The organism is Lentzea sp. NPDC054927, from assembly GCF_053610285.1.
On record NZ_JBSGXZ010000053.1, the window covers coordinates 1 to 54325 of the forward strand.

Sequence of the window (54325 nt, forward strand, 5' to 3'; positions counted from 1 at the left end):
GAGGTCAGGGGTGTCAACTCGACACGCTTTTCGTCGAGTTGACACCCCTGACCTCGTGTGGCCAGCTCCTGGTACGGCTTGTGACGGGACCACCCACCCGAACCGGACCACCTACGCAACGCGCCGCCGCCCAACGCAACTGGCGTGCCATCAACCCGCGTGTGGCGTGGGCAGGTCTTTGATCAGATTGGCGGGGTCCGGGGCGGAGCCCCGAAATCCCTAAACAGGAACCCTCGGTGCCAACCCGACCACCTACGGACCAGGCGCCTCAAGCAGACTCGCGCCGCACCAACACAGTCGGCAACATCTGCTGCTTCCTCTTGACCGTCTCATCCCGAAGCAGCTTCATCAGATGCTCAACCATGTGCTTGACCTGCTCATCAGAGTCCTGCCGCACCGAAGTCAACGGCGGCGAAGTGTGCTCAGCAATGGCCACATGGTCGTCAAACCCGACCACAGCAACATCCTCCGGCACCCGCCGCCCAGCCTCGTGCAACGACTCCAGCGCCCCGGCCGCCATCAAGTCGGACGCCACGAACACCGCATCCAACGAAGGCATCCGAGACAACAACACCGACATCGCCTTGCGCCCACCCTCGCGAGTGAACCCACCGTCTTCAACAAGTTTCGCCGCCCCCTTGTCGTCCAACGACAAAGCGGTCTTGAACCCGTTCAACCGGTCAATGGCGGACAACTCGTCCAACGGCCCGGAAACGTGCACGATCTTCTTGCGCCCGAGCGACTTCAAATGCTCGGTGGCGAGGACAGCGCCGCCCTCGTTGTCGTTGTCCACGAGGTGCATCCCCCGCAGCGACCCCCACGGCTTGCCGGCGTAGACGACCGGCAGCGGCAGCTTCTTCACGATCGACACGAGTTCGTCGTTGCGGTGCGGCGCGAACACCAGGGCACCGTCGACGTGGCCGCCAGCCAAGAAGCGGTGCGCGCGCACCTGGTCGTCCAGTGAGTGCACCAGCATCAGGACCATCTGCACGTCGACGTCGGCCAGCGCGCGGGCGCCTGCGCGGATCAGGCGGGCGAAGTGCGGGTCGTCGAAGATCTTGGGCTCGGGCTCCGAGAACAGCACCGCCACGGCGCCGGTTCGGCGGGTCACGAGGGCGCGTGCGGCGCGGTTCGGCTGGTAGCCCAGGGCCGACACGGCGGCGTTCACGGCCTCCAGTGCCTCGGGGCTGACGCGCGGCGACGCGTTCAGCACTCGTGACGCCGTGGCGCGGCTGACCCCAGCCCTCGCGGCCACGTCCTCCAACGTCGGACGCGCGTGGTTGGACACGAGCACCACCACTCCTCGATGAAAACCTTTGAGTCGCTGGTCAGCTTAGCTGCAAGCGATCTCCGAGGAGGGTTTCCCCGCTGTTCATCCTGTTTTTTCAGCCCTGACCTTTGCAACAGGCGTCTTCAGAGCGCGGCCGCGGGGTGCGATTGAGACGCGGAGCAGGCCGTCCTCCCGGCGTGTCGTGGTCTCCAGGCCCGCCCTCGCGGCCGTCCGCACCAGAGCGCTTTCCGACGGCAGGCACCACGCCACGAGCTCGGTGTACCCGGCGGCGCGGGCGTCCGAGGCCAGTGCGCCGAGCAGGGCCGCGCCCACGCCCCGGCGTTGCCAGGCGTCCTCCACCAACAGCGAGACCTCGGCGCAGTCCGGTGTTCCGGTGTGGATGAGCTGGCCCAGCGCCACCGCCTGGTCCGCGCACTGGGCGAGGATCGTGGTGCCGCGCGGCGGGTTGAGCAGCCGGTGCAGCCAGCGGCGGGGCACGGTGCGCATGCCGGAGTGGTACCGGTTGAACAACGTCCTCATGGAACAACGGGTGTGCAGGTCGCCGACCGCGTCCTCGTCCGCGTTGGTGCCGGGGCGCAGAACCAGGGCCACGCCGTCATCGCTGAGCATTCCTCGCACTGCGGGTGCCGGCGCGGCCAGGAGGTCGAGCAACGCGTGCGCGCGGGCGAGTTCGACCTGGGTGAACCCGGCCCAGCCGCGCCGGGCCACCATGTCTCCCAACTGGACCTGGCCGTCAGCCGCCTCGCCGTAGGTCACCGAGTCGGCGGCCAGCACCTGACGCAGTGCCTCCGCGGTCTGGTCCGGATCAGACAACGCCATCTTGGCGGCACGCAACACCGCCGTCGGTTCGTCCAGCAGCTCCTTCATGTCGGCGCCGGTGATCCCCACGCACTTGCCGCCCTCGCTGCGCACGGCCTCGACGAGGTCCGCGGGGAGCACGCCCTCGCCCGCCCGCACGACGATCTCGTCGAGCACTCCGCCTGGGACGGGGATCACGTGCAGCGCGAGGACGTTGCAGTCGGCCGCGGCGAGCCTGACGGTGACGCGGGCGAGCGCGCCGGGGCTGTCGCTGAGTTCGATGCGCATGCGCCAGGTCGTGGTCATGACGTCAAGAGTTCATGGAACTTGTTGCCGCGACGCGAACCACGGGTAAAACGATCGACATAGGGTCGCGGCATGAGGAGAACACTGGCCGCAGGCCTCACCCTGCTCACCGTCACCGCGCTGGCCACGCCGACCGCCGCCGCGCCGGAAGCGACCCGTCACGGCGCTCCCAAGCAGGCCTCGCTGACCAATTTCGCCTCGCTGCCCGCCGAGACCTACGTCCCGGGAAGCGAGCCGAGCGGATCGGCCCTCGGCACCGCCCCTGTCAACGGTGTCACCCCGCCGTTCGCCGACCAGCCCGTCCAGGGCTTCAGCGGTGTCCTGCGCAACAGCGACGGCACCTACGACGTGCTGTCCGACAACGGTTACGGCACCAAGGCCAACAGCGCGGACTTCAACCTGCGCATCCACCGCATCGCGCCGGACTTCAAGTCGGGCAACGTGGACGTGCTCGGCGGCATCACGCTGACCGACCCCAACGGCCACATCAAGACCCCGCTCACCCGCGCCGACCGCGTGCTGACCGGCGCCGACCTCGACGTCGAGTCGTTCACCAGGGGCTCGGACGGCAGCTACTGGATGGGTGACGAGTTCGGCCCGTACCTGCTGCACTTCGACCGCGCGGGACGTCTCCTCGCCGCGCCGGTCCCGCTGCCGGGCGTGCGCGCTCCCGAGAACCCCGCCGGCAACCCGAACATCGGTGGCAGCAAGGGCTTCGAGGGCATCACGCTGTCCCCCGACGGCAAGACGATCAACGCGCAGCTGGAGGGCACGGTCGCCGGTGACACCCCGGGAACGCTGCGCCTCAACGAGTTCGACATCGCGTCCAACTCGTTCACCGGCAAGAAGTGGTTCTACCAGCTGGAGAACCCGAACTTCGCCATCGGCGACGCGATCGCGGTCGACAGCAACCGCCTGCTGATCATCGAACGGGACGGCGCACAGGGCGCCGACGCGCTGGTCAAGCGCGTCTACCTGGCCGACAAGCGCGACCGGGACAAAGACGGCAAGCTCGACAAGACGCTCGTCGCCGACCTGCTGAACCTGGCGAACCCCAAGCACGTCGGTGGCCAGGCGGACCCGTTCCGGTTCCCGTTCACCACGATCGAGGACGTCACGATCCTCGACGACCGCACGATCGCGGTGCTCAACGACAACAACTTCCCGTCGTCGTCGGGCCGCACCCCTGGCAAGCCGGACAACAACGAGTTCATCACCATCAGGCTCGCCGACAACCTGCACGCCGACCCGCGCGTGCTGCGGCGCCGCTGACCAGTCCGGAAAGAAGAGAGCGCTCTCACCTGTGGACAGAAGTATCCGCAGGTGAGAGCGCCAAGGCCCCCTCGGCCCGTCTCTGCGGCTAAACGGTGTAGCCGTGCGCGGGAAGCCCGTTCTGCCCGATGATCCGGGACAACGTGACCGCGCTTTCCTTGATCGTGCGCCGCTGCGTCTCGAAGTCGACGTGCACGATCCCGAACCGCTGCGAGTACCCGGCCGCCCACTCGAAGTTGTCGAGCAGCGACCACGCCAGGTAACCCCGGATGTCGGCGCCCTCCGAGATCGCCCGGTGCACCGCACGCACGTGGTCCACCAGGTACTTCGTCCGCTCGACGTCGACCACGCGGCCCATCTCGTCCACGACGTCGGGGAACGCGGACCCGTTCTCCGTGACCACCAGCGGCACCCCGCCGGCGTCGCGCGACAACCGCACCAGCAGCTCGGTGAACGCGTCGGCGTTCTGCTCCCACCCGAACCCGGTCAGCTCGCCCTGCGGCGGCTGCAACGCCACACCGCGCAGGCCCGCGTGCGGTCCGGCCGGCACGAAGTCGGGGTCGGCGGGCGCGACGCGGGTGGGGTTGTAGTAGTTCACGCCGATCCAGTCGATCGGGGTCGCGATGGTCTCCATGTCACCGTCGCGGACCACGTTCGTCCAGTCACCCAGCCACGTCGTGTCCTGCAGGACGTCGAGCGGGTAGCCGCGGCCGCAGACCGGGTCGAGCAGGATGCGGTTCTGCAGCCCGTCGACCTTGCGAACGGCCTCCGCGTCGTCTCCCCAGACCGTGCTGAAGTTCAGCACGATCGACAGCCGGTGCGACTCCGGTGCCTGCGCGCGCAACGCCTGCGTGGCGAGCCCGTGGGCCAGCAGCAGGTGGTGCGCGGCTTCCAGGGACGCCACCGCGTCGGTGATGCCCGGCGCGTGGATTCCGTTGCCGTAGCCCAGGAACGCCGACACCCACGGCTCGTTCAGCGTGGTCCAGGCCTCCACCCGGTCGCCGAGCCGTTCATGCACGAGGGCGGCATAGTCGGCGAAGCGGTAAGCGGTGTCGCGGTTGCGCCAGCCACCGAAGTCCTCCAGCACCTGCGGCAGGTCCCAGTGGTACAGCGTGACCAGCGGCTGGATGTTCTTCTCCAGCAACGAGTCCACCAGCCGGTCGTAGAACGCGAGACCGCGCTCCTCCACCGGTCCGCTGCCACTGGGCTGGATCCGGGGCCACGCGACGGAGAACCGGTACGAGGCCAGCCCGAGCGACTCCATCAGGTCCACATCGGAGGAGTACCGGTGGTAGTGGTCGCAGGCCGGGTCACCCGTGTCGCCGGCCAGCACCTTGCCCGGCGTCGCGGCGAACGTGTCCCAGATCGAGGCGCCACGACCGTCTGCAGTGGTCGCACCTTCGATCTGGAACGCCGCGGTCGCCGCTCCCCACAGGAAGTCCGGCGGGAAGGTCAGCACCTCCTGTGCGACCTCCACGTCCGAGTCGGTCCTCATTCTCATCCCTTCACCGCGCCCTGCATGATGCCGCCGACGATCTGACGGGACAGCAGGACGAAGATCGCGATCACCGGCAGCACCGCGATGGAGGCGCCGGCGAGCATCAACGAGTAGTCGGTGTAGTACCCGCTGGCCAGCGTCGACAGGGCCACCTGGACCGTCGGGCTGTCGTTGGGGTCGAGCACGATCAACGGCCAGAAGAAGTCGTTCCACGCCGTCATGAACGTGAACATGCCGAGCACCGCCGCCTGCGACCGCACCGCGGGGAAACCGACGTGCCAGAACGTCCGCAACACCGAGCAGCCGTCGACGCGGGCAGCCTCGATCAGCTCGTGCGGCACCGTTTCCTCACACGCCTGGCGCATCCAGAACACCGCGAACGACCCGATCAGCACCGGCACGATGACCGCCTGCAGCGTGCCGTACCAGTCGAGGTCGGACATCAGCATGTACAGCGGGATCACGCCGAGCTGCGTCGGCACCATCGCGGTGCCGAGCACGACCAGGAACAGCGAGTCGCGCCCCTTGAACCGCAGCCGCGCGAACGCGAAACCCGCGAGCGTGCCCAGCACGACGTTCGAGATCGCCACGGTCGAGGCCACGATGAACGAGTTCTGCATCGCGAGCCAGAAGTCCACGGTGTCGAAGACGCGGGTGATGTTCTCGACCAGGTTCCCGCCGGGGATCAGCGGTGGCACCTTCTCGCCGAGAACCGAGTTGTCCTTCGACGCCACGATGAACGAGTAGTACAGCGGGAAGACCGAGGCCACCAGCACGGCGACCAGGAACCCGTAAAGCAGAGGGCCTGCCTTGGCGTTCTTCATGCGATCACCCCTTGCCCGCGATGCGCCGCGTCAGCGAGAAGTTGATGACCGCGACCACCAGGACGACCAGGAACAGCATCCACGCGACGGTGGCCGCGTACCCGGCGTCGAACAGGCGGAAGCCCTTCTCGTACATGTAGAGCACCAGCGTCTGGAACTGCCGGTCGGACCCACCGGTGGAGTTGTTGGCGGCGAACCCCGGGTCGAACAGCGCCGGTTCCGCGAACAGCTGCAGACCGCCGATCGTCGAGGTGACGACGGTGAACAGGATCGTCGGCCGGATCGACGGCACGGTGATCGACCAGAACATCCGCCAGCGCGACGCACCGTCCAAAGTGGCCGACTCGTACATGTCCTTGGGCACCGACTGCATCGCAGCCAAGTAAAGCAGCGCGTTGTAACCGGTCCAGCGCCACATGACCATTGTGGACACCGCGAGGTGCGATGCCCACGTCTCGGCACGCCAGTCGATCGGGTCGATGCCCACGAAGCCCAGCAGGAAGTTCACGATGCCGAAGTCACGGCCGAAGAACTGCGCGAACACCAGTGCCACCGCGGCGACCGAGATGACGTTGGGCAGCAGCACACCCGCGCGCCAGAACGCCCGCCCGCGCAGCCCCCGGTCGAGCAGCGAGGCGAGGCCGAGCGCGGCCAGCAGCTGCGGGACCGTGGAGAGGATGAACAGGCTGATCGTGTTGAACAGCGCGTTCCAGAACTTGCTGTCGCTGAACAGCTCGACGTAGTTGGCGAGACCGACGAATCCCTGGTTGCCGTCGATCAGCTGCCAGTCGTGCAGCGATACCCACGCCGTGTAGACCAGCGGGTAGAGCCCGAAGATCCCGAACACCAGGAAGAACGGCGCGATGATCAGGTACGGCGTGTACTTGGCGTCCCACCTGTTCAGCCTGAGGCGCTTCGGTTCCGGAGAAGAAGGAACCGAGGCGGCCGGAGCCGCCTCGGTCTCTGTACGAAGGGCCGTCACTTGGCGGCGTCCGTCGCTTCCTTCAACGCCTGCGTCCACGCGTCAGCGGCGGGCTGCTTGCCCTGCTCGACGCGGGTCAGCGCGGTGGCGAACACCGGTCCGACCTTCGAGTCCTTCGTGCCGCGGTAGGTCGGCTTCAGCGACTCCGCCGAGGTCGCGAAGATCTTGCCCACCGGAGCCTTGTTGAAGTACTCGTTGACCGTGGCCTGCACCTCGGCGTCCTGGTAGACCTTCGGCTGGCTGGGCAGGTTGCCGGTCTCCTTGAAGATGCGCTTCTGCTGCGCGGGGTCCGTCAGCCACTTGGCCAGCTCGTAGGCTTCCTTCGGGTGCTTGCCCTGCTTCGGGATGGCGAGGAACGAGCCACCCCAGTTGCCGCCGCCGCCGGGCGCCGTCGTCACGTCCCACTTCCCGGCCGCCGCGTCGCCGGCACCCGCCTTGATCAGCGCGAGTGCCCATGCCGGGCAGGTGGTGGTGGCGAACGAACCCTGCTTCAGGGCGACGTTCCAGTCCTGGCTGAACGGCTCGAGGGCACCGGTCTGCTGCTTGGTGCCGAGCGCCGCCGCCGTGTCGAACGCCGTCTTGACCTTGTCGTTCTTCTCCGCGATGTACGAGTCGTCCTTCGCGAAGTAGCCCTCCTCGGTCTGGTCGAGGATGGCCTTGTAGACGTTGCGACCGGTGTCGACGAACTTCACGTTCGGCGTCTTGGCCGTGAACTGGTCCGCGACCTTCGAGTAGTCGGCCCAGGTCGGCCACAGCTTCGCGACGGCCTCGCGGTCCGTCGGCAGCCCGGCCGCCTCGAACAGGTCGCGGCGGTAGCAGAGCCCGAGGCTGCCCATGTCCGTGCCCAGCCCCAGCACGAACTCACCGCCGTCAGCCGTGCCCTGGTTCCACTTCCACCCGGCCCACTGGTCCTTGAGGTCCTTCGCCCCGTACTCGGCGAGGTTCACGAACTTGTCCTTGGAAGCGCGGAACTGCGAGACCACGCCCTCCTCGAGCGCGACGATGTCCGCCGCCCCACGCCCACCCGCGAGCTGAGTCGCGAGCTGCGTGTTGTGCTGCTCCATCTTGACCTTACGCTGCTCGATCTTGATGTTCGAGTGCGAGGCCTGGTACTCCTCGATCAGCTTGTCGTAACCGAAGTCGGAGAACAGGCCAAGCGACAGCTCTACTTTGCCGTCGGCCTCGGAACTCCCGCCGCATCCCGCGGCCAGAACCATCACGAGGGTCGCAGCGATGCTGCCGACCAGCCTTGTGCTCATCCGTCCTCCTCGACGACGCCGTGAGCGGCGCTTAACTGTGATGAGAGCGCTCTCACACTCAACTGGAGAGGCGCGGGTGTCAAGCGGTCGACATCGTTCCGTAACTTTGTGGAGGCAGGCAACAAAAACCTGTGCCGGAAAATGAGCGTGTCTCGGCTGAGCCGGTCGCGGACCCTCGAAAACGACGAGGAGGGACGACCGGGCCCTCGCTCCGGTCGTCCCTCACCCCAGGTAGAGGGGTTTTCTGGCCGAAAGTGACGCGTGCTCTCGAAGTTTTTTCGCGAACCCCGGTTGAGGGGTCGAACGGGCGGGTAACGGGCCGGTTCGGTAGGCCGAACGGACGCACACGGCGAACACAGCGGAGGCCCGGTGCCCCGACAGCACCGGACCTCCACCGATCCCCCGGTCGTGCGGCCCCTGTTCCGCACTCCCGAACCCGCCTGGTTCGGTCCCCGACGCACCGGAGCCAGGCGGGGCGTTCTATGCCTCGGCCATCCCCGCGACCACGGAGTTCTTGGCCGCGCGGCGAGCAGGCAGAGCGGCCGCGATGATCGCCGCGATCACCGCCAGCCCGAGCATGATGCCGATCTGTCCGAACGGGATGGAGAAGCTGATCTGGAACTCCGAGTTGGAGATCGCCTCGACCAGCAGCCATCCGAACCCGGCGCCGAGCGCGACACCCACGACCGCGCCGATCAGCGCCATCAGGATCGACTCGACCACCAGCATCTGCCGCAGCTGACCTCGGGTGAGGCCGAGTGCCCGCAGCAGGGCCGACTCGCGGGTCCGTTCCAGCACCGACAGCGTCAGCGTGTTCGCGATGCCGAACAGGGCGATGATCAGCGCCAGGCCGACGAGCGCCCAGATGAACAGCAGGATCTGGTCGATCTGCGAGTTCAGCTCGGCCTTGGTCTCCGCCGCGGAGTTCAGCACCGCGACCGGCGACGTGGCGATGGCGCGTTCCAGGTCGGCGCGGGCGGCCGTGATGTCAGTGCCCGGCGCGAGCTTGACCAGCAGCTTCTGGTAGCCCTTGGGGGCCTCCTTCAGCAGCCCCTGGGCCGCCGGCAGCGTCACGATGCCGGTGCCGTAGTTGTTGGCCTTGACCAGCGCGACGACCTTGAAGTCCTTGTCGCCGAGCTTCAGCGACGAACCGATCGAGAGGCCCGCTTCCTTCGCGTCCTTCTCGCGCATCGCGATCTCGTTGTCCTTGAGAGGGGCCAACGGACCGGTGGTCGTGTCGGCGCGGACCAGCGAGCCGATCGCGTCCGACGGGTAGCCGGTCACGTAGGCGTACTGGAGCTGCGACGACTCGGTCGACACGGAGAGCTCCGGCGCGATCTTCTCGACGTTCTTCACCTTGGTGAGTTCATCGGTGAACTTCTGGCTCAGCGGCTGGCTGTAGACGTTCGAGCTGACCTCGTAGTCGGCCGGGAACTGCGCGTCGACCTTCTCGTTCATGGTCTGGCGGCCGCTGCCGGCCACGACCGTCACCATGGCGACGATGGTGACGCCGATCATCAACGCCGCGGTGGTCGCGGCGGTGCGCTTCGGGTTGCGGCCCGCGTTGGCCGAGGCCAGCTTGGCCGGAACTCCGCGCAGTGCCTTGCCGAACAGGCGGTTCACCAGCGGCACGTACAGCGGGCCGAGGAGCAGCACCGCGAGCAGCAGCACCATCGTGGCGCCGCCGGTGATGAACATCGCCGGCTCTTCCTTCTCCTGCTGCAGACCGAAGTAGACGGCCGCGCCACCGATCAGCGCGATCAGCGTCGCGATGACGATCCGGACCTTGCCGGTGCGGGCGACGTCGTCGTGGCTGTCGGGCTGCGAGCGCAGGGCGGCCACCGGGGCGACCTTCGTGGCGCGGCGGGCCGGGAGCACGGCGGACAGCACGGTCACGACCACACCGACGCCGAAGCCGGCGGCGATCGTCACCCACGAGATCGGCAGGCGGATCTCGGTCTCGCCGCCGCTGGGGCCGCCGACCGAACCGATGAAGGCCTGCAGGCCCGCCGACACGCCGAGTCCGCCCAGGAGTCCGAGAACCGATGCCGCGAGGCCCATGAAGACCGCTTCGGCGAGCACGCTGCGGAACACCTGCGAGCGGTTCGCTCCGACGCAGCGCAGCAGCGCGAGTTCCTTCGTGCGCTGGGCGACGAGGATCGTGAAGGTGTTGTAGATGACCATGCCCGCGACGACGAGCGAGATCGCGGCGAACGCGAGCAGAAACGTCTTGATCTCGCCGGCGGCGTCACCGACCTGCTCCAGCGTTTTCTTGGTCAGTTCCTCACCGGTCTGCACCTCGTAGCCGGTGCCGATGGTGGCCTTGATGTTGTCCACGAGCTGCTGCTGGGACACGCCGTCCTTGGCGACGGCCACGATCTCGTAGACGCGCTGCTTCGGGATGACCGTGCGCAGACCCTCCGGCGAGACCACGACGTGGTCGCTGCCGGACATCGAGAGGCTGCTCGCGCCCTGCTGGTAGGTGCCGACGATGGTGAAGGCGTGCTCGGCGTTGTCCTCGTCGAGGAGCTTGAGCTTGTCGCCGACCTTGAGCTTCGCGACCTGCGCCGTCTTGGTGTCGATCGCGGCCTCGTCGGCCTTGACCGGGAACTTGCCTTCCTTGAGGTTGAAGTCCCGCAGCTTCTCCGTGGTGGGCAGCGGCTGGACCAGGGCGTTGCGCGCCTTGTTGTCGCTGCCGAGCAGTGCCGCGCTGCCGAACTCGCGGGCGTCCGCGCCGGCCACGCCCTGCGTCGAGCGGATCTTCTGGACGAAGTCGACCGGGATGCCGTTCTCGCGGTCCGTGCTGTTCTCGGCCAGGTGCACCGCGGCATCGACGTTGCGGGCGCTGCGGGCGAAGTTGTCCCTGGTCTGGGCCTCGACGGCGTCACCGAGAACCAGAGTTCCCGTCACGAAGGCGACGCCGAGCGCGATGGCGATGCTGGACAGCACCAGCCTCGCCGTGCGGGCTCGCAGGCCCGCAAGGATGGTCTTCAGCATCTACCTCACGCCCCCAGGTGCGTGAGAGCGTTGACGACGGACTCGGTGGTGGGCTCGTGGATCTCACCGGCGAGGCGGCCGTCGGCCAGCAGCACCACGCGGTCCGCGTAGCTCGCGGCCACCGGGTCGTGCGTCACCATGATCACGGTCTGGCCCATCTTGCGGACCGACATGCGCAGGAAGTCGAGGACCTCGGCACCGCTGCGGGAGTCCAGGTTGCCGGTCGGCTCGTCGGCGAAGATGACCTCGGGACGGGCGACGAGCGCACGGGCACACGCCACGCGCTGCTGCTGGCCACCGGACAGCTCGGTCGGACGGTGGGTGAGGCGGTCGCGCAGGCCGAGGACGTCGACGATCGTGTCGAACCACTGCTTGTCGGGCTTGCGGCCGGCGAGCTCGAGACCCAGCAGGATGTTCTGCTCGGCGGTCAGCGTCGGCAGCAGGTTGAAGGCCTGGAACACGAAGCCGACGCGGTCGCGGCGCAGCTTGGTCAGGTCCTTGTCGTTGAGCTTGGTGATCTCGGTCTGTCCGATGTGGATCGCACCGCTGTCCACCGTGTCCAGTCCCGCGAGGCAGTGCATCAGCGTGGACTTGCCGGAGCCGGACGGGCCCATGATCGCCGTGAACCGGCCGGCCTGGAACGCGACGTTGATGCCGTCGAGCGCCCGCACCGCGGTGTCACCCTTGCCGTAGACCTTCACCAGGTTGTGGGCCGCCGCGGCGGTCCGGGTGCCGACCTCGGACACCAGTGCAGACATGTCGCTTGCCTTCCTCACAGGGGATGTTCCTTGATGAGGAAGAAGCTATGAGTTCGCTGAGTACGCGGACATCAACTCCGCGACGCGTTGAGCATCAGCCTGAGGTATGACAACCGGCGCTATTCCAGCAGACCTCGGTCGTACGCGATGGCCACAGCCTCCGCGCGCCGGGACGCCCCCAGCTTGGCCATGATCCGGGAAAGGTGCACGGAAACGGTCTTCTCGCTGATGTACAGCTCCTCGCCGACCTCGCGGTTCGTGCGTCCGGAGGCCACCAGCCCGAGCACGTCGCGTTCGCGAGGAGTGAAGAGGTCGACCTGGTCCCGCACGGGCTCGTCCGCCCTGAGGGTGATGCGGGCCCGCTTCGCGCACGACGCGATGGCCTCGGCGAGCGGGACGGCCTTGAGCCTGGTCGCCACCTCGTCGGCCAGGCGCAGCTGCTCGGCGGCCTCCTCGCGGCGTTCGGCACCGAGCAACGCCTCCGCGAGCCGCCACCGGCACAGCGCCTGCTCGAACACGACCCCGTAGGCGAACTCGTCGACGGCGGCCTGCCACAGCTCCGGGTCACCGGAACCGGTCAGCCTCGACTCCTCGGCCAGCGCGCGGGCCAGCCAGGCGCGCCCTTCCGGACCCAGCACACCGGCGCGCGGCTTGCCGTTCTTCGCGGTCAGCCGGACGTGCTCGGCGAGCTTGTGGCCCTCCTCGACCGCGTTCTTCTCGGCCTCGGTGTCGCGCTTGCGGCGTGCCTTCGCGGCGATCTCGGTGTACGCCGCGATGCCGACCGCGCCGATCCTGATGCCCGCGAGCATCCAGGGACCGCCGAGCTTGTTCGCCCACGCCAGCGCGTCCGTGACGCGGTCGACGGCGAGTTCCGGGCGACCGCGCCACAACGCGAGCTCCGCGCCGGTGCCACCGTTGATCAGGGCGATCTGGATGTCGCGGTGCCAGTCGCTGCGCAGCTTCGTGATGACCCGCTCGGACTCGGCCAGATCACCGCGCGAGACGGTGAGATGCGTGCTCGCCGACGCCAGCCGGGCCAGCACCGTCGACGACACCGACATGCCGGGCGGTTCGCTGGCCCACGCCGCGTAATCCCAGTCGCCGACGTAGTAGTGCACGAGCACCTGCAGAATGCGGATCTCCAGCCCGAACATGCTCCACGTCAGACCGGTCTCCTTGGCCCTGGCGCCCGCCAGGTTGAAGACGCGGGCGGCCTCGGCCAGTTCGCCGCGGTCGTAGTGCATGAGGCCGTAGTAGTACCAAGCCCTCAGCTCGTTGTTGAACGCTCCGACCTCGCGCGCGCACTGGATGGCGCGCTCGAAGCTGGCCTTGGCCTGGTCCGGCTGGTTCGCGTGGTCATCGAGGATGGCCAGCGTGCCCAGCCCGTCGGCGACCGCTCCCGGCGCGTTCGCCGTCTGACCGTCCGCGATCGCGAGTTCGGCGGCTTCCCGTGCCGCGGCGTCCGCGCGTTGCTGACGAAGGGACGAGGCCTTGCCGGCGAACACACGGGCGCGGGTCGGGCTCGGCTCGCGGTCCTGCACCAGGGCGAGCGCCTTCGCGAGGACCTCGAAGCCCTCCCGTTCGCTGCCGTCCAGGATCGACAACGCCTGCGAGAGCCGCAGCCAGATCTCGGCGGCCTCCTCCGGCGTCTGCTCGGCGCTGATGGCCTTGGTGGCGCTGCGGGCGAACGCGACAGCCCGTTCCGGCTGACCGGCGGTGCCGGCGACCCAGGAGGCCCTGCGGAGCAGCACCGACTCGTCCACATCGGACGGACGGTCCGCCGCAGCGACCGCGTTCCACAGGTTGAGCGCCTTCTCCAAGTACCGCAACGACTCGGCGGGCGCGCCGGCGCGTTCGGCCTCCTTGGACGCCTGGATCGAGGCCTTCAGAGCCTGCGGCAGGTCGTGGCTCTCGAATGCGTGGTGGGCCAGCGCCGCCGAGGTGCCGCGTTCGTCCAGCCGCTGGGCCAGGTGGCGGGCGTAGGCGGCGTGCAGCCGAACCCGTTCGCCGGGCAGCAGGTCGCCGTAGACGGCTTCCCGGAGCAGGGCGTGGCGGAAGGCGTAGACCTCGTCGTCGTGCACGACGAGCAGGTGGTGCTGGACCAGCTCGCGCAACGCGGTGTCGAACGCGATGTCCGCCATGCCCGCGACCTCGTGCAGCCGGTAGTGCCGAACCTTGCGGCCCCAGACCGACGCGACGCGGACGACGTGCTGCGCCTCGGGACCGAGGCTTTCGACACGGCTGAGCAACACGTCGGCGAGCGCGGAAGGCAACGACCTGGCGTCGTCGCACGTCGCGACCGCGATGAGTTCCTCGGCGAAGAACGCGTTGCCCTCACTTCGTTCCGCGACCTGCTGGACGACGTCCTCCGGCAGGTCGTCGCTGAGAGCCTCGACGAACCGGCGGGCGTCGGCGGCGTTGAACGGACTCAGGTCGAGACGTTCCACCGCCGGCAGCCGGACCAGCTCGGACAGCAAGGGACGCAACGGATGGCTGCGGTGCAGGTCGTCGGCACGGTAGGTGCAGACGACCATCAGGCGCTGGGAACGCAAGCGGGACAACAGGAACGACAGCAGGTACCGCGTCGACGCGTCCGCCCAGTGCAGGTCCTCGACGACCAGCAGCACGCGCTGCCGTTCGGAGAGATCACCGAGCAGCCCGAGGACGGCATCGAACAGCTGGAGCTGCCCCACGTCCTGCTCGGGCCGACGACCCGGGATCAAGCTCGGTGCGATCATGCCCTCGGTGCCGGGCTCACGTTCGGCGGGCAACGCCAGCTGCGGCAGCAACATGGCGAGCGCGGGCCGGTTCGCCGTGTCCTTCACACTGCTGAGCGCCTCGGCGAACGGCAGGTAGGGCAACCCGGTCTCGCCCGCGTCCAGGCACCGTCCCACGAGGACGACGGTGTCTTCCGCGCTGGCCGCCAACTCGTCCATCAGCCGCGTCTTGCCGACACCAGCGTCGCCGGCGAGCAACACCGCCCCCGCGGTGCCCTCACCGGCCTGCGCCAGCATGGCGCGCAACCGGTCCAACTCGCGGTCGCGCGCGACCAACGGGATTCCGGAACCGAGGCGCGCCACAAGGGGCATGCTTGCACACGTCATGCCCTGGTGCCGCCGGGTTTCCCAGAGGTGCGGTGGATCACTCGCCGGATCCAGGACGGCCCGGTGCCGTTCGACCGCTGCCAGTTGCACACGGCGTTGCCACGTCGGTAGTCGATTTCCGCTTTGATCGCCTCAGGGGTCCATTCGGTCATGGTGGAGAGGTTCGCCCTGAGGCCTTACCTCAGGCATCGGGCGATCACGCAGTCCTGGGCCGCGAACCCCTTACCCCTGGCTTGTCGTGGCGTCTGCAAGTACCACCAACGGGGAGTTGGTGGTACTTGCAGACGCCATCAGCCCACCGTCACCGCGCGCGCCCGAGCCAGCCGTGCCCGGATCCCGTCGGCCTCAGGCGCGCCGAGCTCGGTGAACAGCGCCAGCGCCCGCTGCCAGTGCGCCGCCGCCCCCGCCGCGCCCAGCCGCTCGAACACCGCCGCCAGCCGGTCGTGTGCCAGTGCCTGGTGGTACGGCGACACGGCGTCGCAGGCCACGGCCAGGGCGATGCGGGCGGCCGACAATGCGCCGTCTGTGTCGCCGGTCTCCAGCAGTGCGGTGGAGATGTCGACGTGGCAGGCCGCTTCGCCGCACTGCTCGCCGACCTCGTGGTACATCCGCAGAGCGACGCGCAGCCACGGCATGGCGTCGTCGAAGCGTTGGGTGGTCAGGTAGAGCAGGCCCAGGTGGTGGTGCGCGTTGGCCTCGGCCCACTTCGAGCCGGCGATGCGCGAGATCTCCATCGCCTCGCGGTAGTGGGCCTCGGCTTCCTCTGCCCGGCCGAGGTCCTGCAGGGTGCCGGCGATCGTGGTCAGGGCGCGGGCCTGCTGGTGCACGTCTTCCTTGCGGCGGGCCACTTCCAGGGCGCCGCGCTGGGCGTTCAGGGCCTCGTCGAAGCGTTCGAACTGCAGCAGGGCCACGCCCAGGTTGAACTGCATGACGAAGCGGGCGTCGTCGTTGTTCAGGGCGATGGCGGCCTGCAGCGCGGCTTCGGTGAGGCGCAGTGAGGTTTCGCGCTCGGTGCGCAGCCAGAGGTAGCGCGACAACGTGTACGGCAGCTGCCAGGCGTGCACGTGCCAGCCGGAGGCCGAGGCGTGTTCGGTGGCGGCGATCAGGTTCGCGCGCTCGGCGTCGAACCAGGACATCGCGTCCGCCGCGCCGGACAGCGTTGGCACGTGGGCGGGACGGTGTTCGGGTGCCACCAGGACGCTGCCGCGGTTGATCGGCAGCATGCCGTCGGCCAGGTCGGCGCAGTGCAGGTAGTAGTCGAGCATGCGGCCGGTCGCGGCACGGCGTTCCGGTTCGGACAGTTCGCCCGCAAGCGTTTTCGTGTAGACGCGGACGATGTCGTGCGCGACGTGCCGGCCGGGTTCGCTGACGGACAGCAGGTTCGCGGCGGTCAGCGCGTCGAGGGCACGCGCCGCCTCCACCAGGGGGACGTCGCCCATCGCGGCCACCACGTGCGGGGTCAGGTCGGCGCCGGGGTGCAGGCCGACGATCGCCAGCAGTCGCGCCGGCACCGCGGGCAACGCACGGCGTGAGGCGTCCAGGGCAGCCCGTACGGTGCCTTCACCGTCTTCCAGACCGAGCGCGGCCAGCCGTCCGTGCTCGTCCTGCAGTTCCTCGACCAGTTCGGCCACGCGCAAACGAGGGGACACGGCGAGACGGGCGGCGGCGATGCGCAACGCCAGCGGCAGGCCGTCGCACAGCTCGGCCAGCTCGCGCAGGGCGTCGGCCTCGATGTCCGACCGACCGGCGATGCGGCCCAGCACGTCGACGGCGGCGTCGGCGTCGAGCATGTCCAGCTCGATCAGCTTCGCCTCGACCTGCGCGACCAGGCCGACCAGCCGGCGCCGGGACGTCACCACGACGCACGACGGCGCCCCCGGCAGCAGCGGCAGCAGATCGGCGGAGCTGCGGACGTTGTCGAGCATCACCAGCATGCGGCGGTCGGCCAGCAGCGTCCGCAGCAACGCCGAGCGTTCGTCCACCGAGACCGGCGAGTCACTGGCCGGGACACCCAGGGCGCGCAGGAACCGGTTGAGCACCTCGCCGATCTCGAGCGGCTCCCGGTTCGGGTCGTAGCCGTGCACGTCGACGTAGAGCTGACCGTCCGGGAACTCCTCGCGGACCCGGTGCGACCAGTGCAGTGCCAGCGCGGTCTTGCCGACCCCGGCCGGACCGGTCACCAGCAGCACAGGACCGTCGTGATCACGCAGCAGCACGTCCATCAGCGCCAGCTCCGGATCCCTGCCGATCAACGCGACGGGCGCCCGCGGCAGTTGCGCCGGGATCGTCACCGGGGCGGGTTCGGGAGCGGACGCCTGCGCGGGCACGCGGACCGGCGCGCGTTCGGGTTCGGGACTGTCCCCTGCCAGCACGGCCTGGTGCACGCGACGCAGTTCGGGACCCGGTTCGACGCCGAGTTCCTCGATCAGCACGCGGCGGGCCTCCCGGTATGCGGCCAGCGCCTCCGCCTGCCGACCAGCCTGGACCAACGCCCGCATCAGCAGCCCGTGGCCGCGCTCGCGCAACGGGTGCTCGGCGACCATCGAGGTCAGCTGCGAGACCAGCTCGGGGCCCTGCCCGATCGCGAGCCCGAGTTCGGCCCGCTCCTCCAGCACCGCCAGCCGGCGTTCCACGAGACGGCCGCGCTCGACGTCGCAGAAGAGCCCCGAGACACCGCCCAGCGGTTCGGCGCGGAACAACGCCAGCGCGTCGTCGAGCTCGACCGCCGCTCCGGCGAGATCACCGGCGGCGCGCATGCGGTTCGCGAGCAGCACTTGACGTTCGAACACGTCGAGGTCCAAAGCACCGGGCTCGACGCGCAACAGGTATCCGTCGCCGACGGACGTCAGCAGCTCGGCCGGCGCGCGCCGCGCACGGGTCGGTTCGAGGGTGCGTCTCAATCCGGCGACGTAGGTCTGGACCAGATTCACCGCGCTCGAGGGCACGTTGTCGCCCCAGACGGCCTCGATGATCTGCCCGCGACTGACCGGGGTGTTGCGCGCCAACAGGAGCACCGCGAGCACGGCGCGCTGCTTCGCCGCACCGAGATCAACCTCGTGACCTGCGCGAACGACCCGGAGAAGGCCGAGAACCTCGAACCGCAGGGGTTCCTCGCCGTGCGTCACCGACCTGTCCTTCGCCTGGTGGCCACCTGGAGCTTGAAGATCACTTCAGTCGGGCTCCAGTCGTGCTGTAGAAGGCATTCTTACGCTTAGCGTGTCCAACCAACCACAGACGGCGAGATCAACGGAAACCGGAGATCGAGCAGTCGGAACAGGTTGGACCGGACAGCGGAACACCCGCTGCTCCCCATGATCGACGTGGGTCGGCCGGCGTGCAAGGGGCATCCAGCCCGCGGCGGCGGAACGCCGGCCGGCTCACGTCCCCTAACGCGAGAAGGCCCGGCTGGGACTCCCCAGCCGGGCCTTCTGCACGGTCACCGGTCAGCTGACAAAAGAGCCGGTCTTCGCGGCGGCGAGGAAGGTCTCCCAGCCGGAGCCGCCGAACTTCAACCGCGCCCCGTCCGCGTTCTTGCTGTCACGCACTGCCGCACCGGCTGAGACGAGCGCGATCTCCACGCACTCGGGCCCACCGGCCGACGATCGACTGCTCTTTCGCCAACGCAAGCTTTCCACTGTCTGTTCACTCCCGGTCGCGTCACGCGAGAGTGCGAGCGATCTCAGTGATCAGGGTTGCCGATTCCCGCGGGGTCAGGGCGGAACTCACCAGACGCTCGAACATCTCGGCGTAGGAATGGACGTCCGACTGTTGTTCCAGGTAGACGCCGCTTCTGGTGCTTTCGATGTACACAACATCGGGGTCGAGCTGCTCAGGGAAGCTCAGGATGACGAACGGGCCGTCCATCGCAGCATGACCACCGGCGCTGAACGGCACGACCTGCATCGTGACGTTGCGGAGCGCACCGACCTCGAGCAGACGCGCCATCTGCGCGCGCATCACCTCGATGCCGCCGACGAGCCTGCGCAGGGCGGCCTCGTCGATAACGACGTGCAGGCGCAACGGGTCGTCTTCACTCAGCAAGGCCTGGCGGGCCTTGCGCAACCGGACTCGCCGGTCGATCTCGGCGGTGCGCGAGTGCGGCAGCACCTTGGAGATCAACGCCCTCGTGTACGCCTCGCACTGGAGCAAGCCAGGAATCATCAGCCCCTGGTAGGTCCTGATCGAGTCCGCGTCGGCCTCGTACCCCACGTAACGACCGGGCACGATGTCGCCGAACTCGTCCCACCACGCCTTGCGACGGGCTTCCCTGGCGAGCTGGACCAGTTCGTCGAGGGTGGAGGCGTCCGCACCGTAGGCGGTGAGCATGTCCCGCACGTCGCGCGGGCTCACCCCCACCCGCCCGGTCTCGATGCGGCTGATCTTGGAGGCCGAGCACTCCAGGCGCTCGCCCACCTCCTCGATCGTCAGCTCGGCCGCTTCACGCAGGCGCCGGAGCTCGCTGACGAGCCGCCGCTTGCGCAGGGTCGGGCTGCTACCCCGCATGACACCTCCTGGGCATCCACACCTCATGGTCCGGGTCTCAGTTTGAGAGCAAAGGAGCGCGTCGCAAAGGGACGTCATCCATTCGTGTACTGCAACTTGCAGATCGCACAGAGGTCACGCCAGTCTGCATGGGCTGCTTACGTAGGACTGGAGCTCTGAGCCTGATGGCCGTCACGGTGTTCAGCCAACTGGACAAGTCGCTGCACTCCCACCTGGCCACACTCACCGAGCTCGCCCAGCGCGGCGACGACCAGACCGCCCTCGTGCTCGCCAGGGTTGAGCTGCCGAGGGTGGTCGCGGTGGTCAAGGCGTTGCTGGACGAGCACCAGCCCGACGAGCACGGCCGGTGCGCCACCTGCAAGCGCGGCTGGTTCTCCCGGCGGATGCCCGCACCGTGCCGTGCCTACCTCTCCACGCAGCTGATCCTGACCGTGGTGGGCCAGGAGACTTCACACGGCAAGCACCTGCGCTCGGTAGGCTGAATTTCGAAACTCGATAGTTCTTCGGAACTGTCGCGATGTGGGCCGGCTCCGCACCCCCCGACCGGAGCCGGCCCATCTTCGTCACTACCTCGCGTGACGTGCCGGGTCAAGATCAACACGGTTGGCTGAAAGATCTGTCACAGCGCCGATTCCGCCCCCATCATTGGTGGCGACGCGGCCTGATCTCGACCCACTTGCCTGTGCCGACACGGAGGTGTTCCCGTGCCGACCCCGCATGACCGCGCCGACGCGCTCGATGCCGTCCGGCCGCGCCGAATGCTGCCCTTAGAGCGCCTCTAGAGCGCTCTCCCCCAGCTCACTCCCCCTCCCCTCGCCCTGTGCTGCCCGCACAGGGCGATGCCGCGTTCCAGTGCCGCGTTCCAGTGCGCTTTCCAGGAAGGAACCCTCTGTCGTGAGCCATCTCCAGAAGTCCGACGCCGGTGATCACACCCCGCACGGTCCACCGCTGATCCTCAGGCACGACCTGCCCGCGAGCTTCGTGCTGTTCCTCATCTCGATCCCGTTGTCGCTGGGCATCGCGCACGCCACGGGCGCGCCGCTGATGGCGGGGATCATCTCCGCAGTGGTCGGCGGGGTGGTCGTGGGCGCGATCAGCGGGGCGCCGTTGCAGATCAGCGGTCCGGGGACCGGGCTCGTGGTGATCGTGGCCGGACTGGTCGCGCAGTTCGGGTGGGCGGCCACTGCGGCGATCACGCTGGCCGCGGGCGTGTTGCAGCTGGCGTTGGGGCTCACCGGGATCAGCCGGCTGGTGATGTCGCTGTCCCCGGCCGTGGTGCACGGAATGCTCGCCGGCATCGGCATTTCCATCGCCGTCGGGCAGCTCGTGGTGGTGCTGGGCGGCACGGCGGCGTCGACGGTGCCCGCGAACCTCGCACAACTGCCGGGAAAACTCGTCGCACCCGCGCTCGGCGCGGTGGTGGCCGGTGCGGTGGCGATCGCGGTCCTGCTGCTGTGGCCACGGGTTCCGCGTGCCTCGCTGGTGCCCGCGCCCCTGGTCGCCGTGGCCGCCGCGACGGCGCTGGCGTTCGTGCTGCGCCTCGACGTGCAGCGGGTCGACCTGCCGGACAGCCACGCGCTGGTGTTCCCGGAGATGCCGCAGGGCAGCGCCGGTTCGGTGATCGCGGCTGTCGTGACGGTGGCGCTGGTGGCGAGCATGGAGTCGTTGCTGTCGGCGGTGGCGACCGACCGGCTGCACGACGGGCCGCGCGCCCGGCTGGACAAGGAACTCATCGCGCAGGGCACCGGCAACGTGCTCGCGGGCGCGCTCGGCGGGTTCCCGATCAGCGGCGGCCTGGCACGCAGCTCCACGAACGTCGCGGCGGGTGCGAAAACCCGCTATGCCGCCATCTTCCAGGGCGTGTGGATCGCGGTGGCGGTGCTGGCGTTCGCTCCCACTCTCGAGCTGATCCCGTTGTCGGCACTGGCCGGCGTGCTGCTCGTCGTCGGTCTTCGGCTCGTGTCCGTCAGCCGGATGCGGAACCTGTTGCAGCACCGGGAGTTCCTGGTCTACGCGGCGACGGCGACCGGTGTTGTCCTGTTCGGACTGCTCGAAGGCGTGGTCGCGGGCTTGGCGATCGCGCTGCTGCGCGCGTTGTACCGGCTGACGCACTGTTCGGTGCGCGTCGAGGGCAACCGGGTGTGGGTGCGTGGGTCCTTGGTGTTCCTCGGCGTCGGGCGGCTCGTGCGCGAGCTGCGCCGGCTACCGCTGGGCCAGACCGTGGTGCTGGAACTGCACGTCGACTACCTGGACCACGCGTCGTACGAGGCGATCAACGACTGGCGCGACGGCTACGAACGGCTCGGCGGCCGGGTACGCGTCGACGAGGTGCACGACACCTGGTACGACCGGGCGAACCAGGGCAAACCGGGGCGGCGCAAGACGTTGCCCGGTCCGCTGCCCCGCTGGTTCGCGCCGTGGTCGCACTGGCAGGGCACGCCGGAAGCCGTGTTGCTGCCGGCCCAGCGCTCGTCAGCCGAGAGCGATCCCATGATCCTGGGCATGCACGAGTTCGAACGGCGTTCGGCGCCGTTGGTGCGGCCGTTCCTGCACGAGCTGGCGGTGCGCGGGCAGCGGCCGCAGCAGCTGTTCATCACCTGCGCCGATTCCCGCGTGGTGCCGAACCTGATCACCACGTCCGGACCGGGCGACCTGTTCTGCGTGCGCAACATCGGCAACCTGGTCCCGATGTCGTCGGCGGACGACAGGTCGGTGGGCGCCGCGATCGAGTACGCGGTCGAGATCCTCAACGTCAGCACGATCGTCGTTTGTGGACACTCCGACTGCGGTGCGATGAAGGCGCTGGTGAACGGATCCGCTTCCCGCGGCTCGCACCTGCACTCGTGGCTGCGCAACGCGGAACCGTCGCTGATCCGGTTCCACGCGCCCACGTCGCCCGGTTGCGCGGAACTGCCGGTGGCCGACCGGCTGTCCGTCGCGAACGTCGCGCAGCAGCTGGACAACCTGCTCGGCTACCCGAGCGTGCGGGAGGCGATCACCGCGGGCACGTTGACGTTGAAGGGCATGTACTTCGACATCTCGAACGCCCGTGTGTACCTGGTGGATCCGGACCGCAACGGCCTCGAACCAGTGCCTGCTCCTGCCTAGAAAGAACTGGAGCCGCCCCGGTTTCCCGAGGCGGCTCCAGTGCTCGAGCTCAGAACGTCAGCAGGTGCCGATCCAGGAGCACTCCACGTCGAAGCGTTCCTTCGCGGGAACCTTGGTGCGTTCCTGCGCCGGAGCCTTGCGCTGCTGCGGCACCGACTGCGTCTGCGGCGCCACCGCCTGGGTACCGCCATCGGAGGCCAGGCGCACGGCGACCCTGTCCTCGATGCTCTTCGGACTGTTGAACAGCAACACGTTGTTCTGCACCAACGAGAACACGAGCTCCCGGCCAGCCTGCGTGGTCACGTAGCCGGACAGAGCCGAAACGCCGCTGAGCGATCCGGTCTTGGCCCGCAGGTTGTTCGCGGCCGGGGTGTTCTTCATGCGGTTGACCAGCGTGCCGTCGACACCGGCGACCGGCAGCGCGTCCCGCCAGGTGGCGAACCACGGCTTCGTCTTCGCCTTGATCAGGATCGACGCCAGGAAGTCCGGCGAGAACTGGTCGAGACGGGACATGCCGGAGCCGTCGAAGACCTCGACCCCGTTCGGGTCGACGCCGAGCCCCGACCACTTGGTGCTCAGCTGGTTGACGCCGTTGGTGAACGACTTGCCCGCCGACTTCACCAGCACCTCGGCCAGCATGTTGTTGCTGTCCTTGAGCAACGGCCTGATCAGCTGGCTCAGCGGCATCGACTGGTCGGACGCGAGCACCGCGGCACCGGCGGGAGCCGCCGCCTTGCGGACGTCACCGACGACCTCGATCCCGTTCTCCCGCAACGCGTTGCGGAAAACGGACGTGACCAGCCCTGCCGGATCCTTCACCGAGGCCAGGGCCGTCGTCTCGACGTTCGTCGAGCCGCTGACCCTGATGATGTTCGAGCCGTGGTCGCGTTCGACGGTGACACCACCGTTTCCGGTGGTCGCCGTGCTGACCACGAGCACGCGGTCGTTCTCCGGCTCGACCGTGGCGACGACCGGGGCACCCGCCGCGGCGCCCGGCTTGACGCGCACGATCACCGTGCCGGCGCTGAACTTCGCGTCCGGCGACAGCGTCAGCGCGGAGGTCTCCGCGCTGTAGGAGAACGGTTCGTCGTCCCACGCCCAGCCAGAACCGTACGGCTGTGCGTCGAACGCCGTGTCGTCGATGACCAGCGAACCGCTGACCTTCGTGACACCGCTGTTCTTCAGCGCCGTCGCCAGCGCCGCGTACCGCGTCCTGCTCATCGTCGGGTCGCCGGTGCCGCGCAGGACGAGGTCGCCCTGCAACGTCGCACCGTTGCGCGTACCCGAGGACAACAGCTCGGTCTTCCACTTGAAGTCCGGGCCGAGCAGATCGAGCGCCGCCGTCGTCGTGAGCACCTTCATGTTCGAGGCGACCTGCTGACGACGTGAACTCGTTCGCGTGTACACGACGTCGCCGGTGTTGGCGTCCCTCACCACGAGGCCGACGTCGGCGCCGGTGAGCGCCGGGTCAGCCAGAATCGTGTCGAGATCGCGGGTCAGAGCCTCGTTGTCGACGGCTACCGCGCCGCCGCTGGACGTCAGGGTCAACCCTGCCGCCACAGCGACGACCGCCCCCAGAACTTTTAACTTCACGCTTCCACCTCTGATCGATCACCCGACCACAACGTGTGGAAGCTACCGGGCCGGTCGGTGCGCCTGTACGTGTGTGCGCCGAAAAAGTCCCGCTGTCCCTGGACGAGCGCGGCAGGAAGTCGCTCGGAGCGAAGTCCGTCGTAGTACGCCAAAGCGGACACGAAACCGGGCGTGGGCACGCCGGATTCCACCGCACGCACCACAACCCTGCGCCATGCGGCCTCAGCGTTCTGCACCGCGTCGCGGAAGTAGTTGTCCACCAACAGAGACGCGATGTCGGCGTTCGCGTCGTAGGCCTCGCGGATGCGGTTGAGGAACTGCGCGCGGATGATGCAGCCACCGCGCCAGATCGTCGCCATCGCGCCGAGGTCGATGTTCCAGTCGAAGTTCTTCGACGCCTCACGCATCATGTCGAAGCCCTGCGCGTACGCGACGACCTTCGACGCGTAGAGCGCCTGGCGCACGTCGTCGACCAGTTCGGCGTCCGGCTTCGCGACGACCTCGCTGGCACCGAACGCGGCGCGCACGGCCTTGCGCTGGTCGGTGTGGCCGCTCAGGCTGCGCGCGAACACGGCCTCGGCGATGCCGGTGACCGGGACGCCCAGCTCCAGCGCCTCCTGCACGGTCCAGCGGCCGGTGCCCTTCTGCTCGGCGGCGTCCTCGATGACCTGCACCAGCGGCGTGCCGTCGGCGTCGACGTGTTTGAGGACCTCGGCGGTGATCTCGACCAGGTACGACTCCAGGTCGCCCGAGTTCCACTGCGTGAAGACCTCGGAGATCTCCGCCGGCGTCTGGCCACCGATGCGGCTGAGCAGGTCATACGCCTCGGCGATCAGCTGCATGTCGGCGTACTCGATGCCGTTGTGGACCATCTTCACGAAGTGCCCGGCGCCGTCCGGCCCGACGTGCACGCAGCACGGCTGACCGTCCACCTTGGCCGCGATCTCCTCGAAGACCGGGCCGACGTGCTTGTAGGACTCCGCGGGACCGCCCGGCATGATGCTCGGGCCGTTGAGCGCGCCCTCCTCGCCGCCGGAGATGCCGGCGCCGACGAACAGCAGCCCCTTCTCCTTCAGCGCGGCCTCACGGCGGCGCGTGTCGTTGAAGTGGGCGTTGCCGCCGTCGATGACCATGTCGCCGGGCTCCAGCAGCCCGCTCAGCTCGTCGATGACGGCGTCGGTCGGGCCACCCGCCTTGACCATGATGATGATCTGGCGCGGCGTCTGCAGACTGTCGACCAGATCCTGCAGCGTCTCGGCGCCGACGAAGTCACCCTCGTGGCCGTGCTCGTCGAGCAGGGCCTTCATCTTCGCGGGCGTCCGGTTGTGCACGGCAGTTTTGAAGCCGTGGCGCGCGAGGTTGCGCGCGAGGTTGCTGCCCATGGTGGCGAGACCGGTGACCGCGATACGTGCTTTGCCTTCCGTCATACGCGACAGCCTGCCGTGTTCTTCTTGTTTACGCGAGACGTCACAGGGTGTTCTCAGACTCCGTTTTGCCAGGTGAACCGCGTCACGTGCCGGTACGTATTGCTAGGCGTAAGTTGGCTTCATGACGGAATTCACGAGCGTGGGACGCTCGGCGACCGACCGTGCCTCCAGGTACGGCGCACAGTTGGTGAAGCACTTCACGCACAAGGACCTCGAAGGGTCCTGGGAGGACGATCGCGGTTTCGTCCGGTTCTCCGCCGGCCTGGCCGAGTTCACCGCGGCGGACGACGCGCTGATCATGCGCGTGGTGTCGTCGTCGGAAGAGGACGTGGCCCGGCTGCGCGACGTCGTGGAGCGGCACCTGGTCCGGTTCGGCACGCGCGACGAGCTGACGGTGGCCTGGGACTCACACGGCGAGAACTGACGCCGCCATCCCGATGAGAGCGGTCCCACAGACCCGCTCGAACGTCGCGCGGATCTTGGGCCTGCTCAGCAGCGTGCCCAGCTGACGCGCCGACGGCACGACGATCACCCAGAACGCCGCGAACACGCCCACCGTGACCGCACTCAGCAGCGCCGCCTGCGGGAGCGGCGCGGCGCTCGGGTCCATCGCCTGCGGGATGAGGCTCAGGAACGTGAGCATCACCTTGGGGTTCAACAGGTCGCACAGCACGCCGCGCAGGAACACGTTTCCTCCGGCGTGCTGTTGCTCGGCCGGCTTGCGCGCGGTCCTGAACGTCATGAAGCCGAGGTAGGCCAGGTACAGCGCCCCGATCACCTTGACCACGAGCAACGCCGTCGGCACCGCCGCCACGAGCGCGGAGAGCCCGATGGTCGCGAGCGTCGCGTGCACCAGGAGCCCGGTGATCACGCCCAGCGCCGCCTCGGTGCCCTTCCTGAGGCTGCGCACCGCGTTCGTCATGATCAGCACGAAGTCCGGCCCCGGCACGATCATGATGATCAGAAGGGCGACCAGGAACGACGTCCACGCGATGTGCATGCCGCTGATCGTCGTTCACTCATTCGCCTGCGTTCCAGCTGGTCAGTACGATGTTCGCTTATGCGCGAACAAGCCGAACTGGATTCGGTCGACTGGCACATCCTGGAGGAGTTGCAGAACGACGCCACCCTGCCCAACCGCACCCTGGCGGAGATCGTCGGCCTGGCGCCGTCGTCATGCCTGCAACGGGTCCGCCGGCTGCGCGAACTCGGCGTGATCACCGGGTGCCACGCCGTCGTCGACCCGGCCACCACCGGGCTGCCGTTGGAGGCCGTGGTCGCCGTGAACGTGCGGCCTCACACGCGACCGGTGGTGGCGGCCTTCCGGGCGTTCGTGATGGCCCAGCCGGAGACCCGGTCGGTCTTCCACGTGTCCGGGCAGGCGGACTTCCTGATCCACATCGCGGTTGCCGATTCGACGCACCTGCAGGCGTTCCTGATGGACAAGATCGCGTCGCGGACCGAGGTGCGCAACCTGACCAGTTCGGTGGTGCTGGAGCGGGTGGAGACGCGGGCCCTGACGCCGCCGGCGAACCTGCGACCGACGCACCGGCGCCGCAAGGCTTGAGCTTCACTCCCAGCGCAGGCGTTCTACCGCCCATGCTCCGCTTGGAGGCTGTTCCTGAAGCAGTGGCGTGATGAAGGCGTCGGCCAACGGAGTGACACCTTCGATGGTCCGATGTTCGACGGAGAGTTCCTTGGTCTTGGCCGCCTCAGCTCGATAGCCGGCCGTCCACGAGGGGTCCGGTACGGCGAACTCGCCGGGCAGAACCAGATGCGTGCCTGCCGCCGTGCGACGGCGCACCTCGGCGTACAGCGCCTGGTGAGTGGTAGCGCCGTCCGGCGTGGAGTTGCACGCGATCAGCACCAGGTCGACGAGGTCCTTGAACCTCGTCGAGGGCACCAGTTGTTCGCGATGGCGCTCGTACATCGCCGCGATCTTGTCGGCAACGTGGTCCTCGAGCGGCCACATGCGGATCTCGGGCCACGGGCTGGAGTCGATGACGAACGGTGCTTCGAGCTGCTCAACGGTGAGACGGCCAACCGGGCGAAGTTCAGCAGCCACCACGTCGACGCTGACCGTGGACAGCTGCCGGAGACCGAACATGACCTTGAACCGCACCTTGCGGGACGGCCGGTTGGCCGCCGTTTCACGAGAAGTGTCGTGATGGTCGAACCGAAGGTGGTCATCCAGTTCGATCGACGTCGCGGCGATCAGCGCTTCGACCGCACCGTCCACTGTGGCGTCCTCACTCACCCGCAGCAGGTCGACGTCGGTCGAGTATCTGGCCCTCGGCCAGCGGACCAGCAGCGCCTGACCTCCCTTGAGCACCCAGCCGTCCCGGTCCGAGTGGAACACGCGAGCCAGCAGGCGGCGGTGGTAGTAGCGCTCGATGAGCTCGCCGGTGGGAACCCCGGTGAGCTTGGAGCTGTTGGCCGCGCGGCTCTTGAGCGAACTCGTGAACGCCTGCGGACTCGAGGGTGGTTTCGCGGTCATGACTCTTCAGCTGGTTTGCGGTGAGTGCGGAACGGAGATGGCCGGGTGACCAGGTCCTGGATTGAGAGTCCTATCTGGACGAGCAGCAGTTCGAGCAGCGCCACGCCGGTCGGAGGCTTGGCGCCGTAGGACCGCGCGTGAGGCTGGATCTGCTCCGCCAGCTCGTCGAGCCGGACCTGCCCGGCTTCGACCGCCTGACGGATGATCGTCGCAACGTGCCCGGCGTCGATGTGCTGCCCGAGCAGGTCGTAGATCGTGCGCATCGGCGTGGTGACCGGTAGTCCGTTGAGGATCATCACGTCAGCGTCGGTGAGAACTCCTCGACGCAGTCTCACGCCCGGATCACGAGTGGTGCGCCGGCGTGGGACGGTGATTTCCACATGAGCGTTCACCAGGTCACCGATGTTGTGCAGGCGTGCGGCGGACTGATGGGAGATGACACCGCCGTCAGGGTCGAGCTTGGGCCGCGCCCAGCCGGCGACCTCAGGGCGTAGTGCCAGCCAGGCAGCCTGTTCGGCGCGTGCGTCTGATTCCTCGGCGGAGGTCGACGCATACACACCACGACGGACGCCCTCCAGGAGACCAACCGTTTTCAGCCGGTGCAGGGTGACGTCGCCGACCCCGGCGCGCAGAGCCTGTTGCGTCGTGACCATGCCCCACTGCCCAGCGGTGTACGTGCTGAGCAGTTCGAGAGCACGGACCGTGTCCATGCAGCAAATCCTACATCCAAATACAGCGTTTCCTACATACAGAGCGTAGGAAACGCTGCAGGTCGACGAACCCTCAGTCTTGCTCACCCTCGGAAGACTTGATCACCCGGATCAGGCCCTCCTGCACCACCGTCGCCACCAGCTCCCCGTCCCGCGTGAAGAACCGCCCGGTCGCCAGCCCGCGATTCCCGGACGCAGAAGGCGAAGCGGTGTCGTACAGCAACCACTCGTCAGCCCGGAACGGCCGGTGGAACCACATCGCGTGGTCCAAAGAGGCCCCGAGAACCTTGTCCAGTCCCCAATAAACCCCGTGCTTGGCCAGAACCCCGTCCAGCAGCGTCATGTCCGAGGCGTAAGTCATGATGCAGAGCTGCAGCATCGGGTCGTCCGGCAGCTTGCCGTCCGCCTTCATCCACACGCGCGACGCGGCCTCGCCCGGACCGTCCTCACGCGACTCCCACGGCGGCTCGGTGACGTACCGGACGTCGATCGGGCGCGGGAACTTCATGTTCACCAGCGAGTAGCCCGCGACGGACTCGCTCCACGTCGGCAGCGACTCCGGGTCCGGCACCTCGGGCATCGGCGACGAGTGCTCGACACCCTGCTCCTCCAGCTGGAAGGAGGCGGACAACGCGAAGATCGCCTTGCCGTGCTGCACGGCTACGACGCGGCGGGTGGTGAACGAGCGGCCGTCGCGGATGCGGTCCACCTCGTAGACGATCGGCACGCGCGGGTCGCCGGGGCGGATGAAGTACGAGTGCAGGGAGTGCACGCGGCGTTCGACCGGGACCGTGCGGCCGGCGGCCACCAGGGCCTGGCCCGCGACCTGGCCACCGAAGACGCGCACTGGCGACTCCGCGGGCGACACGCCTCGGAAGATGTTCTCCTCGATGCGTTCCAGGTCGAGCAACGCGACCAGGTCGTCCACTGCGGATTGTCCACTCAAGCCGGACGGGCTCGTAGCGGCGGCACGGGCGGCCTCAGTCACGGCAGAACTCTCCTAGCACCGTCGGGTCTCAGCAAGGCACCGGCCCTGCTCCCTCACACGTCCAGTATGAGGGAGCAGGGCCGGCATCACGACAGACCTGACTGAGAGCCCGAGCACTTACGCGTGGTCGTCCTCGCCCAGCCGGTGCACCCGGATGAGGTTGGTCGAGCCGATGGTGCCGGGAGGCGATCCGGCGACGACGACCATGAGGTCACCGGCCTGGTAGCGGCCGATCTCGATCATGGCGACGTCGACCTGGCGGACCATCTCGTCGGTGGACTCCACCCGCGGCACCAGGAACGTCTCGGTGCCCCACGTCAGCGACAGCTGCGAGCGGACCGCGGGCTCCGGCGTGAAGGCCAGCAGCGGCAGGTGGGTGTGCAGGCGGGCGAGACGGCGGACCGTGTCACCGGACTGCGTGAACGCGACCAGGGCCTTGGCGTTGAGGCGCTCGCCGATGTCGCGGGCCGCGTAGGAGATCACGCCGCGCTTGGTGCGCGGAACGTGGGTCAGCGGCGGCACGACGACCGACTCGGTCTCGACGGCCTCGATGATGCGGCCCATGGTCTGCACGGACTCGATGGCGTAGCGGCCGACCGAGGTCTCACCGGACAGCATCAGGGCGTCCGCGCCGTCCAGCACCGCGTTCGCGACGTCGGACGTCTCGGCGCGGGTCGGGCGGGAGTTGGTGATCATCGAGTCGAGCATCTGGGTCGCGACGATGACCGGCTTGGCGTTCTCGCGGGCGATCTGGATCGCCCGCTTCTGCACCAGCGGCACGTGCTCCAGCGGCAGCTCGACGCCCAGGTCACCGCGGGCGACCATGACGCCGTCGAAGGCCAGCACGATGGCCTCGAGGTTGTCCACGGCCTCCGGCTTCTCGATCTTCGCGATCACCGGGAGGCGCTTGCTGCCCGAACGGTCCATGACCTGGTGGACCAGGTCGATGTCCGCCGGCGAGCGCACGAACGACAGTGCGATGAAGTCCACGCCCAGCGAGAGCGCGAACTCGAGGTCCTCGATGTCCTTCTCGGACATCGCGGGCACGGAGACGTCCATGCCGGGCAGCGAAAGGCCCTTGTTGTTGCTGACGGGCCCGCCCTCGGTGACCTCGCACACGACGTCGGATCCTTCGACCTCGACGACCACGAGGCCGACCTTGCCGTCGTCCACGAGCAGGCGGTCGCCGACCTTGGCGTCCTTCGCGAGCTCCTTGTACGTCGTCGACACGCGGTCATGCGTGCCCTCGACGTCTTCGACGGTCACGCGGACGATGTCACCGGTGTTCCAGTCGACCGGACCCGCGGCGAAACGGCCGAGGCGGATCTTGGGGCCCTGGAGGTCGGCGAGGATGCCCACGGCGCGGCCCGACTCGTCGGCTGCCGCACGGACCATGTCGTAGACCTGCTTGTGGTCGGCATGGCTGCCGTGGCTGAAGTTCATCCTGGCCACGTCCATACCGGCCGCTACCAGGTCGCGGACCTTGTCCGGCGTGCCAGTGGCGGGACCGAGGGTACAGACGATCTTTGCGCGTCGACTCACGTCTAGAGAGAGTAGACCTCGTTCCTGGACCGATCCCGAACTACTCCTCGGTAATGTTTTGACCATGGGTCGAGTACTCCCGTTCGTGATCGCCGCGTTGCTCAGCGTCGTCGTGTTGTTCACCCCCGAGTCAGGTGTACCCACCGCACCGCCCGGTACGGACAAGGTCATCCACACGCTGCTGTTCGCACTGCTGGCGTTCACGGGGCTGTACGCGAAGATTTCTCGCATTTTGCCGCTGCTGGTGGTCTACGCAGGCGTCTCCGAGGTTCTGCAGCAGGTCATCACGCCTCTGCACCGCAGCGGCGACGTGCTCGACGCGCTGGTGGACGTGCTCGGCATCGGCCTCGGCTGGGCTATCGCCGCGGCGATTCGCTCAAGCCGACGTGGTCCTCGCACCACGAGTTGAAGTCCTTGAGCTGCCGCCACGCCTTGCGCACCCGGTCCAGGCACCCCGCCTCGTGCAGCACGTCGTCCGGCTCCCAGACCTTGCGCACGTAGATCGACCGGTGCTTGAGCAGGTCGAGGTGCGGGTGATCGTCGTCGAACCCGCGCGGCTTCGACTTCATCACGTCGCCGGCGAGGTCCCAGCCCTGCTTGAGCAGCTTGTCCACGATCTTGCGCAGCAGGACGCCGTGCGCGCCCACCGAGGCCCGGTAGCGCGCGAGCTGGTCGGAGGCCATGTGGAACGAGCCACCGCCGGCCATCAGTCCCTCCGGGCTGAGCTGCACGTAGTACGCGCCGCCGCCGCGGCCCTTCTCGATCACAGCGCCGCAGTGGTCCTTGTACGGCGTCTTGTCCTTGGCGAACCGCACGTCCCGGTACGGCCGGAACACCTTGCCCTCGCCGAACTCCTTCTCCAGCGCGGTGAGCAGGGCCTCCATCGGCGCCCGCACGTCGCGCAGGTACGTCTCCTTGTTGTCGTCCCAGTACGCCTTCGAGTTGTCGAGGACCAACCCGTCGTAGAAGTCGATGGCGTACTCGCCGAAACCGCTGAATGTCACTGAGTCAGCCTAGGCCGATCGCCCATGCGCGTGAAAATTCGTTTGAGGACACACAATCAGGGCCATAATGCGACGAATGGCCCGCCGTATCAACGCGCTCGCGACCTGGCTTCACCAACTCGAGCCGGACGAGGTGGCCGCGATACTCCTGCACCGCCGGGACGTGGCGGACCGCCATCTGCGGACGCTGAAGGACCTCGCGACGCAGCTCACCGACTCCGACTCGGTGCACGCCGTCGAGGACACCCTGGACCAGGGCGCGATCGACGTGCTCGGCGCGATCGTGGCGCAGAACAACACGGGGACGATCGACACGGTCTGCACCGAGCTGCGGTGTTCGGCGGCCGACTTCGAACGGGCTTTCGGGCAGCTCAAGGAACGTGCGCTGGCGTGGCCGGCCGGGCCGAAGCTCATCGCGGTGAACTCGGTGCGGACGAATGGTGCCGTGCGCGGGCAGCTGACGTTGCGGCCGAAGGCTCCGTTGAGGCGCAAGGCCTCGGCGACCTCGCCGATCGTGGCTGCCATGTCCACTGTGGACGGTGTGGCGCGGCTGCTCGCGCACTGCGAACAGGACAGTTTCGACGCCCGCTACACCGGTGGCGTGGCGACGGTGGAGATCCGCAGGGTCGCACGAGCTCTCAGGGTCGCCGACGGCGTGCTGCGGTTGTGGCTGGAGCTCGCAGCCGAGGCTCAGTTGGTCGGGGTCGAACGCGCCCGGTTACTTCCGACCAAGCAGGCCGACGACTGGCTCGACTCACAGCCGGGCAGCAGGCTCGCGGCGCTGGTCAAGGCGTGGCGGCGGATGGACTGGCGGCCGGAACCGGACCAGGCGCGGGCGGCGTTGCGCGACTACACCGGTGCGGCGGGTCTCGCGCTCAGGCAGTCGGCGCTGGAGCGGTTCTCCGCCCAGGAAGCCTTCGTGAACATGGACGAGGTGGTCACCGACCTGGTGTGGTCGCGGCCGGCGGTGCACGACGTGCGGGCGACGGCGGCGGTGATCGGCGAGATGGAGTCGCTGGGGCTGGTGGCCGGCGGTGCGCTCACGCCGTTGGGCGTGGCGGTGCAGAAGAACGGCGACGTCGAGGCCGCCGCCACCGACCTGATGCCGCCGGCCACGGAGAAGGCCGCGTTCCAGACGGACATGACCGCGGTCGTGAACGGGCTGCCGTCGCCCTCGCTGAGCGCGACGCTGAACCTGGTGGCGGACCTGGAGGACAACGACGCGGCACGGGTGTGGCGACTGTCCGCCGGGTCGATCCGGCGCGCGTTGGACACCGGCCTGTCCGCCGACGAGGTGCTCTGGCGGCTCGGTGTCGTGTCGGAGGCGCCGTTGCCGCAGGTCATCGAGTACCAGGTGCAGGACGTGGCGCGACGGCACGGACATCTGACGGTCAGCGACGTGACGAGTTGCGTGCGGGCAGAGGATCCGGCGCTGCTGCAGGAGATCGCCAAGTCGAAGCGGCTGTCGTCGCTGAAGCTGCGGTTCCTGGCACCAACCGTGCTGGCGTCGGCCCAGCCGATGGCGGAGACGCTGGCGGCGTTGCGCCGGGCCGGGTACGCGCCGACCGGGATGGACGCGAGCGAACAGTCCATTGTGGAGCGAGTGGAACGGTTGCGGGCCTCGGCACGGGGCGAACGCCGTCAGGACAGGTGGTGGCGGGCCGAGCTGGACGACCTGGAGCTGACCCAGCTCGCGATCCGGCTGGTCGAGCAGGAACGGCCGAGTGCCGGCCGGGGCACGCCGCGGGCCAGCGCGGCGCGGATGCTGCGCGACCAGAACGTCTTCCTGCGCGACGAGGAGGTGATGATCCTGGCGTCGGCACTGGTCATCGGCGATCGCGTCGAGATCGGGTACGCGAGCGGCCCGCGCAGGATCGACACCTACGTGATCATCCCGACCAAGCACCTCGAGGGCGTGCTGACCGCGGACTGCGAGGACGGCTCCACCAGGGAGTTCGACATCGGCCACGTCCGGAAGGTCTCGCTGCCGTCATGAACAGCTGGTGAAGTCCGGCCGTCCGAGGTGATCACGAGCTGATACTGGACGGGTGGCCGATCCGTTTTCCGCCGGACTGCTGATGGTGCTGGAGACCGTGCTGGAGCGCGTGCTGCTCGGTCTCTTCGACGTGATGCACAAGGGTGCCAGGAACAAGAAGCGCCAGCGCGAGCTGACCAGACCGGGACCGCTGGTCGAACGGGTGAGCGCCGAGCTGGCCCGCGGTGAGCTGAGCACCGTCGAGCAGCACGAGTGGCAGGCCGCCGTGGACGCGGTGCGCGAGTCCATCGAGGCGGCGCTGCCGTTGCGCGAGGACGAGGCGCTGCGAGTGATGCTGACGCCGGAGTCGCTGCGGACCTACGTGCTGTCCAGGTCGGAGAAGATCCGGCGGGCGGCGGGCCTGTCCGACCACGCGTCGGCGGTCTACGACGCGGTGCTGATGCGGGTCTGCAGTGCCGTCGTGGAACTCGTGTGGTCGCAACCTGAGTACGCGCGGCGGCTCGCGGTGGAGATGTTCCGGATCGGCCGGTCGACCGCGGACGCCGTGGCGCGCCTCGCCGACCAGCAGCAACTGGCGCTGACCTCGTCACACCGGGACTTCGAGGACCGCTATGCCGACCAGGTCGCGCACTCGCTGGGCGGGCTGGAGCTGTTCGGGGTGTCGCGCGGACGGGCACCGCGACGGCAGTCGTTCGACACCTCGTACGTGTCGCTGGCGGTGGCGCGGGTCGGGGACACCGACGAGCTGACCGGCGCGGGACTGCCGGTGGCGTCGGCGCTGGCGGACACCACTCGGGTGCTGATCAGGGGTGGTGCGGGCGCGGGCAAGACGACGTTCCTGCGCTGGCTCGCGATGAACGCGCTGGGCGAGACGCGGACCTCGGGCAACGAGTGGCTCGGGCTGGTGCCGTTCTTCGTGCCGCTGCGGCAGTACACGACGCTGCCGAAGCCGGAGGAGTTCATCTCGTCGACCGCCTCGATGATCGAGGAGGAGAAGCCGGCGGGGTGGGTCACCGCGCGGCTCAAGGAGGGGCGCGCGCTCGTCCTCATCGACGGCGTGGACGAGCTGGTGTGGGAGCGGCGGGCCGAGGCGCGGTTGTGGCTCGAACAGCTGGTGAACGCGTATCCGGAGGCCCGGTACGCGATCACCACCCGACCGGCCGCGGTGCCCGAGGACTGGCTGGAGGACGTCGACTTCGCCGCGTTCGACCTGTTGCCGTTGAGCGACAAGGGTGTGCGCGACTTCGTGGAGGCCTGGCACACCGCCGCACGCGACGAGCCGGGGCTGACCCGGGACGCGCGGGTGTGGCTGACCGAGTGCGAGGCACGGCTGGTGGCGACGCTGGCGAAGCGGCCGGACCTGCGGCGGCTGGCGTCGAGCCCGTTGCTGGCCGGGTTGTTGTGCGCGTTGCACCAGGACCGGAACATGCACCTGCCCCGCGATCGGCGGTCGCTGTACGAGGCGGCGCTGGACCTGTTGCTGGTGCGGTGGGACGAGGACCGCGGGCTGGCGCTGCCGTCGTTCTCCAAGGAGGAGCAGCTCGTTCTGCTGCAACGGTTCGCGTACTCGTTGGTGCGCAACCGGGAGCTGATGGTGCCGCGCGAGGAAGCCGTGCACCGGCTCGGGAACGCGATGCGCGGGCTGCGGTCGCACGACATCGACGCGGACGACGCGATGCAGCGGTTGCTCGAACGGGCCGGGTTGCTGCGCGAGGTCAGCCAGGATCGCGTGCAGTTCGTGCACCGGACGTTCCGCGACTACCTGGCGGCCAAGGAGGTCGTCGACGCCGGCGACCTGAACCTGTTGGTGGACAGGGCACATCTCGACGAGTGGCACGACGTCGTGGTGATGGCCGTCGCGCACGCCCGGCCGCGCGAACGGGCCCGCGTGCTGATGGACCTGTTGGCGGGCAACGACGACACGCGCAAGGACGAGCGCGGCCGGGACAAGCTGCGGCTGCTCGCGCTGGCGTGCCTCGACCAGGCCGACGTGATCGAACCGGAGACGGCACGGGCGCAGGTCACCCAGGCCGTCGCCGCGCTGATCCCGCCGAAGAGCTTCGCGCACGCCGACGCGTTGTCCGAGGCCGGCTCGTTCGTGGTCGACCTGCTGCCAGGTCCAGAGACCGTCGGCAACACGGCCGAGGCCGCGTACATCGTTCGGACGCTGGCCAACATCGGCGGTGAGGGCGCGTGGGAGCGGATCGCCGAGTTCGTCGCGGTGGACCACGCGATGGTCATCGACGAGCTGCTGCGGGCGTGGCGGAACACGCCGGACGCGGAGAAGTACGCCAAGACCGTGCTGTCCAAAGTGGACTTCGGCGACCGGCGGGTCGACGTGCGGGGCTGGCACCGGATCCAGTTCATCATGCACCTGGAGAAGCTGCGGCACGTGCGGTGCATCGGCAACATCAACCCGCTCGACCCGCTGGGCGCCATGCCGTCGCTGCACCGGCTGGAGCTGTGGCAGAACGAGGTCATGCGCGACCTCTCGCCACTTGCGGAGTCCCGGTCGCTGAAGGAGCTGCACCTGAGCCGGTGCCGTCCGCTCGGACGGATCGACCTGACCCCGGTGAAGGACCTCGACGAGCTGCACCTGCACTTCAGCCGCGTTGATCTCGCGTCACTGGCCGGCGGTCTGGTGCGGCGCCTGCAGATCCGCGACTCGGCGCTCGACGACGGGCTGGGCGCGTTGCCGCAGCTGCCCGCGTTGCGCGAGCTGGCGATCGACCACCGCCCGCCCTACTCACTGGCGGGGCTGGAGCGGTGGCCGACCATCCTGGTGCTGGAGGTGTTCGGCGTGCCGGCCGCGGACGACCTGCGCGTGCTGCCGACGCTCGAACACCTCGTCGTGCATCAGCCGGAATCGTTGCCCCGGCTGGAGGAACTCCGTCAGGAACTACCTGGGGTCCGCATCACCACTTGATGTCGGCGAGGCTCCCCAGCGGCTTGCGCTCGGACTCGTCGAGCAGCTGGACAGCCGCGGTGTCGGCCGCGTGCAGCTCGGCAGGGAAGGTGAAGTTCACGCGCTTCTCCAGCTCGGCCACCGACACCTGGAACACGCGGAACTCGTCCAGGTCCAGAGCCTCGGCCAGGACGAGGTTCTGCGTGAGCAGGAACGCGCTGCAGCGCAGCTCGCCGTCCACGACGAACGCGATCGCCTTGTAGAACTCACGCGGGATCGGGACGCTGCGGAACACCCTGTCGTCGACGTTGAAGACAGGGCCGCCGTAGACGCTGACCTTCAGGTTGTCGACGTCGACGTCCGCGAGCACCGCGTCCTCGAGCCGGCCCCAGAGCCCTTCCTTCGTGCTCTGGTTGAAGTCGTCCATCTGCGGCGTGATGTTCGTGAAGAAGAACGAGTCCTTGTTCGCCTTCTGCGCCTCCGCCTTCGGGCCCCAGCACAGGTCGGCGCGGCGCGCGAGGTGGCCGCGATCGAGCCTGTTGTCGCGGTAGAGCTCGTCGCCGGTCTGGAACTCCGCCGGGATCCTGGGGTCCTTGATGAACGGGATGTTGGTACGGCTCAAGGCCTTCATCTCGCCGCCGTCGATGTTCCACGCGACCCAGATCGCGAACTTGCGCGACTTGCTCAGTGCGAGCGAGAAGTGCGTGTAGTCGATGGTGGTCGAGCCGGCGAGCTCGACCGCGTCGTCGGCTCCCGACTCGGTCAGCACCGGGATCCCGGCGGCGGTGCCGAGGAACTTCGCGTCAAAACCTGCGCTGGTCATGTGTCGCCCCCTACTGGCTCATCTTCTGGGTCGACACATCTCATGGGACCGTTAGCCGGATACACCCGAACGGCCCAGTGTTCATCAGCTCTTCTTGACCAGTTTGCCGTCCGGGGCGATCGCGAACCACTCGTCGTCGACACCCTGACCGTTCAGGTCACCGGGAACCTGGTCTCCCACGTAGTAATAGAGCGGCCACTTTCCGTACACGGCCTGCGAGCTCTCGTCGATCTGCGAGACCAGGCTCGTGTCGGCACCGTCCTTGGCATCCACTTTGGACTGTGCGGTGAGAGCGGGCCAGACAGCGATGCAGTCGGCGTCGCACGCGCTGGACTTGTTTTCATCCTTGGTGAATGCGTAGAGCGTCCGTCCCATTTGGTCGACCAGGATCGGCCCGAGATCGGTCTGCGCGATCTTCACCTCGGCCTTGACCGGTACCTCCTGCTGCGAGTTCTGTTGCGGCGCCTCGTTTCCGCAGGCAGCGAGGCCCGCGAGCAACACCGGAAGCAACAGAATCCCCATACGTGCACGCATCTTCGTCTCCAAAGTGGTCGTCCCTGTTCCGACGTCGACACGTAACGAGACGTCGTTCGGTTCACTAACGAACTTGTTGAACCGAATCTGATCGGCATCCGTGTTGGTGGCGTCGGGTCCGCCAGACCCCCCGACTCCCACTGAGGAGCCTTGGAGCAAATCCCATGTCTGCCAACAAAACTGTCGCTGCCGCATGCCTTCTGGGCGCCGCGGCCGCGCTGGGTGTTGTGACGCCGGCGTCCGCTGCCCAGGACGCCGTGACCGTGAAGATCACCAACCAGGCCGGCTACGAGGCCACGTTCTGCGCCGCGGACGTCCTGGAAGGCCGTTGTCTGGACGGCGCGAAGAAGGGCGAGTCGCGCACGTTCACCGTGAAGCCCGGCAAGGGACCGATCGAGGTCCGCGTGGTCGTCAAGAACGGCGGCTCCGCGTTCCAGAACTTCACCCCGGACGGCCCCACCCTGAACATCGACGCGGGTGGCTCCGCGGACAAGCCGACCGCCACGAAGGCCGCTGGTCACGGCGGTGAGCACGGCGGTCACAACCCCGCGCCCACCAACCCCGCGCCATCGCCTACCCAGCCCGCTCCCGCCCCGGTCAAGGGCAAGCCGATGTTCTTCTCGGCCGACCTGGACGGCAAGCAGGAGGTCCCCACCCCCGGCGGCCCCGCCGTGGGCGACGCGGACGGTTCAGCCAAAGCGCTGGTCGAGGTCCGCGGCGACCGCGTGACGTTCGCGGTCGAGTGGAAGAAGACGGCCCAGCTCACCCTCGGCCACATCCACCAGGGCGCGGCCGGCCAGAACGGCCCGGTGAAGGTCAACCTCTTCACCACCCCGATGCCGGAAACGCTGTCCGCGGCGGCCGGCCAGACCGTGATCGACCCGAAGCTCGCCGACGACATCCGCAAGAACCCGGCAGGCTTCTACGTCAACCTGCACAGCACCGACCGGCCGGGCGGCGCCGTCCGCGCCCAGCTCAAGCCGCTCGGCAAGCAGGTCAACCCGCTCGACATCATCAAGGGCGGCAAGCTCCGCGCGTTCTCCAACGGCGCCCAGGAAGTGCCGGTCGCGGGCGGCCCGAAGGTCGGCGACCCGGACGGCCAGGCCGTGACGTTCGTGCAGCCGCGTGGCGCTGACGTGGACTTCTCGCTGGCGTGGGTGAACATCGACGCCCCGACGCTCGGCCACGTCCACCAGGGCGCCAAGGGCGTCAACGGCCCGGTGAAGATCACGTTCTTCGGCACTGCCGTCCCGAACGGCGTCTTCGCGGTGTCCGGCACGGTCGGCGGGGTCGACAAGGCCGCGCTCGACGCGCTGAAGAAGGCGCCGAAGGACTTCTACTCGAACGTGCACACGGCGGCGTTCCCCGGTGGAGCCGTTCGCGGGCAGTTCACGAGCCACTAGAGCTGGGACCGCCGGCCTTTGCCCCATATCTCGACGGTCAGCCGCCCGCGAGAGGCCCTGCTGAGCGTCGGAAGACACAGTGAAGGTCGGCGGTCACACCACTCAGGCCAACTGAATGGAGGCGCCGCGGCCGCGACCCCCACGGCCGCGGCGCCGTTCGCTACCTGCCCACCAGCTCGACGGTCCTGCCCGCCCGGCGCGACTCGTCCACCCACTGGTCGATGGCCTGCCCGCAGGCCTGGTCGAGGTGCCGAACCCCGCTCAGATCCATCCGGACGTGCTCCCGGTCGACTCGATCCAGCGCGTCCAGCAACCGGGGCAGCCGCAGGAAGGTCGCGTTGCCGCGCAGCGCGACCCCGTCCGGCGTCATCACCACCGACAGCCGCGACACGTCCCAGGCCGTCTTGACCACCGCGGCCAGCAGCCCGACCAGCGTGCCGGTCAGCAGATCCGTGGCCACGACGAGCCCTGCGGTCAGGACCAGGATGAAGGCCTCAGGCTTGTCCGTGCGCCACAACGTGACCACCTCGCGCAGTCCGAGCAGCTTCCACCCGGCGTGCACCAGCACTGCGGCCAGCACGGCCACCGGGATCAGCGTCAGCAAACCCGGCAGCAGCACCACGAACAGCAGCAGCCAAACACCGTGCAGCACCCGCGAAACCCGAGTGCGCGCGCCGGCCGACACGTTGGCCGCACTGCGCACGATCACCGCCGTCATGGGCAAGGCGCCGAGCAGGCCGCAGATCGTGTTGCCCACGCCCTGCGCGACCAGTTCGCGGTTGTAGCGCGTGCGCGGCGCGTCGTGCATGCGGTCGACGGCGGCGGCGCTGAACATGCTCTCCGCCGACGCGACGAGCGCGAACACCACCGCGGTGCCGATGACTCCGGTGTCCAGCAACGAGAAGTTCGGCAGGTGGACGTCCGCGGACAGCGTGCCGACGGAGATCCGGTCCACCGGCGAGGCGAAAACCGAGGCCAGCGCGGTGCAGACGACCACGCCCACCAACACGCCCGGCACGACGCGCAGCGGAGTTCGTTGCCACAGCAGCATGATCACGACGGTCAGCAAGCCGAGAGCCAACGCCACCGGCGAGACCACCAGATGCTTCAGCTGCCCGAACACCAGCACCAATCCGATGCCAGCGAGCATGCCCTGCACCACGGACGGCGAGATCGCGCGGAACCACCGTCCGCCCTTGGCTAAGCCCAGCAAGATCTGCAGCAGACCAGCGCCCAGGACGATCACGCCCAGGGCCTGGATCCCGTGTTTGCCCACGGCATCCGCCACGAGCACCGTCAACCCGGCGGCCGGCCCGCTCACCTGCATCGTGCTGCCCGGCAGGAGGCCGACGACGATGCCGCCGACCACGCCGGTCACGATGCCGAGCTCGGCCGGCACCCCGGACGCCACCGCCACACCAACACACAGCGGCAGCGCCACGAGGAACACGACGACCGATGCGCCGAGATCGGCCCAATACTTCTTCATCACGAAAAACCCTTACAGCGGAAGGAAAGCGTGCTCGGCGCAGGCGGAGACCTCACCGGTCTCGATGTCGTAGAACCAGCCGTGCACGCGCAACGAACCTTCCGCCACGCGCTGAGCGACGAACGGGTACTCCAGCAGGATCCGCAGCTGCGCCCGGACGTGGTCCTGCCCCTCCGCGCGCATCCCCGGATCGTCCGACTTCCTCGGCCTCTGCCGTGGCCGCAACCAGCCGCGCATCGCGGGCAGGTGGTCGATCGCGGCGCCGTTCAACCCCGCGACCGCACCGCAGTGCGAGTGGCCGCAGACGACGATCTCGCTGACCCCGAGCTGCAGCACCGCGAACTCGATCGTGGCCATCTCGCTGGACGGCGCGGTCAGCGAGTACGGCGGGATGACGTTGCCGGCGGTGCGCAGTTCGAAGAGCGAACCCGGTTCGGCACCGGTGATCTCGGCCGTCACGATGCGCGAATCGGCGCACGTGATGAACATCGTCGTGGGCTGCTGACCGGCCGCAAGACGTTGGCCTGCCGCACGGGAACGCGACTTGGCGTGTGCGCGGGCATGCTGAACAAAGCGATGGAAGTCCATGGGAATCCCTCACTGCTAAGGAAAAGTGTTCGGTTTGATCGGGAAGTGGGGACCGATCAGTGTCGAAACACCTGCAGCGCAGGGGGTGTGCGCCAAACCGCTATCGGTTCAGCGGCGGACACGAGCACAACTTCGGCCACAAGGCGGGGAACGAGCGCCATCACCGCGGACGGCCTGGTCAGCTTGGACACCCGCTCGACGGCGGCGACCTTCAGGCGCAGCCGGCTCGTTTCACGCTCCTCGCGGGGCGCTTCCTCCTTGGGCACGGAGGTCTTCGACTTCGGCGGCGGCGCGCCGATCGACACGGGCGTGACGGCCGGGGCGAGCACGGCGCACAGGGCGATGACGACGGCCAGCAGAACGCTGCGCATGCTCACCTCCCCCAACCGAGTTGATCTACGACTATCAGTTTCGCCCGAACTGGACAACCTTCGCGATATACGAGACGTAGTTCGCCCGTATCCAGCGCCAGGTTCACCCGAAAGAAATTCCGGTTTCACGGAAACGTACGTATGCAGCGAGTGACCTTCGCGCGTTGGAGATGTGCCAATAAGTGGACAACCGGTCCCCGATCCCTGCCGGATCTGCACAATCGGTGACCGAATGCCAAAGGAGGCCGTCGTGGCGAGGGTTTTCATCAGCCACGCGACGCCGGATGTGGCGCTCGCGACACAGGTCCGTGACTGGCTCGACCACGACCACGACCACGAAGCTTTCCTGGAAGTTCATCCCGAGGACGGAATCCAGGTCGGCGAGGCCTGGCGGGAACGCCTGCACGACGAGCTGCGCAAGGCGGACGCCGTGGTCTGCGTCGTCAGCTCGGCGTCGATCGCGTCGAGCTGGTGCACGGCCGAGGTGGCCATCGCGGACGCCCTGGGCTGCCTGCTGCTGCCGGTGCAGACGGAAGGCGTCATCCACCCGTTGATCGGGCACCTGAACCACATCCCGCACCGCACCGCGCGGGAGCACCTGGAGAAGGCGCTGCGGCAGTTCGACGCCGGTGGCCGCAAGCTCGCGAAGGACCAGGAACCGTTCCCCGGACTGGACGCGTTCACCACGTCCCTGAGCGCCGTGTTCTTCGGCCGCGACCAGGAAACCCGCGCGCTGGCCCGCAAGGTGCGCCGCGGCCCGGGCCTGCTGACCGTCGTCGGACCGTCGGGATGCGGCAAGTCGTCGCTGGTCAGGGCAGGCCTGCTGGCCCAGCTGGCGGACGACCCGCGCTGGCTCGTGATGCCGCCGTGGCTGCCGGGCAACGACCCGCTCGACGCGCTGTCCCGCGCGGTACGCAAGACCGCCGAACGCGCCGGGCACGACTGGTCGCTGCAGGAGGCGCGGGACCGGCTCGTGCTCGACGGGCTGCACGGCGTCGCGCAGGAGCTGGTCGACGAGGACCGCAGGCTGCTGATCACCATCGACCAGGCGGAGGAACTCTTCACGCGGGCCGGCGAGAAAGACCGCCAGGTGCTGGCGAACCTGCTGCGCGAAGGGCTCGGCGACAGCGTGCGGGTGATCGCCACGCTGCGGTCGGAGTTCCTCGACGACCTGCGGGCGTTGCCGGAGCTGGGCGGTGTGCACATTGGCAGCTACGTGCTGGCACCGCTCGCGCGCGAGGTGCTGAACGTCGTGATCACCGGACCGGCGAAGGTGGCGGGGCTCAAGGTCCACCCGGAGCTCGTCGCGCAGCTCGTCGAGGACACCGCGAGCGGCGAAGCGTTGCCGTTGCTCGCGTTCACGTTGCAGCACCTCGCGATGAACGTGCCACGCGGCGGCACGTTGTCCAGCGAGCGGTACGAGAATCTCGGTGGCGTGCACGGCGCACTCGCCCGGCACGCCGACGACGTGCTCGACAGCGCCGTCTCGGAAACCGGTCTGTGCAGGGACGAACTGCTCTCCCGGCTCGCGGCGCTGGCCACGCTCGACCTCACCGGCAGGCCGACCCGCAAACGCGTCAACCTCGCCCAGGTCGACGAGACCGCGCAGAAGGCGCTGGAGGTGTTCGTCCGGCACCGCCTGCTCACCGCGAGCGGCGACAAGCAGGGCCGCTGGATCGGGGTGGCGCACGAGGCGTTGTTCACCGAGTGGCGGCCGCTGCGCAGCGCGATCGACGAACGGCAGATCGGCCTGCGCGCGGCCCAATCGGTCGAGCTGGACGCATCGCAGTGGATCGAGGGCGCGAGCGCGGATCACCTGCTGCTCAACGAGGACACGTTCGCCGCCATCGAACCGCTGGTGTGCGACGACGACCTCACTCCGGACGCCCGCAGGTACCTCGCCACGAGCCGCGTGCGGATCCGTGCGCTGCAAGGACAACGCCGTCGCGAACGCCGCCGCACGGTCAGCTGGCTGGCGGTGTTCCTCGCGGCTGCTGTTGGCGCGGCAGGACTTGCGGCGATCCAGTGGCACACGGCCAGCATCGAACGTGACACGGCGACAGCGCGCGCACTCGTCGCGCAGGCCCAGGTCGCGCGCAACTCCTCACCACAGCTCGCGTTACGCCTCGGGATGGCCGCGCACGAGTTGGCCCCGAGCTCGGACACGAACACAGAGCTGGTCAACACGTTGCTCACCACGCGGTACGGCGGTTCGTTCGGCGAGACCGTGTCCGCCGTCGCGTTCGGCCCCAGCGGGCACACGGCCGTCGTCGGCAGCACGGACGGCACAGCGAGTCTGTGGGACCTCACCGACAAACCGCGCCGGCTGACCCGCTGGACCGGCAGCGGCGCGGCGATCACGTCGGTGGCGCTGTCCACCGACATCGCGGCCGTCGGCAGTTCGGACGGCTCGGTGCTGGTGCAGGGCACCGGGAAGTCGTCACGGCAGCACCGTCTGCCGCCCGGCCCGCCGGTGACCTCGGTGGCGTTCGACCGCACCGGAACACTGCTCGCGATCGGCCGCTCGGACGGCACCACGGCGTTGTGGTCGGTCGTGCTCTGGCCGACGCCGCTCGGTGAGCCGTTCAAGCGCCAGGGCGTCGGGGTGTCGTCCGTGGCGTTCGCCGGGTCGAAGATCGCGACCGGCAGCCACGACGGAACCGTGGTGGTGTGGGACATCACCGATCCCTCGCACCCGGTCGCGAGCGAGCCGCTGACCGACAACGTCCGCAAGGCGGTGACGGCGGTGGCGTTCAACGGCGACGGCACGCTGCTGGCCACCGGCGGTTCGGACGGCGTGACGACGTTGTTCCGGCTCGCCGACCGGACGCACACCCGGATCCCCGGCCACAGCGGAGTCGTCTCGTCGGTCGCGTTCTCCCCCACCTCGCCGGTGCTGGCCGCCGGAAGCCACGACGCGACCACGGTGCTGTGGGACATCAGCTCGCCGTCGCAGCCGCGGCAGCTCGGCGATCCGTTGGTGGGACAACGAAGTGCGGTGTCGTCGCTCGCGTTCTCCCCGGACGGGCTGCGGCTCGTGACGGGCAGCGCGCACGGCCCGGCGATCGTGTGGGAGATGGCCGACCGGCCGCGGCGGATCGGCTTGCCGCTGACCGGGCACGGCATGCTGGTGAAGTCCGTGGCGTTCGAGGACGGCAACACACTCGTCACCACCGGCTCCGACAACCGGCAGATCCGCTGGGACGTCGGCTATCCGCAGCAGCCGCGCAGGATCAGCGAAGCAACCGCGACCTCGCGGCTGTACTCGTTGGCCTTGCACGGCACCATGGACGCCACCGCCGGCTCCGACAACACGGTCGTGCTGTGGGACATCGCGACCCGCAAGCCGATCGGGAAACCGTTGGCCGGCCACAACAACAGCATCAGCGCGGCCGCGTTCTCGTTCGACGGCAAGGTGCTCGCCGCGGGCAGCACCGACGGCACGACGATCCTCTGGAACATCGCCGACCCCGGCCACCCGCTCCCGATCGGCCAGCCGCTGGGCCAGAACAAACAGGTCACCGCGCTGGCGTTCAGCCAGGACGGCACCAAACTGGCCGCCGGCACGTCCACCGGCAGCACACTCGTCTGGGACATCACCGACCCGAACCAGCCACGCCAGGTAGGCCGCCAGCTCGACGGCCACCGCATGACCGTGAACTCCGCCGCCTTCGCCCCCAACGGCACCGTGCTGGCCACCGCGGGCTCGGACGGCACCACCGTCCTGTGGGACATGGCGTTGCTCGACGACGCCGTGTCCCGCGCCTGCGCCGTCGCCGGCGGCGGCCTCAGCCCCCTCGAATGGCAGCAGTACCTCCCGGCCCTGGCCTACCGCGACACCTGCGCCCGTTAGGAGACCAGCGATGAAACGCCTGATCTTGCTGTTGCTGCTCGCCGCGTGCTCACCGCCGCCCCTCGAGGCCGCGTCCGCACCGGAAACCCTGATGTTCAGCGGCATTCCCACCGCCAGCTCGATCACGACCCAGCAGACGTTCCTGCCGATCGTGAACATGCTGCGCCGCGAAACCGGCGTGGAAATCCGCGTGCAGGAACCGACCACCTACGAAGCGCTCATCAACGGCATGCGCGACGGCTCGATCGACATCGGCGCGTTCGGCCCGCAGTCCTACGTGGTGGCCCGCGAACGAGGCGCCCGCATCACCCGGTCTCCGCGCAGGTGAAGGAAAAGGGCGCCGCGCCGTCCTACCGCGGCTTCGGCTTCACCCACGCCGAGTCGGGCATCGCCTCGCTGGCTGACCTGCGCGGCCGCAAGGTCTGCTACGCCGACCGCGTGTCCACGTCCGGCTACCTCTACCCGAGCGCGGCACTGCGAGAGCTCGGCCTGGATCCCTTGCGCGACACCGTGCCGGTGTTCACCACCGGCCACGAGGCCACCGTGCTCGCCGTCGCCAACAAGCAGTGCGACGCGGGCTTCGCGTTCGACGAGATGGTCGACCGGCACCTCGTCGAACGCGGCCAGATCCAGCCCGGCCAGCTGACGAAGATCTGGACGTCGGGCCCGATCCCCGGCGCGCCGCTCGCGGTGGCGGACGATCTGCCGGAACCGCTGCGGCAGCGGATCGTCTCGGCTCTGCAGACGAAGGCGACGGCGGATTATCTGCGCGCCAACGGGTTCTGCCAGGGTGAGTGCCCGGTCGGGGACGCCACGGCGTGGGGATACGCGAAGGTGGACGACTCGCTGTACGAGCCGGTGCGGGCGGTGTGCCGCCGGGTCGGCTGGGACTCGTGCACGCCTAGCGCTTGATGCCGAACTTGTCCTCGACCATCCGCCAGAAGGCGGGCACGGCCTCCTCGACCAGGTACTGCCGGTACTCGCGGCGGCGGCCGTTGCAGAAGGCGAGCCCCATGTGGCCGCGCAGGAGCGGGAAGTTCGCGGGCGAGACGACAACCCAACCGGCCGGCCCCGTGACGTACCGATCCCGCCACGTGCTGCCGACCCAGGCCCATCCTTTGTCGTGGAACACGCCGCTGCCACCCACGTACGGCCAACCCACGTCGTCGTCGCGCATCCGGAACACGCTACGGAAAGGCGAACGCCCCGCGCGACTCCGTTGTCGCGCGGGGCGTCATGCTGCTCTCCACTGATCTGACCCCGTTGTCACACCACAGCGAGCGGAAGCTGGTTCGGAATCACCGGCGACGGCAGGTTCGAGGAACCCGTGAGGAAGCTGTCCACGGCGTTGGCCACGGACCGTCCCTCAGCGATCGCCCACACCACGAGCGAAGCACCGCGGTGTGCGTCGCCGCAGACGAACACGCCGGGCGCGGTCGTCTGCCAGTCGGAGCCGCACGAGATCGTGCCGCGCTGCGAGAGAGAAATGCCCAGATCGTCGAGAAGTCGCATGTGCTCGACGCCCTCGAAGCCGATCGCCAGCAGCACCATGTCCGCGGGCAGCATTTCGACCTCGTCGGACAACGGCACCACGGAACGGCGGCCGGACGAGTCCTTCTCGACGCGCACCTGCTGCAGTTCGATGAAGCGCACGTGGCCGTCGTCGTCGCCCACGAAGCGGCGGACCGCCACGGTGAAGCGGCGCTCACCTGCCTCTTCGTGTGCCGGGTAGGTGCGCAGGATGTGCGGCCACACCGGCCACGGCGAGCGGTCGTCGTCGCGGACAGAAGGCGGCATCGGGTACTGGTCGAGCTGCGTCACGGACAGCGCGCCCTGGCGGGTCGCGGTGCCGTAGCAGTCGGCGCCCGTGTCGCCGCCGCCGATGACGATGACGTGCTTGCCCTCGGCCGAGATCGCGGACGGGCCGTCGCCCTCGACGGCGCGGTTCGCGGGGACCAGGTGGTCCATCGCGAGGTGCACGCCCTTCAGTTCACGTCCCGGAGTCGTCTTGTCGTCACGGCCGCGCAGGGCACCGACGGCCAGCACGACCGCGTCGAACTCGGCGCGCAGCTGTTCGACCGTGATGTCGACGCCGACCTCGCAGCCGGTCACGAACTTGGTGCCCTCACGGCGAAGCTGCGACAGCCGCCGATCGAGGACCTTCTTCTCCATCTTGAACTCGGGGATGCCGTACCGCAGCAGCCCGCCGAGACGGTCGTCCCGTTCGTACACCACGACTTCGTGGCCGGCCCGGGTCAGCTGCTGCGCGGCGGCCAGTCCGGCGGGACCGGAACCGACGACCGCGACGCGCTTGCCCGACGACACGGTCGCCTGAGCGGGCTGGACGTAGCCGTTCTCCCACGACATGTCCGCGATGGTCTCTTCGACCCGCTTGATCGCGACGGCACCACCGGCGTCGTGCGAGATCGACAGCACGCAGGCTGCCTCACACGGCGCCGGGCACAGACGACCCGTGAACTCCGGGAAGTTGTTGGTGGCGTGCAGACGGTCCGAGGCGAGCTCCCAGTCGCCGCGGCGCACCAGGTCGTTCCACTCCGGGATCAGGTTCCCGAGCGGGCAACCCGCGGTTCCGCTGTGGCAGAAGGGAATGCCGCAGTCCATGCACCGCGTGGCCTGCGTGCGGACGGCCTTGTTGCGCTCGGCCGGCTCCTCGTGGAGGTAGACCTCGTTCCAGTCCTGCAACCGTTCCGGCTTCGGACGCTTCGGCGCGTCGGAGCGGGTGTGCTTCATAAAACCCTGTGGATCAGCCACGGGACGCCTCCATGACAGCCGCGTCAACGTCCCGGCCCTCGGCGCGGGCGAGGCGCATGGCCTCGAGAACGCGCTGGTAGTCGCCGGGCATGACCTTCGTGAACGCACCGGCTCGCCGAGTCCAGTCACCGAGCAGTGAAGCAGCGACGGCAGAGCCGGTGTGCTCGTGGTGCTTGGTGACGGCGTCCTTGAGCCAACGCAGGTCCTCGGCGCTGAGGCGCTGCAGATTGACCATCTCCTGGTTCACCGACAACGGGTCCAGGTCGAGCACGTACGCGATGCCGCCGGACATGCCGGCCGCGACGTTGCGACCGGTCGGCCCGAGCACCACTGCCCGGCCACCGGTCATGTATTCGAACGCGTGGTCGCCCACGCCCTCCGCCACCAGCAACGCGCCGGAGTTGCGGACGCAGAACCGTTCGCCGACGCGACCGCGCAGGAAGATCTCGCCGGACGTGGCGCCGTAGCCGATCACGTTGCCCGCGATGACCTGGTCCTCTGCCCGGAACGGCGCGTCCTCGAACGGCCGGACGATGATCCGCCCGCCGGACAGGCCCTTGCCGACGTAGTCGTTCGCGTCGCCGACCATCTCCAGCGTGATGCCGCGCGGCAGGAACGCGCCGAGCGACTGGCCGGCCGACCCGGTGAGTTTCACCCGGATCGTGTCGTCCTCCAGGCCCTCGCCGCCGTAGCGACGGGTGACCTCGGCGCCGAGCAGCGTGCCGACCGTGCGGTTGACGTTGCGGACCGGCAGCTCCAGGTTGACCTGGTGCGCGTCCTCCAGCGCCGCCTCCGCGAGCTGGATCAGCGTGCGGTCCAGGGCCTTGTCCAGGCCGTGGTCCTGGTCGCGGATCTTGCGCTTCGCGGTCGGGTACGGGGTTTCCGGCACCTCGAACACCGGGTCCAGGTTCAGGCCGTCGGTCTTCCAGTGCTCGATCGCCTCGTCCTTGTCGAGCAGCTCAGCGTGCCCGACGGCCTCGTCGATCGTGCGGAACCCGAGCTCCGCCAGCAGTTCCCTGGCCTCCTGCGCGATGAACTCGAAGAAGTTCACGACGTGGTCGGCCTGACCGGTGTAGCGGGCGCGCAGGTCGGGGTTCTGGGTGGCGACGCCGACCGGGCACGTGTCCAGGTGGCAGACGCGCATCATCACGCAGCCCGCGACGATCAACGGTGCCGTGGCGAAGCCGAACTCCTCCGCGCCGAGCAGAGCAGCCACCACCACGTCACGGCCGGTGCGCAACGCGCCGTCGACCTGGACGGTGATGCGATCGCGCAGACCGTTGAGCAGCAACGTCTGCTGGGTCTCGGCGAGGCCGATCTCCCACGGCGTTCCCGCGTGCTTCAGCGAGTTCATCGGCGAAGCACCCGTGCCGCCGTCGTAGCCCGAGATCAGCACGACGTCCGCGTGGGCCTTGGCCACACCGGCCGCGACCGTGCCCACGCCGATCGACGAGACGAGCTTCACGTGAACCCGTGCCTGCTCGTTCGCGTTTTTAAGATCGTGGATGAGTTGCGCCAGATCCTCGATCGAGTAGATGTCGTGGTGCGGCGGCGGCGAGATGAGACCGACGCCCGGCGTGGAGTGCCGGGTGCGCGCGATCCACGGGTAGACCTTGAAGCCGGGCAGCTGGCCGCCCTCGCCGGGCTTCGCGCCCTGCGCCATCTTGATCTGGATGTCCGTGGAGTTCACGAGGTACTCGCTGGTGACGCCGAACCGTCCACTCGCGACCTGCTTGACCGCGGAACGCCGCTCCGGGTCGTACAACCGCTCGCGGTCCTCGCCGCCCTCACCGCTGTTCGACCGGCCGCCGAGGCGGTTCATCGCGATGGCAAGGGTTTCGTGCGCCTCTGCCGAGATCGAGCCGTACGACATGGCACCGGTGTTGAAGCGCTTGACGATCGAGCTGACCGGCTCGACCTCGTCGATCGGGATCGGCGTGCGGCCCTCGGTGCGGAACTTGAACAGCCCTCGCAACGTGCCACCCTGCCGCGAGATGCGCTCGACCTCCGCCGTGTACTGGCGGAAGACGTCCTCCTTGCGTGTCTTCGTGGCGTGCTGCAACAGGAACACCGTCTCCGGCGTGAACAGGTGCAGCTCGCCCTCCCGGCGGTACGAGTACTCGCCGCCGACCTCGAGCCTGCGGTGCGCGCGGTCGGTGGGGTTGTCCGGGAACGCACGGCGGTGGCGCAGCGCCACTTCCTCGGCCAGCACGTCGAGGCCGACGCCGCCGAGCTTGGACTGGGTGCCGCTGAAGTACTCGTCCAGCAGGTCGTTCGACAGGCCGACCGCCTCGAAGATCTGCGCCGCGGTGTAGGCGCCGACGGTCGAGATGCCCATCTTCGACATGATCTTCAGGACGCCCTTGACGAGCGCCTTGACGTAGTTGCGGATCGCCTTGTGGGCCCGCACGCCGGTGATGGCGCCCTGGCCGATCAGGTCCTCGATCGTCTCGAACGCGAGGTACGGGTTCACCGCGGCGGCGCCGTAGCTCAGCAGCGCGGCGACGTGGTGGACCTCGCGGCAGTCACCGGACTCGACGACGAGGGCGACGCGCAGGCGTTCCTTGGTGCGCACCAGGTGGTGGTGCACCGAGGAGACCAGCAGCAACGACGGGATCGGCGCCATCCGGTGGTCGGAGTCGCGGTCGCTCAGCACCAGCGTGCGAGCACCGTTCGCGATGGCCTCCGACGCCTCGCGACGCACGCGCTCGATCGCCGCCGCGAGCGCCTCGCCACCGCCGTCCACTTCGTACAGTCCGGACAGGACGGTGCAGGCGAAGCCCGGCAGGTCGCCGTCGTCGTTGATGTGGATGAGCTTGGCGAGCTCGTCGTTGTCGATGACCGGGTAGTCCAGCGTCACGTGGCGGCACGAGACCGGGCCGGGGTCGAGCAGGTTCTGCTCGGGGCCCATCACGCGCTTGACGGACGTGACGATCTCTTCGCGGATCGCGTCCAGCGGCGGGTTCGTGACCTGTGCGAAGTTCTGCACGAAGTAGTCGTAGAGCAACCGGGAGCGCTGGCTGAGCGCCGCGACCGGGGTGTCCGTGCCCATCGAGGCCAGCGGCTCCATACCCATGATCGACATGGGCGTGAGCAGGATCCGCAGCTCCTCCTCGGTGTAGCCGAAGGTGAGCTGGCGGCGCACCACGGACTCGTGGCTCTGCACCACGTGCTCGCGGTCCGAGAGGTCGGCGAGGTCGAGCAGGCCGGCGTGCAGCCACTCGTCGTAGGGCGACTCCGAGGCCAGCCCCGACTTGAACTCCTCGTCGTCGACGATGCGACCCTGGGTCGTGTCCACCAGGAACATGCGGCCGGGCTGCAGGCGGCCCTTCGCGACCACCTGGTCGGACGGCACGTCGAGCACACCGGTCTCGGACGCCAGCACGACGCGGCCGTCCGCGGTCTGCCACCAGCGGGCGGGACGCAGGCCGTTGCGGTCGAGCACCGCGCCGACGAGCTCGCCGTCGGTGAACGTGACGCAGGCCGGGCCGTCCCACGGCTCCATCAGCGACGCGTGGAACTGGTAGAACGCACGGCGCTTCGGGTCCATCGTGGCGTGGTTCTCCCACGCCTCCGGGATCATCATCAGCACCGCGTGCGGCAGGCTGCGGCCACCGAGGTGCAGCAGCTCCAGCACCTCGTCGAACGACGCCGAGTCCGAGCCGTCCGGGTTGCAGATCGGGAACAGCCTGGCGAGGTCACCGGGAATGAGATCGCTGTCCAGCAACGCTTCGCGGGCACGCATGCGGTTGCGGTTGCCGCGGACGGTGTTGATCTCACCGTTGTGCGCGACGAACCGGAACGGGTGCGCGAGCGGCCACGACGGGAAGGTGTTCGTGGAGAACCGGCTGTGCACCAACGCGATCGCCGTGTAGAGGCGCTCGTCGTGCAGGTCCGGGAAGAACGCCGGCAGCTGCTCGGTCGTCAGCATTCCCTTGTAGACGATCGTGCGCGCGGACAGCGACGGGAAGTAGACGCTGCCCTCGTGCTCGACCCGCTTGCGCAGGCAGAAAGCCAGGCGGTCCAGTGCGACACCGGCCTCGTCGCGGGTGCCCTTCACGAACAGCTGTGCGAAATGCGGCGCGACGGAAAGGGCCGTCGGTCCGACGTTCGCCTTCTCCGGGTCGACCGGAACATCACGCCAGCCGAGAACAACGAGGTTCTCCTCTTCGGCAATGCGTTCGATCTGCTGCATTGCGTCAGCGCGTTCTTCGGACTCAAACGGCAGGAATGCGATTCCCGCCGCGTAATGACCGCGTTCCGGGAGGTCGAACGCGGCGACAGCACGCAGGAACTCGTCCGGCAGCTGAAGCAGGATGCCAGCACCGTCGCCCGAGGTGGGCTCGGCGCCGGCGGCGCCGCGATGCTCCAGGTTGGCAAGCGCGGTAAGGGCATCGACAACGATGCCGTGGGAACGCCTGCCCTGGATGTCGGCCACCATGGCGACGCCGCACGCGTCGCGCTCATCCTTGGGGTCGTAGAGACCCTGGGGGCCGGGGATGGCGGAGAAGATCACTGCGCAGACCTCCTTCGTCGTCCTCGCTAAAGAACAAAGTCCTCGTGCTCAGACCTCGAACCAACAGGTGGGAGCACGGGACGACGATGGCCCGCGTGTTGACGCGACTTTAACAGCCGCGAAACCCAGGGACACCCGCCAATGGGTGATCTAGGTCATGGAAGCGTAACGATTTCCCAGCGCTGAGCGACATTGCAGCGGACGTCAGGCTTCGTTACAGCCGGGTTAGCGTAACCGAACGTTCAACATCAGCCAGGCTGATGAGAGTTGCGCGACATTCATGTGTTGACAGTGGATCCACTGGGTAACCGACTGTTTTTGCTGGTCACGCGACCGCCGTCCCAGTTAGCGGACGCTCACTCGCGACCGGCCGCAACCGCCTGACCACTGTCCACTCCGGTTGTTCACAGCCAAAAGACCTTCCTGGCAACAAAAGACCGAGGTCCCCATCTACCCGCGCCGCATGCGGGTAGATGGGGACCTCGGCATTCATGGAGCTTGCTGGTCTCGTGGGCGGGGGGGGGGAGTGACGCCCCCCGGCACCGGCGGTTGAGGAGGGTGGGGGCCCCGGGGTTTCCGACACGGGGGGCTGGTATAACCCCAATGCGGGGCGC

41 protein-coding genes are annotated in these 54325 nt (G+C 68.5%); 12 read left to right on the forward strand and 29 right to left on the reverse strand.

Annotation, left to right across the window (positions count from 1 at the left end; all coding sequences use genetic code 11):
- Positions 1 to 268: 268 nt before the first annotated feature.
- Together ACWGE0_RS40605 and ACWGE0_RS40610 are read right to left on the reverse strand one after the other, a co-directional pair.
- Positions 269 to 1294 carry a LacI family DNA-binding transcriptional regulator gene (locus ACWGE0_RS40605; protein ID WP_452266203.1) on the reverse strand — a complete coding sequence of 342 codons (1026 nt, stop codon included), beginning with the start codon at positions 1292 to 1294 and terminating at the stop codon, positions 269 to 271.
- A gap of 78 nt (positions 1295 to 1372) precedes the next feature.
- On the reverse strand, positions 1373 to 2395 hold the full coding sequence (locus ACWGE0_RS40610) for a GNAT family N-acetyltransferase (protein ID WP_452266204.1): 1023 nt from the start codon (positions 2393 to 2395) through the stop codon (positions 1373 to 1375).
- Positions 2396 to 2467: 72 nt separating this feature from the next.
- Between ACWGE0_RS40610 and ACWGE0_RS40615 the strand changes: the two genes are divergently transcribed.
- Complete coding sequence (locus tag ACWGE0_RS40615; protein WP_452266205.1) at positions 2468 to 3667, forward strand: esterase-like activity of phytase family protein; 1200 nt, start codon at positions 2468 to 2470, stop codon at positions 3665 to 3667.
- A gap of 88 nt (positions 3668 to 3755) precedes the next feature.
- Here the strand turns inward: ACWGE0_RS40615 and ACWGE0_RS40620 are convergent, their stop codons facing one another.
- The 11 genes from ACWGE0_RS40620 to ACWGE0_RS40670 all read right to left on the reverse strand — a co-directional run bounded on the left by ACWGE0_RS40620 (position 3756) and on the right by ACWGE0_RS40670 (position 19592).
- Complete coding sequence (locus ACWGE0_RS40620; protein WP_452266206.1) at positions 3756 to 5162, reverse strand: GH1 family beta-glucosidase; 1407 nt, start codon at positions 5160 to 5162, stop codon at positions 3756 to 3758.
- A gap of 2 nt (positions 5163 to 5164) precedes the next feature.
- The gene (locus ACWGE0_RS40625; protein WP_452266207.1) at positions 5165 to 5989 is read right to left on the reverse strand and encodes a carbohydrate ABC transporter permease; all 825 of its coding nucleotides are present in this window, start codon (positions 5987 to 5989) and stop codon (positions 5165 to 5167) included.
- Positions 5990 to 5993: 4 nt separating this feature from the next.
- Positions 5994 to 6893 (reverse strand): carbohydrate ABC transporter permease, encoded by a 900-nt coding sequence (locus ACWGE0_RS40630; RefSeq protein WP_452266243.1) that lies wholly within the window; start codon positions 6891 to 6893, stop codon positions 5994 to 5996.
- 74 nt (positions 6894 to 6967) lie between these two features.
- Complete coding sequence (locus ACWGE0_RS40635) at positions 6968 to 8230, reverse strand: ABC transporter substrate-binding protein (RefSeq protein ID WP_452266208.1); 1263 nt, start codon at positions 8228 to 8230, stop codon at positions 6968 to 6970.
- Positions 8231 to 8710: 480 nt separating this feature from the next.
- On the reverse strand, positions 8711 to 11227 hold the full coding sequence (locus ACWGE0_RS40640) for an ABC transporter permease (RefSeq protein ID WP_452266209.1): 2517 nt from the start codon (positions 11225 to 11227) through the stop codon (positions 8711 to 8713).
- 5 nt (positions 11228 to 11232) lie between these two features.
- Positions 11233 to 11985, reverse strand: coding sequence for an ABC transporter ATP-binding protein (locus tag ACWGE0_RS40645; protein ID WP_452266210.1), 753 nt, complete (start codon positions 11983 to 11985; stop codon positions 11233 to 11235).
- Between the two features lie 119 nt (positions 11986 to 12104).
- The gene (locus ACWGE0_RS40650; RefSeq protein WP_452266211.1) at positions 12105 to 15074 is read right to left on the reverse strand and encodes a helix-turn-helix transcriptional regulator; all 2970 of its coding nucleotides are present in this window, start codon (positions 15072 to 15074) and stop codon (positions 12105 to 12107) included.
- Between the two features lie 11 nt (positions 15075 to 15085).
- A complete protein-coding gene (locus ACWGE0_RS40655) occupies positions 15086 to 15241 on the reverse strand; it encodes a hypothetical protein (protein ID WP_452266212.1) in 156 nt (51 codons plus the stop codon).
- A 138-nt stretch (positions 15242 to 15379) separates the two neighbouring features.
- Positions 15380 to 18214 (reverse strand): AfsR/SARP family transcriptional regulator, encoded by a 2835-nt coding sequence (locus tag ACWGE0_RS40660; RefSeq protein WP_452266213.1) that lies wholly within the window; start codon positions 18212 to 18214, stop codon positions 15380 to 15382.
- Between the two features lie 318 nt (positions 18215 to 18532).
- On the reverse strand, positions 18533 to 18724 hold the full coding sequence (locus ACWGE0_RS40665; RefSeq protein ID WP_452266214.1) for a DUF397 domain-containing protein: 192 nt from the start codon (positions 18722 to 18724) through the stop codon (positions 18533 to 18535).
- Between the two features lie 22 nt (positions 18725 to 18746).
- On the reverse strand, positions 18747 to 19592 hold the full coding sequence (locus ACWGE0_RS40670; RefSeq protein ID WP_452266215.1) for a helix-turn-helix domain-containing protein: 846 nt from the start codon (positions 19590 to 19592) through the stop codon (positions 18747 to 18749).
- A gap of 164 nt (positions 19593 to 19756) precedes the next feature.
- Here ACWGE0_RS40670 and ACWGE0_RS40675 point away from each other — a divergent pair, with 164 nt between their 5' ends.
- Positions 19757 to 20074, forward strand: a complete 318-nt coding sequence (locus tag ACWGE0_RS40675) for a hypothetical protein (protein WP_452266216.1) — start codon at positions 19757 to 19759, stop codon at positions 20072 to 20074.
- Between the two features lie 412 nt (positions 20075 to 20486).
- The gene (locus tag ACWGE0_RS40680; protein WP_452266217.1) at positions 20487 to 22700 is read left to right on the forward strand and encodes a SulP family inorganic anion transporter; all 2214 of its coding nucleotides are present in this window, start codon (positions 20487 to 20489) and stop codon (positions 22698 to 22700) included.
- A 57-nt stretch (positions 22701 to 22757) separates the two neighbouring features.
- Here ACWGE0_RS40680 and dacB read toward each other — a convergent pair whose 3' ends face one another.
- Both dacB and gndA read right to left on the reverse strand, forming a co-directional pair.
- Complete coding sequence (gene dacB / locus ACWGE0_RS40685; RefSeq protein ID WP_452266218.1) at positions 22758 to 24293, reverse strand: D-alanyl-D-alanine carboxypeptidase/D-alanyl-D-alanine endopeptidase; 1536 nt, start codon at positions 24291 to 24293, stop codon at positions 22758 to 22760.
- On the reverse strand, positions 24290 to 25720 hold the full coding sequence (gene gndA, locus ACWGE0_RS40690; RefSeq protein ID WP_452266219.1) for an NADP-dependent phosphogluconate dehydrogenase: 1431 nt from the start codon (positions 25718 to 25720) through the stop codon (positions 24290 to 24292). Before gndA ends, dacB begins: the two co-directional genes overlap by 4 nt.
- Positions 25721 to 25841: 121 nt before the next feature.
- Between gndA and ACWGE0_RS40695 the strand changes: the two genes are divergently transcribed.
- Positions 25842 to 26144 carry a DUF2218 domain-containing protein gene (locus tag ACWGE0_RS40695; protein ID WP_452266220.1) on the forward strand — a complete coding sequence of 101 codons (303 nt, stop codon included), beginning with the start codon at positions 25842 to 25844 and terminating at the stop codon, positions 26142 to 26144.
- On the opposite strand, the gene ACWGE0_RS40700 is transcribed toward ACWGE0_RS40695, so the two are convergent.
- Positions 26127 to 26720: a LysE family translocator gene (locus ACWGE0_RS40700; RefSeq protein WP_452266221.1), complete on the reverse strand. Its 594-nt coding sequence runs from the start codon at positions 26718 to 26720 to the stop codon at positions 26127 to 26129. The genes ACWGE0_RS40695 and ACWGE0_RS40700 overlap by 18 nt on opposite strands.
- Positions 26721 to 26780: 60 nt before the next feature.
- Between ACWGE0_RS40700 and ACWGE0_RS40705 the strand changes: the two genes are divergently transcribed.
- Positions 26781 to 27287, forward strand: coding sequence for an Lrp/AsnC family transcriptional regulator (locus tag ACWGE0_RS40705; RefSeq protein WP_452266222.1), 507 nt, complete (start codon positions 26781 to 26783; stop codon positions 27285 to 27287).
- 3 nt (positions 27288 to 27290) lie between these two features.
- On the opposite strand, the gene ACWGE0_RS40710 is transcribed toward ACWGE0_RS40705, so the two are convergent.
- The 4 genes from ACWGE0_RS40710 to pyk form a co-directional block, all read right to left on the reverse strand.
- A complete protein-coding gene (locus ACWGE0_RS40710) occupies positions 27291 to 28217 on the reverse strand; it encodes a nucleotidyl transferase AbiEii/AbiGii toxin family protein (RefSeq protein WP_452266223.1) in 927 nt (308 codons plus the stop codon).
- On the reverse strand, positions 28214 to 28927 hold the full coding sequence (locus tag ACWGE0_RS40715; RefSeq protein WP_452266224.1) for a type IV toxin-antitoxin system AbiEi family antitoxin domain-containing protein: 714 nt from the start codon (positions 28925 to 28927) through the stop codon (positions 28214 to 28216). The genes ACWGE0_RS40710 and ACWGE0_RS40715 overlap by 4 nt, the downstream gene beginning before the upstream one ends.
- 73 nt (positions 28928 to 29000) lie before the next feature.
- Positions 29001 to 29915, reverse strand: coding sequence for an acyl-CoA thioesterase II (tesB, locus tag ACWGE0_RS40720; RefSeq protein ID WP_452266225.1), 915 nt, complete (start codon positions 29913 to 29915; stop codon positions 29001 to 29003).
- A gap of 117 nt (positions 29916 to 30032) precedes the next feature.
- On the reverse strand, positions 30033 to 31457 hold the full coding sequence (gene pyk, locus ACWGE0_RS40725) for a pyruvate kinase (RefSeq protein ID WP_452266226.1): 1425 nt from the start codon (positions 31455 to 31457) through the stop codon (positions 30033 to 30035).
- A gap of 64 nt (positions 31458 to 31521) precedes the next feature.
- On the opposite strand from pyk, the gene ACWGE0_RS40730 reads away from it, so the two are divergent.
- Positions 31522 to 31866: a VanZ family protein gene (locus ACWGE0_RS40730; protein ID WP_452266227.1), complete on the forward strand. Its 345-nt coding sequence runs from the start codon at positions 31522 to 31524 to the stop codon at positions 31864 to 31866.
- On the opposite strand, the gene ACWGE0_RS40735 is transcribed toward ACWGE0_RS40730, so the two are convergent.
- On the reverse strand, positions 31814 to 32461 hold the full coding sequence (locus tag ACWGE0_RS40735; protein WP_452266228.1) for a DUF2461 domain-containing protein: 648 nt from the start codon (positions 32459 to 32461) through the stop codon (positions 31814 to 31816). The genes ACWGE0_RS40730 and ACWGE0_RS40735 overlap by 53 nt on opposite strands.
- Positions 32462 to 32537: 76 nt before the next feature.
- Between ACWGE0_RS40735 and ACWGE0_RS40740 the strand changes: the two genes are divergently transcribed.
- Complete coding sequence (locus tag ACWGE0_RS40740) at positions 32538 to 34457, forward strand: helicase-associated domain-containing protein (protein WP_452266229.1); 1920 nt, start codon at positions 32538 to 32540, stop codon at positions 34455 to 34457.
- Positions 34458 to 34509: 52 nt separating this feature from the next.
- A complete protein-coding gene (locus tag ACWGE0_RS40745; protein ID WP_452266230.1) occupies positions 34510 to 37383 on the forward strand; it encodes an NACHT domain-containing protein in 2874 nt (957 codons plus the stop codon).
- Here the strand turns inward: ACWGE0_RS40745 and ACWGE0_RS40750 are convergent.
- Both ACWGE0_RS40750 and ACWGE0_RS40755 read right to left on the reverse strand, forming a co-directional pair.
- Positions 37373 to 38185, reverse strand: a complete 813-nt coding sequence (locus ACWGE0_RS40750) for a DNA/RNA non-specific endonuclease (protein WP_452266231.1) — start codon at positions 38183 to 38185, stop codon at positions 37373 to 37375. The genes ACWGE0_RS40745 and ACWGE0_RS40750 overlap by 11 nt on opposite strands.
- A gap of 84 nt (positions 38186 to 38269) precedes the next feature.
- Complete coding sequence (locus ACWGE0_RS40755; protein ID WP_452266232.1) at positions 38270 to 38719, reverse strand: COG4315 family predicted lipoprotein; 450 nt, start codon at positions 38717 to 38719, stop codon at positions 38270 to 38272.
- A 164-nt stretch (positions 38720 to 38883) separates the two neighbouring features.
- Here ACWGE0_RS40755 and ACWGE0_RS40760 point away from each other — a divergent pair, with 164 nt between their 5' ends.
- On the forward strand, positions 38884 to 40122 hold the full coding sequence (locus tag ACWGE0_RS40760) for a CHRD domain-containing protein (protein WP_452266233.1): 1239 nt from the start codon (positions 38884 to 38886) through the stop codon (positions 40120 to 40122).
- 160 nt (positions 40123 to 40282) lie between these two features.
- On the opposite strand, the gene ACWGE0_RS40765 is transcribed toward ACWGE0_RS40760, so the two are convergent.
- Genes ACWGE0_RS40765 through ACWGE0_RS40775 form a run of 3 tightly spaced genes read right to left on the reverse strand, consistent with a single transcriptional unit; the run spans position 40283 to position 42570 of the window.
- On the reverse strand, positions 40283 to 41611 hold the full coding sequence (locus ACWGE0_RS40765) for a SulP family inorganic anion transporter (RefSeq protein WP_452266234.1): 1329 nt from the start codon (positions 41609 to 41611) through the stop codon (positions 40283 to 40285).
- Positions 41612 to 41623: 12 nt separating this feature from the next.
- Positions 41624 to 42199 (reverse strand): carbonic anhydrase, encoded by a 576-nt coding sequence (locus ACWGE0_RS40770; protein ID WP_452266235.1) that lies wholly within the window; start codon positions 42197 to 42199, stop codon positions 41624 to 41626.
- Positions 42200 to 42255: 56 nt separating this feature from the next.
- On the reverse strand, positions 42256 to 42570 hold the full coding sequence (locus tag ACWGE0_RS40775) for a hypothetical protein (RefSeq protein ID WP_452266236.1): 315 nt from the start codon (positions 42568 to 42570) through the stop codon (positions 42256 to 42258).
- A gap of 250 nt (positions 42571 to 42820) precedes the next feature.
- On the opposite strand from ACWGE0_RS40775, the gene ACWGE0_RS40780 reads away from it, so the two are divergent.
- Genes ACWGE0_RS40780 through ACWGE0_RS40790 form a run of 3 tightly spaced genes read left to right on the forward strand, consistent with a single transcriptional unit; the run spans position 42821 to position 47335 of the window.
- On the forward strand, positions 42821 to 46423 hold the full coding sequence (locus tag ACWGE0_RS40780; RefSeq protein ID WP_452266237.1) for an nSTAND1 domain-containing NTPase: 3603 nt from the start codon (positions 42821 to 42823) through the stop codon (positions 46421 to 46423).
- Between the two features lie 10 nt (positions 46424 to 46433).
- Positions 46434 to 46751: a PhnD/SsuA/transferrin family substrate-binding protein gene (locus ACWGE0_RS40785; RefSeq protein ID WP_452266238.1), complete on the forward strand. Its 318-nt coding sequence runs from the start codon at positions 46434 to 46436 to the stop codon at positions 46749 to 46751.
- Positions 46748 to 47335 (forward strand): PhnD/SsuA/transferrin family substrate-binding protein, encoded by a 588-nt coding sequence (locus tag ACWGE0_RS40790; RefSeq protein ID WP_452266239.1) that lies wholly within the window; start codon positions 46748 to 46750, stop codon positions 47333 to 47335. Before ACWGE0_RS40785 ends, ACWGE0_RS40790 begins: the two co-directional genes overlap by 4 nt.
- Here ACWGE0_RS40790 and ACWGE0_RS40795 read toward each other — a convergent pair.
- The 3 genes from ACWGE0_RS40795 to gltB form a co-directional block, all read right to left on the reverse strand.
- Positions 47325 to 47600: a hypothetical protein gene (locus tag ACWGE0_RS40795; RefSeq protein WP_452266240.1), complete on the reverse strand. Its 276-nt coding sequence runs from the start codon at positions 47598 to 47600 to the stop codon at positions 47325 to 47327. The genes ACWGE0_RS40790 and ACWGE0_RS40795 overlap by 11 nt on opposite strands.
- A gap of 89 nt (positions 47601 to 47689) precedes the next feature.
- Positions 47690 to 49195, reverse strand: a complete 1506-nt coding sequence (locus ACWGE0_RS40800) for a glutamate synthase subunit beta (RefSeq protein ID WP_452266241.1) — start codon at positions 49193 to 49195, stop codon at positions 47690 to 47692.
- Positions 49188 to 53711, reverse strand: a complete 4524-nt coding sequence (gltB, locus tag ACWGE0_RS40805) for a glutamate synthase large subunit (protein ID WP_452266242.1) — start codon at positions 53709 to 53711, stop codon at positions 49188 to 49190. Before gltB ends, ACWGE0_RS40800 begins: the two co-directional genes overlap by 8 nt.
- Positions 53712 to 54325 lie beyond the last annotated feature (614 nt).

Excerpts from the sequence above, each read along its gene's own strand:
- ACWGE0_RS40755 (WP_452266232.1), bottom strand. The coding sequence starts at position 38,719 with ATGCGTGCACGTATGGGGATTCTGTTGCTTCCGGTGTTGCTCGCGGGC.
- ACWGE0_RS40775 (WP_452266236.1), bottom strand. The coding sequence starts at position 42,570 with ATGCGCAGCGTTCTGCTGGCCGTCGTCATCGCCCTGTGCGCCGTGCTC.
- ACWGE0_RS40645 (WP_452266210.1), bottom strand. The coding sequence starts at position 11,985 with ATGTCTGCACTGGTGTCCGAGGTCGGCACCCGGACCGCCGCGGCGGCC.
- ACWGE0_RS40695 (WP_452266220.1), top strand. The coding sequence starts at position 25,842 with ATGACGGAATTCACGAGCGTGGGACGCTCGGCGACCGACCGTGCCTCC.
- ACWGE0_RS40710 (WP_452266223.1), bottom strand. The coding sequence starts at position 28,217 with ATGACCGCGAAACCACCCTCGAGTCCGCAGGCGTTCACGAGTTCGCTC.
- ACWGE0_RS40765 (WP_452266234.1), bottom strand. The coding sequence starts at position 41,611 with ATGAAGAAGTATTGGGCCGATCTCGGCGCATCGGTCGTCGTGTTCCTC.
- ACWGE0_RS40795 (WP_452266240.1), bottom strand. The coding sequence starts at position 47,600 with ATGCGCGACGACGACGTGGGTTGGCCGTACGTGGGTGGCAGCGGCGTG.
- ACWGE0_RS40615 (WP_452266205.1), top strand. The coding sequence starts at position 2,468 with ATGAGGAGAACACTGGCCGCAGGCCTCACCCTGCTCACCGTCACCGCG.
- ACWGE0_RS40620 (WP_452266206.1), bottom strand. The coding sequence starts at position 5,162 with ATGAGGACCGACTCGGACGTGGAGGTCGCACAGGAGGTGCTGACCTTC.
- ACWGE0_RS40675 (WP_452266216.1), top strand. The coding sequence starts at position 19,757 with ATGGCCGTCACGGTGTTCAGCCAACTGGACAAGTCGCTGCACTCCCAC.
- ACWGE0_RS40705 (WP_452266222.1), top strand. The coding sequence starts at position 26,781 with ATGCGCGAACAAGCCGAACTGGATTCGGTCGACTGGCACATCCTGGAG.
- ACWGE0_RS40610 (WP_452266204.1), bottom strand. The coding sequence starts at position 2,395 with ATGACCACGACCTGGCGCATGCGCATCGAACTCAGCGACAGCCCCGGC.
- ACWGE0_RS40785 (WP_452266238.1), top strand. The coding sequence starts at position 46,434 with ATGAAACGCCTGATCTTGCTGTTGCTGCTCGCCGCGTGCTCACCGCCG.
- ACWGE0_RS40625 (WP_452266207.1), bottom strand. The coding sequence starts at position 5,989 with ATGAAGAACGCCAAGGCAGGCCCTCTGCTTTACGGGTTCCTGGTCGCC.
- ACWGE0_RS40635 (WP_452266208.1), bottom strand. The coding sequence starts at position 8,230 with ATGAGCACAAGGCTGGTCGGCAGCATCGCTGCGACCCTCGTGATGGTT.
- ACWGE0_RS40770 (WP_452266235.1), bottom strand. The coding sequence starts at position 42,199 with ATGGACTTCCATCGCTTTGTTCAGCATGCCCGCGCACACGCCAAGTCG.
- gndA (WP_452266219.1), bottom strand. The coding sequence starts at position 25,720 with ATGACGGAAGGCAAAGCACGTATCGCGGTCACCGGTCTCGCCACCATG.
- ACWGE0_RS40750 (WP_452266231.1), bottom strand. The coding sequence starts at position 38,185 with ATGACCAGCGCAGGTTTTGACGCGAAGTTCCTCGGCACCGCCGCCGGG.
- ACWGE0_RS40740 (WP_452266229.1), top strand. The coding sequence starts at position 32,538 with ATGGCCCGCCGTATCAACGCGCTCGCGACCTGGCTTCACCAACTCGAG.
- ACWGE0_RS40715 (WP_452266224.1), bottom strand. The coding sequence starts at position 28,927 with ATGGACACGGTCCGTGCTCTCGAACTGCTCAGCACGTACACCGCTGGG.
- ACWGE0_RS40700 (WP_452266221.1), bottom strand. The coding sequence starts at position 26,720 with ATGCACATCGCGTGGACGTCGTTCCTGGTCGCCCTTCTGATCATCATG.
- ACWGE0_RS40650 (WP_452266211.1), bottom strand. The coding sequence starts at position 15,074 with ATGCCCCTTGTGGCGCGCCTCGGTTCCGGAATCCCGTTGGTCGCGCGC.
- ACWGE0_RS40760 (WP_452266233.1), top strand. The coding sequence starts at position 38,884 with ATGTCTGCCAACAAAACTGTCGCTGCCGCATGCCTTCTGGGCGCCGCG.
- ACWGE0_RS40640 (WP_452266209.1), bottom strand. The coding sequence starts at position 11,227 with ATGCTGAAGACCATCCTTGCGGGCCTGCGAGCCCGCACGGCGAGGCTG.
- ACWGE0_RS40670 (WP_452266215.1), bottom strand. The coding sequence starts at position 19,592 with ATGCGGGGTAGCAGCCCGACCCTGCGCAAGCGGCGGCTCGTCAGCGAG.
- ACWGE0_RS40730 (WP_452266227.1), top strand. The coding sequence starts at position 31,522 with ATGGGTCGAGTACTCCCGTTCGTGATCGCCGCGTTGCTCAGCGTCGTC.
- ACWGE0_RS40655 (WP_452266212.1), bottom strand. The coding sequence starts at position 15,241 with ATGACCGAATGGACCCCTGAGGCGATCAAAGCGGAAATCGACTACCGA.